General features: G+C 65.5%; 50 protein-coding genes and 5 tRNA genes. 45 read left to right on the top strand and 10 right to left on the bottom strand.

What is annotated here, in order from left to right; genetic code table 11:
- Positions 1-167: 167 nt before the first annotated feature.
- From ppk2 to hemA, 4 genes are read right to left on the bottom strand one after another with little or no spacing between them, the layout of a single operon-like run.
- Positions 168-950, bottom strand: coding sequence for a polyphosphate kinase 2 (ppk2, locus tag PEM_RS02130; RefSeq protein ID WP_005415392.1), 783 nt, complete (start codon positions 948-950; stop codon positions 168-170).
- Between the two features lie 46 nt (positions 951-996).
- Positions 997-2703, bottom strand: a complete 1707-nt coding sequence (locus tag PEM_RS02135; protein WP_119706060.1) for a tetratricopeptide repeat protein — start codon at positions 2701-2703, stop codon at positions 997-999.
- Positions 2704-2708: 5 nt separating this feature from the next.
- Positions 2709-3791, bottom strand: a complete 1083-nt coding sequence (prfA, locus tag PEM_RS02140; RefSeq protein WP_014036080.1) for a peptide chain release factor 1 — start codon at positions 3789-3791, stop codon at positions 2709-2711.
- Complete coding sequence (hemA, locus tag PEM_RS02145; RefSeq protein ID WP_111128846.1) at positions 3769-5052, bottom strand: glutamyl-tRNA reductase; 1284 nt, start codon at positions 5050-5052, stop codon at positions 3769-3771. Before hemA ends, prfA begins: the two co-directional genes overlap by 23 nt.
- A 63-nt stretch (positions 5053-5115) precedes the next feature.
- On the opposite strand from hemA, the gene PEM_RS02150 reads away from it, so the two are divergent.
- The 8 genes from PEM_RS02150 (at position 5116) to ychF (ending at position 12100) form a co-directional block, all read left to right on the top strand.
- On the top strand, positions 5116-6801 hold the full coding sequence (locus tag PEM_RS02150) for a tetratricopeptide repeat protein (protein WP_181453495.1): 1686 nt from the start codon (positions 5116-5118) through the stop codon (positions 6799-6801).
- The gene (gene lolB, locus PEM_RS02155; RefSeq protein ID WP_065178968.1) at positions 6798-7457 is read left to right on the top strand and encodes a lipoprotein insertase outer membrane protein LolB; all 660 of its coding nucleotides are present in this window, start codon (positions 6798-6800) and stop codon (positions 7455-7457) included. Before PEM_RS02150 ends, lolB begins: the two co-directional genes overlap by 4 nt.
- Positions 7454-8323 (top strand): 4-(cytidine 5'-diphospho)-2-C-methyl-D-erythritol kinase, encoded by an 870-nt coding sequence (gene ispE, locus PEM_RS02160; RefSeq protein ID WP_065196902.1) that lies wholly within the window; start codon positions 7454-7456, stop codon positions 8321-8323. The genes lolB and ispE overlap by 4 nt, the downstream gene beginning before the upstream one ends.
- An 11-nt stretch (positions 8324-8334) precedes the next feature.
- Positions 8335-8411 (top strand) — tRNA-Gln (locus tag PEM_RS02165).
- A gap of 140 nt (positions 8412-8551) precedes the next feature.
- On the top strand, positions 8552-9511 hold the full coding sequence (locus PEM_RS02170) for a ribose-phosphate diphosphokinase (protein WP_005415400.1): 960 nt from the start codon (positions 8552-8554) through the stop codon (positions 9509-9511).
- A gap of 110 nt (positions 9512-9621) precedes the next feature.
- Positions 9622-10239 (top strand): 50S ribosomal protein L25/general stress protein Ctc, encoded by a 618-nt coding sequence (locus PEM_RS02175; protein WP_005415401.1) that lies wholly within the window; start codon positions 9622-9624, stop codon positions 10237-10239.
- A 48-nt stretch (positions 10240-10287) separates the two neighbouring features.
- On the top strand, positions 10288-10866 hold the full coding sequence (pth, locus tag PEM_RS02180; protein WP_065178965.1) for an aminoacyl-tRNA hydrolase: 579 nt from the start codon (positions 10288-10290) through the stop codon (positions 10864-10866).
- Between the two features lie 142 nt (positions 10867-11008).
- Positions 11009-12100, top strand: a complete 1092-nt coding sequence (ychF, locus tag PEM_RS02185) for a redox-regulated ATPase YchF (protein ID WP_005415403.1) — start codon at positions 11009-11011, stop codon at positions 12098-12100.
- Between the two features lie 503 nt (positions 12101-12603).
- On the opposite strand, the gene PEM_RS02190 is transcribed toward ychF, so the two are convergent.
- The 6 genes from PEM_RS02190 to PEM_RS02215 form a co-directional block, all read right to left on the bottom strand.
- Positions 12604-15852 carry an autotransporter outer membrane beta-barrel domain-containing protein gene (locus PEM_RS02190; protein ID WP_111128842.1) on the bottom strand — a complete coding sequence of 1083 codons (3249 nt, stop codon included), beginning with the start codon at positions 15850-15852 and terminating at the stop codon, positions 12604-12606.
- A gap of 263 nt (positions 15853-16115) precedes the next feature.
- Positions 16116-16757, bottom strand: a complete 642-nt coding sequence (locus PEM_RS02195; protein ID WP_049416983.1) for a response regulator — start codon at positions 16755-16757, stop codon at positions 16116-16118.
- Entirely contained in the window at positions 16754-19981 is a 3228-nt protein-coding gene (locus PEM_RS02200) for a hybrid sensor histidine kinase/response regulator (protein ID WP_065186357.1), read from the bottom strand. Before PEM_RS02200 ends, PEM_RS02195 begins: the two co-directional genes overlap by 4 nt.
- A 121-nt stretch (positions 19982-20102) precedes the next feature.
- The gene (locus PEM_RS02205) at positions 20103-21326 is read right to left on the bottom strand and encodes an EAL domain-containing response regulator (protein ID WP_065186358.1); all 1224 of its coding nucleotides are present in this window, start codon (positions 21324-21326) and stop codon (positions 20103-20105) included.
- A complete protein-coding gene (locus tag PEM_RS02210) occupies positions 21323-24094 on the bottom strand; it encodes a response regulator (protein ID WP_065186359.1) in 2772 nt (923 codons plus the stop codon). The genes PEM_RS02205 and PEM_RS02210 overlap by 4 nt, the downstream gene beginning before the upstream one ends.
- Before the next feature lie 162 nt (positions 24095-24256).
- Positions 24257-26995 (bottom strand): TonB-dependent receptor, encoded by a 2739-nt coding sequence (locus PEM_RS02215; protein ID WP_111128838.1) that lies wholly within the window; start codon positions 26993-26995, stop codon positions 24257-24259.
- Between the two features lie 170 nt (positions 26996-27165).
- Between PEM_RS02215 and PEM_RS02220 the strand changes: the two genes are divergently transcribed.
- From PEM_RS02220 to rplR, 37 genes are all read left to right on the top strand, one after another.
- Positions 27166-28185 carry a cyanophycinase gene (locus PEM_RS02220; RefSeq protein WP_053499349.1) on the top strand — a complete coding sequence of 340 codons (1020 nt, stop codon included), beginning with the start codon at positions 27166-27168 and terminating at the stop codon, positions 28183-28185.
- 105 nt (positions 28186-28290) lie between these two features.
- The gene (locus PEM_RS02225) at positions 28291-29307 is read left to right on the top strand and encodes an isoaspartyl peptidase/L-asparaginase (RefSeq protein WP_005415406.1); all 1017 of its coding nucleotides are present in this window, start codon (positions 28291-28293) and stop codon (positions 29305-29307) included.
- Between the two features lie 137 nt (positions 29308-29444).
- Positions 29445-29530, top strand: a tRNA-Tyr gene (locus PEM_RS02230).
- Between the two features lie 24 nt (positions 29531-29554).
- Positions 29555-29628 (top strand) — tRNA-Gly (locus PEM_RS02235).
- A gap of 49 nt (positions 29629-29677) precedes the next feature.
- A tRNA-Thr gene (locus PEM_RS02240) sits at positions 29678-29753 on the top strand.
- A gap of 41 nt (positions 29754-29794) precedes the next feature.
- On the top strand, positions 29795-30985 hold the full coding sequence (gene tuf / locus PEM_RS02245) for an elongation factor Tu (protein ID WP_065178958.1): 1191 nt from the start codon (positions 29795-29797) through the stop codon (positions 30983-30985).
- A 102-nt stretch (positions 30986-31087) separates the two neighbouring features.
- A tRNA-Trp gene (locus PEM_RS02250) sits at positions 31088-31163 on the top strand.
- 49 nt (positions 31164-31212) lie between these two features.
- Complete coding sequence (gene secE, locus PEM_RS02255) at positions 31213-31626, top strand: preprotein translocase subunit SecE (RefSeq protein ID WP_004145202.1); 414 nt, start codon at positions 31213-31215, stop codon at positions 31624-31626.
- 10 nt (positions 31627-31636) lie between these two features.
- Positions 31637-32197, top strand: a complete 561-nt coding sequence (gene nusG / locus PEM_RS02260; protein WP_004154362.1) for a transcription termination/antitermination protein NusG — start codon at positions 31637-31639, stop codon at positions 32195-32197.
- A 299-nt stretch (positions 32198-32496) separates the two neighbouring features.
- The gene (gene rplK, locus PEM_RS02265) at positions 32497-32925 is read left to right on the top strand and encodes a 50S ribosomal protein L11 (protein WP_004145248.1); all 429 of its coding nucleotides are present in this window, start codon (positions 32497-32499) and stop codon (positions 32923-32925) included.
- 4 nt (positions 32926-32929) lie between these two features.
- Positions 32930-33628, top strand: a complete 699-nt coding sequence (gene rplA, locus PEM_RS02270) for a 50S ribosomal protein L1 (RefSeq protein ID WP_005415407.1) — start codon at positions 32930-32932, stop codon at positions 33626-33628.
- 386 nt (positions 33629-34014) lie between these two features.
- The gene (gene rplJ, locus PEM_RS02280; RefSeq protein ID WP_111129452.1) at positions 34015-34551 is read left to right on the top strand and encodes a 50S ribosomal protein L10; all 537 of its coding nucleotides are present in this window, start codon (positions 34015-34017) and stop codon (positions 34549-34551) included.
- A gap of 63 nt (positions 34552-34614) precedes the next feature.
- Positions 34615-34983, top strand: a complete 369-nt coding sequence (rplL, locus tag PEM_RS02285) for a 50S ribosomal protein L7/L12 (RefSeq protein ID WP_005415408.1) — start codon at positions 34615-34617, stop codon at positions 34981-34983.
- A 327-nt stretch (positions 34984-35310) separates the two neighbouring features.
- On the top strand, positions 35311-39465 hold the full coding sequence (gene rpoB / locus PEM_RS02290) for a DNA-directed RNA polymerase subunit beta (protein WP_005415409.1): 4155 nt from the start codon (positions 35311-35313) through the stop codon (positions 39463-39465).
- An 87-nt stretch (positions 39466-39552) separates the two neighbouring features.
- On the top strand, positions 39553-43776 hold the full coding sequence (gene rpoC / locus PEM_RS02295; protein ID WP_005415410.1) for a DNA-directed RNA polymerase subunit beta': 4224 nt from the start codon (positions 39553-39555) through the stop codon (positions 43774-43776).
- Between the two features lie 284 nt (positions 43777-44060).
- Positions 44061-44435: a 30S ribosomal protein S12 gene (rpsL, locus tag PEM_RS02300; protein ID WP_004145320.1), complete on the top strand. Its 375-nt coding sequence runs from the start codon at positions 44061-44063 to the stop codon at positions 44433-44435.
- 12 nt (positions 44436-44447) lie between these two features.
- Positions 44448-44921: a 30S ribosomal protein S7 gene (rpsG, locus tag PEM_RS02305; RefSeq protein ID WP_004145321.1), complete on the top strand. Its 474-nt coding sequence runs from the start codon at positions 44448-44450 to the stop codon at positions 44919-44921.
- Between the two features lie 141 nt (positions 44922-45062).
- Positions 45063-47204: an elongation factor G gene (gene fusA, locus PEM_RS02310; protein WP_005415411.1), complete on the top strand. Its 2142-nt coding sequence runs from the start codon at positions 45063-45065 to the stop codon at positions 47202-47204.
- A gap of 52 nt (positions 47205-47256) precedes the next feature.
- On the top strand, positions 47257-48447 hold the full coding sequence (gene tuf, locus PEM_RS02315) for an elongation factor Tu (RefSeq protein ID WP_065178958.1): 1191 nt from the start codon (positions 47257-47259) through the stop codon (positions 48445-48447).
- A 332-nt stretch (positions 48448-48779) separates the two neighbouring features.
- Positions 48780-49091 (top strand): 30S ribosomal protein S10, encoded by a 312-nt coding sequence (gene rpsJ, locus PEM_RS02320; protein WP_005408208.1) that lies wholly within the window; start codon positions 48780-48782, stop codon positions 49089-49091.
- A gap of 11 nt (positions 49092-49102) precedes the next feature.
- Entirely contained in the window at positions 49103-49753 is a 651-nt protein-coding gene (gene rplC / locus PEM_RS02325; protein ID WP_004145336.1) for a 50S ribosomal protein L3, read from the top strand.
- A gap of 12 nt (positions 49754-49765) precedes the next feature.
- Entirely contained in the window at positions 49766-50371 is a 606-nt protein-coding gene (gene rplD / locus PEM_RS02330; protein WP_005415412.1) for a 50S ribosomal protein L4, read from the top strand.
- Entirely contained in the window at positions 50368-50667 is a 300-nt protein-coding gene (rplW, locus tag PEM_RS02335) for a 50S ribosomal protein L23 (protein WP_004145338.1), read from the top strand. The genes rplD and rplW overlap by 4 nt, the downstream gene beginning before the upstream one ends.
- 10 nt (positions 50668-50677) lie before the next feature.
- Positions 50678-51505, top strand: coding sequence for a 50S ribosomal protein L2 (gene rplB, locus PEM_RS02340; protein ID WP_004145339.1), 828 nt, complete (start codon positions 50678-50680; stop codon positions 51503-51505).
- A gap of 6 nt (positions 51506-51511) precedes the next feature.
- Positions 51512-51781 (top strand): 30S ribosomal protein S19, encoded by a 270-nt coding sequence (gene rpsS, locus PEM_RS02345; RefSeq protein WP_005415413.1) that lies wholly within the window; start codon positions 51512-51514, stop codon positions 51779-51781.
- 12 nt (positions 51782-51793) lie between these two features.
- On the top strand, positions 51794-52129 hold the full coding sequence (gene rplV, locus PEM_RS02350) for a 50S ribosomal protein L22 (protein WP_004145348.1): 336 nt from the start codon (positions 51794-51796) through the stop codon (positions 52127-52129).
- 18 nt (positions 52130-52147) lie between these two features.
- Positions 52148-52882, top strand: a complete 735-nt coding sequence (rpsC, locus tag PEM_RS02355; protein WP_005415414.1) for a 30S ribosomal protein S3 — start codon at positions 52148-52150, stop codon at positions 52880-52882.
- 5 nt (positions 52883-52887) lie between these two features.
- A complete protein-coding gene (rplP, locus tag PEM_RS02360) occupies positions 52888-53301 on the top strand; it encodes a 50S ribosomal protein L16 (protein ID WP_004154486.1) in 414 nt (137 codons plus the stop codon).
- Entirely contained in the window at positions 53301-53486 is a 186-nt protein-coding gene (gene rpmC / locus PEM_RS02365) for a 50S ribosomal protein L29 (RefSeq protein WP_004154487.1), read from the top strand. Before rplP ends, rpmC begins: the two co-directional genes overlap by 1 nt.
- An 11-nt stretch (positions 53487-53497) precedes the next feature.
- Positions 53498-53767, top strand: coding sequence for a 30S ribosomal protein S17 (gene rpsQ, locus PEM_RS02370; RefSeq protein WP_004154489.1), 270 nt, complete (start codon positions 53498-53500; stop codon positions 53765-53767).
- Positions 53768-53779: 12 nt separating this feature from the next.
- Positions 53780-54148 (top strand): 50S ribosomal protein L14, encoded by a 369-nt coding sequence (gene rplN, locus PEM_RS02375; RefSeq protein WP_010483978.1) that lies wholly within the window; start codon positions 53780-53782, stop codon positions 54146-54148.
- Between the two features lie 16 nt (positions 54149-54164).
- The gene (gene rplX, locus PEM_RS02380) at positions 54165-54482 is read left to right on the top strand and encodes a 50S ribosomal protein L24 (RefSeq protein ID WP_004154490.1); all 318 of its coding nucleotides are present in this window, start codon (positions 54165-54167) and stop codon (positions 54480-54482) included.
- A gap of 11 nt (positions 54483-54493) precedes the next feature.
- On the top strand, positions 54494-55036 hold the full coding sequence (gene rplE / locus PEM_RS02385) for a 50S ribosomal protein L5 (RefSeq protein WP_005415416.1): 543 nt from the start codon (positions 54494-54496) through the stop codon (positions 55034-55036).
- Positions 55037-55054: 18 nt separating this feature from the next.
- Positions 55055-55360 carry a 30S ribosomal protein S14 gene (rpsN, locus tag PEM_RS02390; protein WP_005408209.1) on the top strand — a complete coding sequence of 102 codons (306 nt, stop codon included), beginning with the start codon at positions 55055-55057 and terminating at the stop codon, positions 55358-55360.
- Between the two features lie 257 nt (positions 55361-55617).
- Entirely contained in the window at positions 55618-56016 is a 399-nt protein-coding gene (gene rpsH, locus PEM_RS02395) for a 30S ribosomal protein S8 (protein WP_005415417.1), read from the top strand.
- A gap of 18 nt (positions 56017-56034) precedes the next feature.
- Positions 56035-56559 (top strand): 50S ribosomal protein L6, encoded by a 525-nt coding sequence (gene rplF / locus PEM_RS02400; protein ID WP_053500143.1) that lies wholly within the window; start codon positions 56035-56037, stop codon positions 56557-56559.
- 32 nt (positions 56560-56591) lie between these two features.
- Positions 56592-56945 (top strand): 50S ribosomal protein L18, encoded by a 354-nt coding sequence (rplR, locus tag PEM_RS02405; protein ID WP_065199512.1) that lies wholly within the window; start codon positions 56592-56594, stop codon positions 56943-56945.
- Positions 56946-57089: the final 144 nt, after the last annotated feature.

Genomic DNA, 57089 nt, shown 5'->3' on the forward strand with positions numbered 1-57089 from the left:
GCAGGACCGTTGGCGCCATGGATGGCGCCATCGAGCCCCCATGGATGGGTTTACGGCGTGTCCTGCCAACCCACACCACCCCAGCCAACAAGCAAAACTCCCAGAGCCGGCTGTTGCCGTTGCTCTGGCTTCGGCAGGTGTAGGGCCGCAGGCCCTGCCGACCCACCCTAATCTTCGACCGGGAAATCCTCGATCGGCTTCAGCACATCGTAGTGCTCGCGATGCAGCTTGCCCTTCAGCTTCGGCAGCTCCGGCAACGGTGCGTCCACCCGCGTGTCCGGCAACCGGTCCAGCAGGTTGCGCACCAGCGTCAGCCGCCCCAGCCGCTGGTCGTTGAAGTCCACCAGCGTCCACGGCGCCGCCTCGCGATGCGTCGCGCGCAGCATCGCCTCGCGTGCCTCGGTGTACGCGCTGTACTTGCTGCGCGATTTCAGGTCGACCGGTGAGAGCTTCCAGCCCTTCAGCGGATCGAGATGGCGTTCGGCGAAGCGCTTTTCCTGTTGCTCCTGGTCCACGCACAACCAGTACTTGAACAGCAGGATGCCGTCGTCCACCAGCAGCTGTTCGAACACCGGCGCCTGGCGCAGGAACTGCTGGTATTCGGTTTCGCTGCAATAACCCATCACCCGTTCAACACCGGCACGGTTGTACCAGCTGCGGTCCATCAGCACGATCTCGCCGGCGGCGGGAAGATGCGCGGCGTAACGCTGGAAGTACCACTGCGTGGCTTCACGGTCGGTGGGCTTGGGCAGCGCCACCACCCGGCATTGGCGCGGGTTGAGATGCTGGCTGATGGCCTGGATCGCGCCGCCCTTGCCAGCTGTATCGCGGCCTTCGAACAGCACCAGCAGGCGTTGCCCGCTGTACTGCACCCAGCGCGCCATTGCGGTCAGTTCCAGCTGCAGCGGCAGCAGCAGTTCGTCGTAGTCCTTGCGCTTGAGCTTGGCCATCGTCACACCACGCGGGGAGGAAGCCGGAGCGTAGCGCACGGGTTGCTCAGGGGGTGTCGACGCCCTGCCAGCCCTGCTCGCCCGCCAGCGTCTGCAGCAGGGCGGAAAGGTCATGGGCAAAACCGGCCATGTCGAACACACCACTGTCTTCGCGTGCCTGCGCCAGTTCGGCACGCAACGCTGCCAGCGCCACCGGGTCGTTGCCCAGCGCGCTGGCGGTGGCGATGAACGCCGCATCGTCGGCAACGTTCATCCGCGAAAGACCCAGATGATGGTTGAGGCTGCCGGCCACGCGCGCGGCGAAGGTATCGCCCGGGCAGGTCAGTACCGGGCAGCCGGCCCACAGCGCATCGGAGGCGGTGGTGTGCGCGTTGTACGGATGGGTGTCGAGGAACAGGTCGGCCAGGTGATAGCGGGCCAGGTACTGCGGATGCGGCAGCTTGGCCATGAACACCAGCCGCGCCGGATCCAGGCCGGCGGCCTGCGCGGCCGCACGCAGGCGCGCATCGGCCTTGCCGGGCCCGGACAGCAGCCACAGCACGCTGTCGGGCACGGCCTGCAGCACTGCGAAGGCGCGGCCCATGCTGCGCGGGTTGAGCTTGTAGCTGTTGTTGAAGCAGCAGAACACCACGCCGTGTTCGGGCAGGCCGCACTCCGCGCGGGACGGTGCCGGCTCCAGTACGCGGGTGTTGTCCGAGGGCTGGAAGGCACGTGGCAGGCGCAGGACGCGTTCGCTGAAGTGACGTTCCAGCGATGCCGGCAGCACGAATTCGTCGGCGACCACGGCATCCAGCCAGCGCGCACCCGATGTGCCGGGGTAGGCCAGCCAGTTCAGCTGCAACGGGGCCGGGCGCATGGCCAGCACTTCGGGCGTGCCGCCGCCCCCCCAGCCGCGCAGGTCGAACAGCAGGTCGATGCCCTGTGCACGTATGCGGGCCGCGATATCGGCATGCCGCAGTGCGGCCACCTCATGCAGCCGGGTGGCGGCCTGCAGGCGTTCGCGGATGCGGCTGCCATCGGCGCGGTTCAGCGCGAACAGGTGCAGCTGCAGCGCCGGGTCATGGCGCAGGTGTTCGAGCAGGGCCACGGTCAGCAGCCCGGTGGGATGCGCGCCGAAGCCATTGGAGAGGAAGCCGACGCGCAACGCGCCGTGCTCGCGAACCTTCACTGCAGGAAGGGGGCGCACCGCCGACGCAACGACCGCCGCGCGTGCGCGCGCACAGGCCAACTGCTCCGCAGCGCTTACGTCTTCACTGAGGAAGGCGAAAGGTTCCACTGCACCCTGCCCGGAAGCGAGCGCGGCACGTACCTGCGCACCCAGCGTGTCCACGTCCTGCCAGTCACACAGGCGGCGCTGCCAGGCCAGGCGCTGGGCCGCGATGTAGGGTTCGCCCGGCATCAGCGCGTGCGCGCGCCGATAGGCCGCTGCCGCGCCTTCGGCATCATCGGCATCTTCCAGCGCATGGCCCAGCCACAGCGCGATGCCCGGGTGCTGCGGGGCCAATGCCGAGGCCTGGCCGAGCAGCTTCGCCGCGTCGGCGTGCGCGCCGGCCATCCACGCCACGCGCCCCAGCCGCGCCAGCGCTTCGGGGTGGTTCGGGCGCAGTTGCAGGGCGTGTCGTGCGGCCTGCTCGCCGGCAGCGATGTCGCCGGCTTCCAGTTCCAGGTCGGCCAGCATCACCCAGGCGACGAAGTCGCCGGGCTGGCGTGCGATCGCCTGCTGCAGGTGCTGCCGCTGCTGCCAGGCCGTCATCGTGCTCAGCCCGCCGACAGCTGGGCCAGGGCGTCGACCTGGTGTTCGTGGCTGAGCCGCTGCAGCAGCGGGTCGAGGTCACCGGCCAGGATGTTGGGCAGGTCGTACAACGTCAGGCCTTCCACGCGGTGGTCGGTGATCCGGCCCTGCGGGAAGTTGTAGGTGCGGATGCGCTGGCTGCGATCGCCGCTGCCGACCTGCAGGCGCCGCGATTCGGCCTGTGCCGCGTCCTGGCGCTGGCGCTCGGCATCGAGCAGCTGCGCCTTCAGGCGCTTCATCGCCTTGTCGCGGTTGGCGTGCTGGCTGCGCTCGGTCTGGCACTCCACCACCACGCCGGTTGGCACATGGGTGATGCGGATCGCGGACTCAGTCTTGTTGACGTGCTGACCACCGGCGCCGGACGAGCGGAACGTATCCACCTTCAGGTCGGCCGGATTGATGACGATGTCATCGACTTCGTCGGCCTCGGGAATGATCGCCACGGTCGCCGCCGAGGTATGGATGCGGCCCTGCGATTCGGTGGCCGGCACGCGCTGCACGCGGTGCGTGCCCGATTCGAACTTCAGGCGCGAGAACGCTCCCCGGCCGACCACACGTGCCACCACTTCCTTGTAGCCGCCATGCTCGCCGGGGTTGTCCGATTCGATCTCGACCTTCCAGCCCTGGCGCTCGGCATAGCGGGCGTACATGCGGAACAGGTCGCCGGCGAAGATCGCGGCTTCGTCGCCGCCGGTGCCGGCGCGTACTTCCAGGAACAGGTTGCCTTCGTCGCGCGGGTCACGCGGCACCAGCAGCAGCGCAAGCTCCTGCTCCAGTTCCTGCAGGCGCGCCTGCGCGGCGGCGATTTCCTCGTCGGCCAGCTCGCGCAGGTCGGGGTCGGCGCGCATGCCTTCGGCGGCGGCCAGGTCGGCCTTGGCACGGGCTTCATCGGCCAGTGCAGTGGCGACCGGTTCAAGTTGGGCGAATTCGCGCGAAAGGTCGCGGAAACGGGTGTTGTCGGCGACCACGTCGGGTTCGGCGAGCAGGCGTTCCAGTTCTTCGCGGCGCTCGGCCAGCGCTTCCAGCTTACGGCGCAGGGTCGGCGTCATCGGGTCTCACGGGTGGGTGGCGGTAGCCCGGCGTGGCCGGGAACAGGCGCTCGGCGGCGCGGGTCAGGTCGGCATCGCCACTCAGCGCGGCGGCGCGCAGTGCGGCGGTCGGCGGATGCAGCAGGCGATTGGTCAGGCCGTGGGCCAGCAGCTCCAGCACTTCGTCGGCGGGCTTGCCGTTGGCCAGCTGCTGGCGTGCGCGCTCCAGCAACTCGGCGCGGGTGGCCTCGCCGAACGCACGCAGCTGCCGCAAAGGCGCCTGATGGGCACTGGCCAGCTGGGTCTCGACGTAACGCGATACCTGCAGGTCGATGATCGCCTCGGCTTCGGCGGCGGCCTCGCGGCGGCCACGACGGTTGTCTTCCACCGCGCGTTCCAGATCATCGACGGTGTAGAGGAAGGCATCGTTGAGCGTGCCGACCTCGGCTTCGATGTCGCGCGGAACGGCCAGGTCGAACAGCAGCATCGGCTTGTGCCGGCGTGCACGCAGGGCCTTGGCCACCATCTCGCGATGGATCACCGGCTCGCGCGCGGCGGTGGCCGAGAACACCACGTCGGCCTCGCCCAGGTGGCGGTCCAGTTCGGTCAGCGGCAGGGCCACGCCGCCATGGCGGCTGGCCAGTTCCTGCGCGTGGGCCAGGGTGCGGTTGGCGATCAGCAGCCGCCGCACCTTGCCTTCGCTCAGGTGCCGTGCAGCCAGCTCGATGGTCTCGCCGGCCCCGACCAGCAGCACGGTGGAGTCGTCCAGCCGGGCGAACGCGTTCTGCGCCAGGCGCACCGCGGCCGACGCCACCGATACCGGGTTGGCACCGACCTGGGTATCGGTGCGCGCCCGCTTGGCCACCGAGAAGGTCTGCTGGAACAGGCGGTCCAGGCGCTGGCCGAGCAGGCCATGGTCGCGCGCGGTCGACCAGGCGTCCTTCACCTGGCCGAGGATCTGCGGTTCGCCCAGCACCATCGAGTCCAGCCCGGTGGCGACCCGGAACAGGTGGCGCACGGCCTCGGCATCGGCATGCTGGTACAGATAGCCCTGCAGGTCGCCGGCCTGGCTGCGCAGCCACTGGTCCAGCGCCTGTGCCGAGTCGGCCACGGCGTACAGCTCGGTGCGGTTGCAGGTGGACAGCAGGACCGCCTCGGCGATCTGCGGGGTATCGCGCAGCGAGCCCAGCGCACGCGGCAACGCCTCACCGGCGAAGGCCGCGCGCTCGCGCAGCTCCACCGGTGCGGTCTGGTGATTCAGTCCGAGCACCCACAGGGTCATTGTTCAGTTGCTTGCGATAAGCTGCTGGCCATTGGACGACATTTTAAGGCCCCGATGCCGACGATGCCCGCATTGATTCGCATCCCCAGTGTTCTGCTGCTGTCCCTGGCCTGCGCCCAGGCCCTGGCGGCGGTGCCGGCCAAGGTCCCCGTGCGGGCCGCGGCCACCGGGGAACTGGCGCTGGAGCCGGTGATGGCCGGTGAGTTCGCCCTGCAGGCCGGCAAGCTGGCCGAGGCCGCGCGCTGGTACCTGCAGGCCGCGCAGCAGACCGACGGCGACGCTGGCCTGGCCGAGCGCGCGACCCGTATCTCCATGCTTGCCAATGATGACGCCAGCGCCGCCAGGGGCCTGGCCCTGTGGCAGCAGCGCGCCCCGCGTTCGTTGACCATGCGCAGCGCCGCCGGTGCGCTGGCCATGCGCCAGGGCGATGTGAAGGCCGCCCGCACTGAACTGCAGGCGCTGCTGGCCGACCCCGACGAGCGCGGCTGGAAGTTCGCCCTGGCCGCGCTGATCGGCGGTGGCCGCGACCCGGCGGTGCCGGCGCAGGTGCTCGGCGAGCTGGTCGATGCCAATGCGATTCCGCCGAAGATCGAGGCCTGGCAGGAGTTCGGCCGCCTCGCCCTGCGCATGGACAAGCCCGACCTGGCGCGGCGCATGATCGATGAAGTGGTCAGGCGCTTCCCCGAAGAACCGCGCGTAGCGTTGCTGCGTGCCAGCCAGCTGCAGCAGGCCGGCGAGACCGACAAGGCCTTGTCGCTGCTGCACGACGTCGAGCCGAAGACACGGCAGGACCCCGAGCTGCGCAATGCGGTGGCCATCGCCTACGACAGCCTGGGGCAACCGGCTGCGGCCGAGCGCGTACTGGCATTCGGCCCGCAGGATGTGCAGACCTGGGGCATGCGCGCTTCACTGTTGGCCAAGCAGGGCGACAAGGCGGCGCTGTCCAACCTCTACAACGAACTGTCGCGGCAGGCGGCCAAGCCGGACCCCGCGCAGCGCCTGTTGCTGGGCAAGATCGCCGAATACCTGAAGCGCTATCCCGAGGCGGTGCAGTGGTACCACAGTGTGCCCGGCGGTGATGAGCTGAGCGAGGCGCGCCTGCGTGCGGCCAACGCCCAGGCCCTGGCCGGACGGCTGCCGCAGGCACTGGATGAGGTGCACGCGATCCAGTCCGACGCGGTGGTCGATGATGATGTGCGCCGTGACGCGTATCTGCTGGAGGCCGAGCTGCGCCAGCGCGGCAATGACAGTGCTGGCGAACTGGATGCGCTGGCCCGCGGCCTGGCCGCCTACCCGGATGACAATGGCCTGCTGTACGCCCGCGCGCTCACCTGGGAGCGTCGTGACGATATTCCGCGCGCCGAGGCCGACCTGCGCAAGATCCTGGTGACCGACCCGGAAAACGTGCCGGCCCTGAATGCCTTGGGCTACACCCTGGCTGACCGTACCGGGCGCCTGCAGGAGGCGCTGGAGCTGATCGACCGCGCCCGCGTCGCCGAGCCGGACAACGCCGCCATCGTCGACAGCTATGGCTGGGTGCTGTATCGCCTGGGCCGCAAGGACGAAGCGCTGGTGCAGCTGCGCCGGGCCTGGACCCTGGCCAAGGACCCGGAGATCGCCGCCCATGTCGGCGAGGTGCTGTGGGTGCTGGGCAAGCATGACGAGGCCCGCCACTTCTTCGACGAAGCGGCCAAGCTCGACCCTGAAAACCGCGCGCTGCTGCGCGCCCGCGAGAAATTCAATCCATGAGTGTTTCCCTGATCCGGCCGCTGCTGTTGGCGGCTGCGACCCTGGCGGTGACCGCCTGTACCAGCGTGGGCACGCAGAAGACCCCGCCACCGGCGGTGGTCGAGACGGTCTCGGCCGAAGCGGCGCAGGCCGAAGCGGCGCGCGTGGCCGCCCTGCATGCACAGCCGGACTGGGCCTTCCAGGGCCGGGTCGCGGTCAGCAAGGGCAAGGACGGCGGCAGCGGTCGCATCGACTGGAAGCAGCAAGGCCGCCGCTACGTGGTGGAGTTGAGCGCGCCGGTGACCCGGCAGAGCTGGAAGCTGACCGGTGACACCCATTCCGAAGCTGGCCGCCTGGAAGGACTGGCAGGCGGTCCGCGCGACGGCGAGGACGCCCAGCAGCTGTTGCTGGAAGCGACCGGCTGGGACATTCCGGTCAACCAGTTGCCGGAGTGGATCCGTGGCCTGGTGGCCGGCGACGCCGCCGGCCCCGAGACGGTCGAACGCGACGGCGAAGGCCGGCCCCGCCGCATGCAGCAGATGGGCTGGCAGGTACAGTACCTGGACTGGTACCCGGCCGACGCCGGACGGCCGGCGCTGCCGCGCCGGATCGAGGCCAGCAACGGTGACGCCAAGGTGCGCCTGCTGGTGGACGAGTGGGGGCAGGGCACGCCATGAGCGGGGCAGTCGACGACGCGGGCTGGTCCTGGTGGCCGGCCCCGGCCAAGCTGAACCTGTTCCTGCACATTACCGGCCGCCGGGCCGACGGCTACCACGAACTGCAGACCGTGTTCCGCCTGCTGGACTGGGGGGACCGCATCGGCCTGCGCCTGCGTGAAGACGGCCAGGTGCGCCGGCAGGGCGAGGGCCTGGCCGGCGTGGCCGAGGCCGATGATCTGGCGGTGCGCGCCGCGCGTCTGCTCCAGGAAGCGGCGAAGGTTGCGCAAGGTGCTGACATCATCGTCGAAAAGCACGTTCCTGCCGGTGGTGGATTTGGCGGCGGTTCGTCCGACGCGGCCACCGTACTGGTGGTACTGAACCGGCTCTGGCATGCCGGCCTGGATGAAGATGCCCTGGCCGCGCTGGGCCTGCGCCTGGGCGCCGACGTGCCGGTGTTCGTGCGCGGCCGCAACGCCTGGGCCGAAGGGGTGGGCGAGCGCCTGCAGCCGATCACGCTGGCGCCGGCCTGGTATGTGGTGGTTGAACCGGGCGTTCATGTTCCCACGCCGGCCCTGTTTGCAGACCCGGATTTGACGCGCGACAGCCCAGTGGCGAAAATAGAGGACTTCGCTTCCGGGACCCTGGTCGGGAACGCGTTCGAACCGGTGCTGCGCCGCCGTGAGCCTGCCGTCGAGGCAGCGCTTGCCGCGTTGAGCGACATCGGCACGGCGCGGCTGACCGGTTCGGGAAGTGGTTGTTTCGTCGAATTCGCGTCGCAGTCTGCTGCAGAGCAGGGACGGTCGAAATTGCCGAAGGAGTTGCGGGCAAGGGTGGCAGCGGGCGTTGCGCGTTCGCCACTGCTGGATGCACTCGAGCAACACTGATTTATCAATGCAGGGGCGTCGCCAAGAGGCCCAAGGCACCAGGTTTTGATCCTGGCATTCGTAGGTTCGAATCCTACCGCCCCTGCCAATAGCGGCTGTGTCCGCGCCTTCCAGCGCATCGCCCGCGCGGGACGTGGAAACAACCGCGGTGTTGTCAGCAGCAAGGGTCCATCCGGGTCCTTGCCGCCCCCGGATCCCCGCCACTCGTCCCCGCCCGAGACAATCATGATGCAAGAGTCCCCGAACCTGCTGGTCTTTTCCGGCAACGCCAACAAACGTCTGGCGCAGAACATCTGCAAGGAACTGGGGGTTCGCCCGGGCAAGGCGCTGGTCTCGCACTTCTCCGATGGTGAAGTGCAGGTGGAGATCGAAGAGAACGTCCGCAAGCAGGACGTGTTCGTGATCCAGCCGACCTGCGCGCCGAGCGCGGAAAACCTGATGGAACTGCTGGTGCTGATCGACGCGCTCAAGCGCGCATCGGTGGCCAGCGTGACCGCCGTGGTGCCGTACTTCGGCTACTCGCGCCAGGATCGCCGCATGCGCTCCTCGCGCGTGCCGATCACCGCCAAGCTGGCGGCCAAGATGTTCAGCACCGCGGGCGCTGATCGCGTGCTGACCGTCGACCTGCACGCCGACCAGATCCAGGGCTTCTTCGATATTCCGGTGGACAACGTGTATGCGTCCCCGCTGCTGCTGGCCGACATCTGGCGCGCCTACGGCACCGAGAACCTGATCGTCGTCTCGCCGGACGTGGGCGGCGTGGTCCGCGCCCGTGCGGTGGCCAAGCGCCTGGATGACGCCGACCTGGCGATCATCGACAAGCGCCGCCCGCGCGCCAACGTCTCCACCGTGATGAACATCATCGGCGACGTCGAAGGCAAGACCTGCGTCATGGTCGATGACATCGTCGATACCGCCGGCACTCTGTGCGCCGCTGCCGCTGCCCTGAAGGCGCGCGGTGCGCTCAAGGTCGCCGCCTACTGCACCCACGCGGTGCTGTCGGGCCCGGCGGTGGACAACATCACCAATTCCCAGCTCGACGAACTGGTGGTGACCGACACCATCCCGCTGAAGGACGCCGCGCGGGTGTGCAGCAAGATCCGCCAGCTGAGCGTGGCGGAAATGCTGGCCGAAACGATGCGCCGCATCGCCTTCGGCGAGTCGGTCAGCTCGCTGTACGTGGACTGAGTTTTTCGTCCCTGCCGGCAACGGCGGGGACATACCCCGGGTGCTTCTGGTCGCGGAAGCATCTTCAACCGCCAAGCCGCAAGGCGAGGCAACAACCTGAGTAGTCGAAAATGTCGAAGACCCATGAAATCAAGGTCACCAAGCGTGAACTGCAGCGTAAGGGTGCGAGCCGCCGCCTGCGTCACGCTGGTGTGATCCCGGCCATCGTGTACGGCGGCAACGCCGAGCCGGTCGCCATCAGCCTGGACCACAACGAAATCTGGCTGGCCCAGCAGAACGAGTGGTTCTATGCCTCGATCCTGGACCTGAACCTGGACGGCCAGGTGCAGAAGGTCCTGCTGCGTGACATGCAGCGCCACCCGTACAAGCAGCTGATCATGCACCTGGACTTCCAGCGCGTGAACGAGAACGAAGCCCTGACCGCTTCGGTCCCGCTGCACTTCGTCAACGAAGACACCTCGCCGGCTGGCAAGGCTGCCGACGTCGTGGTCACCCACGAACTGAAGGAAGTGACCATCACCTGCCTGCCGAAGGACCTGCCGGAGTCGATCGAAGTCGACCTGGGCGAGCTGAAGGCCGGTGACGTGGTGTACCTGTCCGACATCAAGCTGCCGAAGGGCGTGGAAATCCCGGCGCTGGCGCTGGGCAAGGACCACGACGACGCCATCGTCACCGCCAAGGCCGGCAAGGCCGACGCGGCTGACGAAGAAGCGGCTGCCGCCGAGTAATACCGTTACGGTGCCTGCCTCCGGGCAGGCACCGTACTGGAAGGAACCATGGCAGGACTGCGACTGATCGTCGGTCTGGGCAACCCCGGATCTGAACACGCCCGGACCCGGCACAATGCCGGGTTTCATTTCGTTGAGGCCCTGGCGGAAAAAGCCGGTGCGCGATGGAATGTGGACAGCAAGCTGTTCGGCGAGACCGCCAAGGTCGAGATCGCCGGGCAGACGGTGTGGCTGCTCAAGCCCGCCACCTTCATGAACCTCAGCGGCAAGTCGGTCACCGCCGCCCAGCGGTTCTGGAAGATCGAGCCGGAGGAAACCCTGCTGGCCCACGACGAACTGGACCTGCCGCCCGGCGCGGCACGGCTGAAGTTCGACGGTGGCCACGGCGGCCAGAACGGCCTGCGCGACACCATCCGCCTGCTCGGCCACGGCAAGTTCCATCGCCTGCGCGTGGGCATCGGCCATCCCGGCCACAAGGACCGCGTGGTGGGTTGGGTGCTGGGGCGCCCGTCGAAGGACGACGACGTGCTGATTGCACGCGCCATCGATGATGCGATCGACGTGATGCCGCTGGCGGTGCAGGGCGATTTCAACGAAGCGATGAAGCGGCTGCACACCCCGAAGTAAACCGCTTTGGGTAGGTGCCAACCTTCCCGATTCCGGTGGGTGCCAACCTTGGTTGGCACACAATGATCGACACCGAGATGGATTGGCCAAGCAGCGCGCGCGCTGTTTCACCAATCACTTTCACCCCAGAGAGCTGTCACCCATGGGTATCAAATGCGGCATCGTCGGCCTGCCCAACGTCGGCAAGTCGACCCTGTTCAATGCGCTGACCAAGGCGGGTATCGCCGCGGCGAACTTCCCGTTCTGCACCATCGAGCCGAATGTCGGCATCGTGCCGGTACCGGATCCGCGCCTGAACGAGCTGGCGGGCATCATCAACCCGCAGAAGGTCATCCCGACCGCAGTCGAGTTCGTCGACATCGCCGGCCTGGTAGCCGGCGCCGCCAGCGGTGAAGGCCTGGGCAACAAGTTCCTGGCACACATCCGCGAAGTCGATGCGATCACTCACGTGGTGCGCTGCTTCGAGCACGGCGACATCGTGCACGTGGCCGGCAAGGTCGATCCGATCTCGGACATCGAAACCATCGATACCGAACTGGCGCTGGCCGACCTGGACAGCGTCGAGAAGGCACTGAACCGTGCCGAGCGTGCGGCCAAGGGCGGCGACAAGGATGCAGCGGCGCGCAAGCCGGTGCTGGCCAAGCTGCAGGCGGCGCTGTCGGAGGGCAAGGCCGGCCGCTCGGCCGGCCTGGACGAGGAAGAGAAGGCGCTGGTGCGCGACCTGTTCCTGCTCACCCTGAAGCCGGTGATGTACATCGCCAACGTGCTGGAAGACGGTTTCGAGAACAACCCGCACCTGGAAGCCGTGCGCGCGCATGCCGCCGCAGAAGGCGCGCAGGTGGTACCGGTGTCGGCCGCGATCGAAGAAGAGCTGTCCCAGCTCGACGACGAGGACCGCGATACCTTCCTGGCCGACCTGGGCCTGAGCGAGCCGGGCTTGAACCGCGTGATCAACGCGGCCTACAGCCTGCTCGGCCTGCAGACCTACTTCACCGCTGGCGTGAAGGAAGTCCGTGCGTGGACCGTGCGCAAGGGCGCCACTGCCCCGCAGGCCGCCGCGGTCATCCACACCGACTTCGAGAAGGGCTTCATCCGCGCCGAAACCATCGCGTATGACGACTTCATCAAGTACAAGGGCGAAGCCGGCGCCAAGGAAGCAGGTCGCCTGCGCCTGGAAGGCAAGGAATACCGCGTGCAGGAAGGCGATATCCTGCACTTCCGCTTCAACGTCTGATCCGGCGGCAACGGATCGACCCCGGACGCCCCGCCCTGTGCGGGGCGTTCGCGTTTCCGGCGATGGACAAAAAATCACCACACTGCGAAACGCTTGCGGCGTGACGTTCGCCGGCACTTGTCCACAGCAAACTCCCATCGCTTTCCACGCCACATGTGGAAAACCGCACAGCTCCCCTGTAGAGCCGAGCCTACGCTCGGCTCAGGGGGTATCAGCAGAGCGTGGGCTCGGCTCTGCCAGGTTGCCTGTGCAATATGGACAAATTTTCACCACGCTTCGAAACGCCTGCGGTGCAATGCTCGCACCCACTTGTCCACACCAAATCCCAACCACTCTCCACGGCGGATGTGGAAAACCGCGCATGGGCGTGGACAAAAAAACGCCACTCCCTGAAACGCTTGGTGCGTGGAGCTCACCGCCACTTGTCCACACCAAACTCCCACCGCTTTCCACGCGGCATGTGGAAAAAGCGCCCGGCACTCCCTTGCCGGGCACTTCCCGCATCACCAGGTGTACGACACGCCCAGCTGGGCACCGACGTCGCGGAAGCCCATGCCGCCGCTCTGCCGGCTCAGTTCGCCCCAGCCGCGCCAGCCGCCGGACAGATCCACCTGTACACCGGCCTTGGCCTCGTAGATGTCGCGCGGCAACTGCCGCTGCAGCCGTTCACCGTCCATCGCCAGGCCCGCGCCATTGCCGCCGGACCACCAGTTCACTGCCACGTACGGATGCACCTGGCCCTGCGCCGCGCTCAACCCACGGCTGTACAGGCGCAGGCCGAGGCGGGTGCTGGTCTCGTCACCACTGCGGTCTTCGACCACCGTGCCGTTGGCCTCGACCACGCGGTCGCTGTCATAGCGGCTGTGCACTACCTGCAGTTGCGGTTGCAGGTAGATGCCGCGCTGCGCGGTGCGCCGCAGGGGCAGCACATAGCCAGCTTCGGCCGATGCACTCCAGTTGCGGGCGTCATAACGTTCCTTCTGCAGTCCATCGCCCTGCACGCTGTTGCGGAAGCGGCCGTACTGCAGCCAACCATCCACATAGGCGCCGCCTTGCATGCGTGCATCCTGCAGCCAGGTGGCATAGGCACCCACACTGGTGCCGGTGACCACGCCACGCGCGGTGTAGCCGGTCACCTGCGAGCGGCTGTCATTGCGCGCGCGGCCGTGGCCGAGCATCGCACCTGCCTGCAGTTCGCCCGCGCCGCCCACCTCGAAGCGACGGCCGACGCCGACCAGCACGCTGCTGATCTGCCCATCGACCTGGACCTGGCGGTTGCGGTCGTGGCTGTCGGGCTGCGCGCTGCGAAGGTGCATCCAGGCCACGGCATCGCTGCTGGCGCCGGCCTCGGCGGCGGGGTCACCGGCGCGGTCGTGCAGGCTGTGCCGGAACATGCCCAGCGCGGCGTTGCGGTTGGCCAGGTAAGCCGCCGGTTCCGGGCGTTCCACCTGCGGGCGCGGCGGGTCGATCGGCGGTTCCGGCGGCAACGGCGGGTCGACCGGCGGTTCCGGCGGTGACGGCGGGTCGACCGGCGGCTCCGGCGGCTGCGGCGGATCAATCGGCGGTTCCGGCGGCTCCGGCGGATCGACGGGTGGCACGTATTCCGAACGCAGGTACCAGTTGCCATCATCCGGGGTCGACACGCCGCCCTTGAACAGGAAGTAGTCGTAGGCACCGGCGACCGCGCGTCCCTGCAGGCTGAACTGTGCATCGGACTGGCCGCCAACGGTGATCAGGCGGATACCCTCCTGCGTCAGTGCACCGGCACCGCCGGCATTGCGCACGCTCACGCTGGCAGTGCCGCTGCTGTTGCCATTGATGACCAGCTGGTCGCCCAGCGAAGTGTCGTCACCCAGTGCACGGTTGAAGATCCACTGGCCCCCGTTGCCCACATAGTCGCCGCTGACAGTGACGGTCTTGAAGCCGCTTGCCCCCGGGGTATCGAAGGCGATGGTGCCGGCGTGTTCGAGCGCGCCGACGCTGGAACTGGCACGCACGTTCCACTGGCTGCTGCCATCCAGCGCAAGGTGTGCGACCTGGTAGCCGGAGTCGTTGCGCAGAGCACCGCTGAACGTGGTGCCGTTGCCCAGCACCATGCGTACGTCAGCCGTTGCGCTGTCGACCACCACGTCACCGCGCAGCGTGCTGGCGTCGGCGCTGAAGTCGATGCGGCTGGTCGCCACGCTGCTGCCATCGGTGAACACCGTGTCGCTGACGCGCAGCAGGCGCCCGCTGCCGTCGCCTGCGGTCACATCGCTGCCATTGACGGTCAACGCATGGTTGCTGCCCTGCAGCCAGAACGCGGCGCCGCTGGCGGTCTCGATGTGGCTGTCATTGAAGGTGGCGCGGTTCCAGTACGGGCCGAACGCGGTCAGGTAGGAGCGGTAGCCACCGCTGTTGCTGCCGGTCATGCGGATGTCCAGGCGATCGGCCTGGGTCAGCCGCGCGGTGTTCATGTGCACGATGCCGAACACGTTCTCGCCGTCGCCGCGGATCGCAACGGTGTCGAGCAGCGCGGTGGCGGTGGAGCCACCGATGAACACGCCGCCACCCCCGTTGCCGCGCACGTCGATCACGCTTCCGGTGGCTTCAATGCGGCTGGCGGTGCTGCCGGTGGAACCGGTCACGCGTACGCCATAGGTCGCATCGCCGTGCGTGGTGATCCGGCCGCCCTGCACGGTGGCGACACCGCCAGCGATCTCGACACCGTAGCCGTAGGTGTCGGTCCAGGTGTCGATGGTGCTGTCGGTCAGCTGCAGGCGCGACTCATCGCTGGCCAGCCAGAATCCGGAGTAGCCATCACGCACATCGAACGCGGCGTCGCGGGCGGTCAGCTGCCCCCAGCTGTTGATGTTCACGCCATAGCCGCCGACGGTGTAGAAGCTGCCGCCGTTGATCACTGCGCTGGAATAGGTCTTGCTGATGCGGCTGCCGAGCAGGCGCATGCTGCCACCCACCGAGTGCGCTTCCACGTTCTCCAGCAGCACGCTGCCACCACTGTCGATATCGAACCAGCCGCCTTCCATGTAGGTGTCATACAGCTCGGCGCGGCTGCCCGCGCCATCGACGGCAACGCCGGCGAGGATGCCACCGGGAGCGAGGGTGATGCGGCTGTTGCGGATCGTCAGCAGGCCCGCGCTGTCGGCGCGCAGGCGGGCACCACCGTCGGCGCTCATCTGCAGATCGGCCAGGTGCAGTTCACTGCCCTTGCCGGACGCACCGGCCAGCGCCGCACCGGTACCTGTCACTGAAAGACGGCCCCCGGTGTAACGGATCACGCCACCGTTGTAGGCCTGCACGCTGCCGAATCCGCTGCCGTTGCGCGTGGCATCGATATCGACATCGCGCGCATCGATCACGCTGCCGGCACCATTGGCATACAGTGTGTAGAAGCCCACGCCGGTAGCGGGTGCGATCGACAGGGTGGCACCGCGCAGCTGCACCTGGCCGCCACTGGCAGCAGACACGGCGCTGCCATTACCGGTCACGTTGATGCGGCTGCCATCGATCAGTGCGCTGCTGCCAGCGCCGGTGACGGTCAGTGCGAAGCTGCCCGCGCCATGGGTGAGGACATCATCGGCACCCAGCTGCAGGTTGTTGCCGTCGCTGACCTGCAGGGGCCCGGTCAGATCGGCGGCGTGGACCGGCAGTGCCGCCCACAGGGCGGTTGCCAGCAGGCTGGGAAGGAGGGGAGCAGGCGCGAGGCGCGCGCGCCCGGACGCTCGGCGGCGCCGAGTGGGGGAGGCGTACATGCTGTTGGACTTCCTGTGGCAGGGCGCAGCAGGGCTGCGCGGACTGGCGCGGCAGGGCCGCGTCGCTGCGGAAGCCACACGCGATAGCAGCTGCAGGCGCCATCGGGCTTCCGTCCCCCACGGCGACGCGGTTGCTGCCGGCAGGCGCACCATGGCGGGATGCGTCCAGCCTAGAAATCGGCACTGTCCTATGGAATCAGGCGTTTCCTAAAGCCGTCGCAGGCCCTCGTACGGGGCCCGCAGGATTCAGCCTGGAGTGGGCCTCAGGCGAACAACGAGGCCTGCAGGCAGTACTCGATCAGTGCCTGGTCACTGTCCACGCCGAGCTTGCGCATCGCACTGATCTTCTGCGTGCTGACCGTCTTGGCGCTGCGCTGCAGCTGGCGTGCGATGTCGCCCACGCTCATGCCGCCGGTAAACAGCCGGATCACTTCCAGTTCGCGCGGCGACAGGCGTGCACGGACCGCATCGGCATCGGCTGGTTCGCTCGCCGCGACCGGCAGCAGGCCCGGTGGCCGGTAGACGCGGTCGGCCAGCACCACGCGCAGGGCCTGTACCAGGCTGCCCAATCCATGGCTCTTGAGCACGACGCCGCCGGCGCCGGCGGCATACATCGCTGCAACCAACGACGGATTGGACACCATCGTCAGCACCAGCAGGCGCGTCTCCGGGAAGCTGCGGCGCAGGAACGAGATCAGCTTGATGCCGTCACCGAAGCGGTCGCCCCCCGGCATGCTGTAGTCGGTGATCACGACCTGTGGGCGGGTGCGGGTCATCAGTTCGATCAGCGTCGCCGGGTCGGCCGCCTCACCCACCACGTCCAGGTCCAGTTCCCCGGCCAATACGTCGCGGATGCCGGCAAGCACGATCGGGTGGTCGTCGGCGATGAGGATCCGTGTGGTCATGGCAGGGTCGGGTCGTCAGGTGGGGAAGGGGAGGCCGCATCAAGCAGCGGATGCAACAGCTGTTCGAGGCGTCGCTGGAAGTGGGCAAGCGACGCCGCCTGGGTGGTCAGGTCATCGCCGCTCGCAAGGCTGTGCTCGATCTGCAGGCCGCTGTCCACCAGGGCGGGTGCGCCCACGATGACCAGTGCGCCACGGATGCGATGCAGTACCTGCACCACGCGCGCGGGATCGGCGCTGGCAATCGACTGGCGCAGGCTGTCCAGGTCGGCCTGCATGGTCTGCACGAACAACGCCTGCATCCTCGCGGGAACCTGCAGCGGGAGATCATCATCGCCCGTATCGGTGGATTCCGGTGCTTGCGATGGCGCGGGAACCGTTGCGTCGCCCCGGGTTATCCCGATCAGCAGGCGTTGCAGCGCTTCCAGCGTGATCGGCTTGACCAGCACGCCCTGCATGCCCGATTCCTGGCAGCGCTGGCGTTCGGCCGGGTCGGCATTGGCGGTGGCGCCGTGGATCGGCACGCTGACACCGCGCGCCCGCAAGGCGCGCGCCAGGCCATAGCCATCCAGCCCGGGCATGTTCAGGTCGGTCAGCACCAGCGCGAACTCGTCCTGCTGCCAGTAGCCCAACGCTTCATTGCCGTCGCTGGCGACCACGGCGCGGCAGCCGAGCTGTTCCAGCTGGTCGCGCAGGATCGCCTGGTTGATCGGGTTGTCCTCGGCCACCAGCACCTGCAGGCCGAAACGGCGCGTCGCCGGCAGGCGCCCTTCGGCGCTGGCCGCCAGCGGCTGGCCACTGGCGGCAGCCAACGCGAGCACGATCGCGTCGAACCGGTGCAGGCCAACCTGCCAGGCGCCATCGATCTGCCGTGGCCGCACGCCGCCGTCGCGGCAGGCAACCGCACGCGGTCCATCCACCCACCCGGGCAACGCGTCGCCCAGGACCAGGTCGAGCAGCACGGTGGACGACGGCAAGCCCGCCGCGCTTTCATCGCGGTACACGCTGGCCAGTGCACCGCGCTGCTGCAGGCGGTCGCACAGTGATTGGACCAGCTCGCGCACACCACCCCGCACCTGTACCTGCAGGCCCGCAGGCAACTGCGGCGCAGGAGATTGCTGCGGATCGGCCGGCGCCGGGGGCAGCGGCAGTTCTACGCTGAAGCTGCTGCCCAGGCCGCTCTCGCTGACCACGCGCAGCTGGCCTTCCATCAACGCCACAAGATGCGCGCAGATGGAAAGGCCCAGGCCGGTGCCGCGCATCGCATCGGTGCCCGGGTTGGCCTGGAAGAACGGCTCGAACAGGTGTGCCTGGTGCTCGCTGGCAATGCCGATGCCGGTATCGGCGACCTGCCACTGCAGCCAGCAGCGCTGCTCTTGCCAGCGTGCCGAGACGCGCACCACCACGCGTCCGCTGTCAGTGAACTTCAGCGCGTTGCTGATCAGGTTGTTGAGTATCTGGCGGATCCGTGCCGCATCACCGCACACCACGGACGGCACGTCGGCATCGATGCAGGCGTAGAACTGCAGCCCTTTGCTGGCGGCCGCGGCAGCATACGAGTCGAGCGCATCCTCGGTCAGATGCACTGGATCGAACGGGCTGGGTTCCAGGCTCAGTTGCCCGGCCTCGGCCTTGCTGACATCGAGGATGTCGCTGATCAGTTGCATCAGCGTCGAGGACGAACGCTGGATCGTCCCCAGGTAGTCCCGCTGACGCGCATCCAGTGGCGTGAGTCCGAGCAGTTCGAGGGTGCCGAGCACGCCGTACAGCGGCGTGCGGATCTCGTGGCTCATGGTGGCCAGGAACTGGCTCTTGGCCCGGTTGGCCTGGTCGGCGGCACGGCGCGCCTGCTGCAGCACCTGCTCGGCTTCGTGCTGGCTGCTGAGATCGATGAACAGACACAGCACCGCCGGCTCGCCGCGATAGCGCGCCGGCGTCGCGGTCACCAGCAGGTGGCGGCCTTCGGGCGTGGTGTAGGCCAGCCCATCGCCGAGCGTGGTGCCTCCAGCGGACAGCACGCTGCGCCGCCAAGGGCCATGCCAGCCTCCGCTGTGGTGGTCTTCGCCCAGCCAGCGGCGGGCGAGGGTGTTGTCCAGCAGCACATTGCCATCGGTACGGTGCAGCAGGCACAGCCCGATCGGCGCGTTGTCCAGGATGGTGCGGCTGAAGGCTTCGCTTTCCAGCAGCCGCGCGTGGTTGCTGCGCAGCGGCTCGATGACCGAACGCCGATACGCGCGCAGCACCAGCGTGCCACCCAGTGCCAGCAGCAGGGCCACCACCGTCGCACCGAGCAGCGGCCCCTGCGGGTGCTGGAATACCTGCCGCCAGCTGACGTGGTAGACCGCCAGCCAGCCGCGCTCGCTGCGCATGCGGAACTGCAGGCCTCCCAGGCCTGCCTGCCAGGAGGTGCCAGCGTTGCTGGCATCTGCAGCATCGCCCAGCAGGCGCTGGCCATCGGCATCGAACAGCGACAGCCGTTGGAACACCGGAACACCCAGCACCTGCCGGTAGTCATCGACGCGTGCCGGATCGAGCAGGCACGCCAGCGCGGCCTGCGAATCCTTGCCGTCCTCCCCCCACAGGCGCGCATCCTGCGGAGCGTGGGCGATGGCGAGCAGCCAGGTCTGCCGGTCGCGCCACGGCACGCTTACCCAGGCGATGCCGCCGCGCTGCAGCGTGGGCCGCGTACCCAGTGCGCGGTGGATGTCGGCGATCGCCGGTCGCAGGTGATGCGGGCTGTTCTGGCTTGCATCGGTACCGACGGTCTGTACCGGTGCCAGCAGCCCGCGTGTGCCCTGGCCATCGACCAGCAGGCATTGCGGTGGTGGGTAGCGCGAAGCGGACCAGAACGTGCCGTAGAAGCGCAGGAACCGGTCGCCCAGCTCGGTCGGTGGCGAACGACCGGCCCCCTCGCTCCCGATCACCGCGAAGTTGGCATACAACGGACCGCGTTGCAGTTCCACGCTGGCATCGGCAACCGGCTGGCCTCGTACGCCGACATCATGCAGCCGCCACTGGCGCAGGAAGCGCTCCTGCTCGCGCAACGTGCCGTCCAGGCGGCGGAAGTGGTACTCGATCTTGCTGCGCTCTTCGTTCAACAGTTGCGAGCCGGCCGACAGCAGCAGTCCGGCCTGCAGGGTCGCCAGCACCACCACGCCGATCAACAGGGCATGGACGCGGAGCGAGCGGCGAGCGAGTCGGCGTACAGGAGCGGCCTCGGCCGGCATGGCAGGTCTCAGGGCATGGGGCGGACATCGGCACCGGTGGCGGCGCGAAGTCCGCCGCTACTGCATAGATAGGATCATCAATGCCGCTTGATGTTTTTGTGAAGCCGTCGTGGAATCCGCGTCAGCGCAGGGCGGCCCGCGGTCTTTCGTCCAGTTGCGGTGCTTCCTCGTCCAGCAAACGGTTGAATTCGTCCGACGGCAGCGCCTGCGAGATCAGGAACCCCTGCACCTGGCTGCACCCTAACTGCCGCAGTGCGGCCAGGTCGGCATCACTTTCCACGCCCTCAGCCACGATGATCAGGCCCAGCTGGTTGGCCAGTGCGATCACCGTCGACAGGGTCAGGTGCAGGGCCGGGTCACGGGCGCAGCCACTGACCAGCGCGCGGTCGATCTTGACCTCGGTGAAGGGGGTATTGACCAGGTTGTGGACCGAGCTCAGGCCCTGCCCGAAATCATCCTGGGCCAAGCCGAAGCCCTTCATGCGCAGCCGGCAGGCACCGGCATAGAAGTCGCTGACGTGCCGCGTGGTGCTGTTCTCCATCAGTTCGAAGCACAACTCGCCGGGCGTCCCGCCGTGGGCCAGGGTCAGCGCCAGCAGCTCATCGGGCAGGTCCGACTGCTCCAGCAGATGAGGCGGCAGGTTGATCGACACCGGTACCCGGAAGCCCTGCTTGCGCCAACGCGCCTGTGCGCTGATGCTGGCCTTGAGCATCATCCGCAGCAGGTCGCCCTCCAGCCCGTAGCGGCAGATCGCCGGCAGGAAGCTGCCGGCGGCCAGCGTGCCCAGCTGCGGGTGGCGCCAGCGCACCAGTGCTTCGGCCGCCACCACCCGTCCGGACTGCAGTGACTTCTTGGGTTGGAACCACGCCGTCAGGCTGCCATCGGCCATCGCCTGGCGCAGCTGCGACGCATCCGGTTCGGGGACTGCCGCTGCCGCGAGTGAGGGGGCCTTGTCGGTGGCCGGGCGCGCCTGCGCCAGCGCCTCGAACAGCGCGTCCACGTCGGCGGCCGCCACCGGCTTGGGCAGCAGGCCGATCACATCCAGCCCCAGCGATTCGGCCATCAGCCGTGCCGAGGTCATCATCCGCCGCGGGGCCGCGCTGACCACGGCAAGGCGCGGCGGGCGTGGTTGCGCCGCCAGTGCCTGGATGAACTGGATGCCGTCCTGCCCGGGCATCAGCAGGTCACTGACCACCAGGTCGTAGGGCTGGCAGGCACACAGTGCGATGGCGGCATCCACGTCTTCGCAGGCATCGACCTGGATACCGGCGCGGCTGCCGAACAGATTGGCCAGGAAACCACGCTGGAAGGGCTGGTCTTCCAGGATCAGGACGCGCTGGGTCATGCGGGGTCTCCTTGGCGCAGGGTGGTGAGCGCCTTGCGCAGGCGGGCGATGTCGACGGGTTTGCTGAGGTAGCCCTGCATGCCACTGGCCAGGCAGCGCTCGCGCTCTTCGGCGGTGGCATTGGCGGTGGCGCCGATCACCGGTACCGGGTTGCCGTCATCGCGCAGCTGGCGGGCCAGCGCGTGGCCGTCCATGCGCGGCATGTTGATGTCGGTCACCACCAGATCGAAGCACTGCTCGCGGCACCGCTGCAGCGCTTCCATGCCATCCTGTGCCAGCTCCACGTCGCAGCCGAGGGTGCGCAGCTGCTCGGCCAGGATCACCCGGTTGATCGGGTTGTCCTCGACGGCCAGCACGCGCAGGCCCAGAGGCATCGGTGGTGCCGTGCGCGTGGCCTCCGGCTGCGCCGCGCGCTGCTGCTGCACGCTGGCCAGCGCCTTGCCGATCGCGGTCATGCCGTGCAGGGTCACCACCAGGCTGCCGTCGGCGGCAGTGATCGGCTGGTCACCGCCCTCGATCGATGCCACCACGCGCGGGCCCGACCAGGCCAGCGGCATCCCGGCTTCGCCATCCATCAGGATCGCGCCGTCATGGTCCAGCAACGCCGGGTCACCAAGCAGGGGCTGCGCGTTGGCGCCCCAGCGACACAGCCAGCCACAGGCACTGTCGACCAGCTCGCGGTCGCGGCCGCGCACCAGGATCGGTGGTTCCGGCAGCAGTGTGGGGCCATCTTCGGCAGCGGCCAGCACCGGCAACGGCAGGCGGACGCTGAAGCTGCTGCCCAGCCCGGGTTCGCTCACCACCTGCAGCTCGCCGCTCATCAGGCGTACCAGGCGGTCGCTGATGGACAGGCCCAGGCCGGTGCCCTGCGCGCTGGCTGCGCCGCGGACCTGGCGGAACGGTTCGAACAACCGCGCCTGTTCCTCCGCAGCGATGCCCACGCCGGTATCGGTCACCTGCCATGCCAGCACGCTCGATTCAGCTTCGCGCTGCACCTGGCGCACGCGCAATACCACCCGGCCATGCTCGGTGAACTTGATCGCGTTGCTGAGCAGGTTGCCCAGCACCTGGCGGATGCGGTCGGCATCACCGAGCACCCGTGTCGGCAGGCGCGGATCGGTACAGACCAGGATCTGCAGGCCCTTGCAGGTGGCCGACGCGGCGAAGCTGCGCAGCACGCTCTCGGTCAGCTCGCGCGGCGAGAACGCCGTCGGCTCCAGGCTGAGCTGTCCTGACTCGATCTTGGAAACATCCAGCACATCGCTGATCAACTGCAGCAGGACCGACGAGGAACTCTCGATGGTGCGCAGGTACTGCGACTGCCGGGCGTCCAGCGAGGTGTGCCCCAGCAGCTCCAGCGTGCCCAGCACGCCATACAGCGGGGTGCGGATCTCATGGCTCATGGTGGCCAGGAACGCGCTCTTGGCCTGGTTGGCCGCATCGGCGGCCTGGCGTGCCGACGACAGTGCGGCCTGTGCCTGGCGGTGCCGGGAAATATCATGGAAGACGCATAGCAGCACGTCATCGCCCTGGTAGCGGCAGGCCGCGTGCAGCACTTGCAGCTGGCGCCCATCGCGGGCGGTGAATTCAAGTCCACGCCCGCGTTCGCCGGCATGTCCGCGCCATGGTGCCTGCCAGTCGCTGTGTTCGCCTTCTTCGCCGAGCCAGTCGCGCAGCAGCTGGTTGGAGAGCAGCAGCGCGCGGTCGCTGCGGCGCAGGACGCAGATGCCGACCGGCGCCATGTCGATCACCGTCGAACTGAAGTCCAGGTTCTCCAGCAGGCGGCGGTGCTGCTGCAGGGCCGGCTGGATCAGCTGGAGGTCAACGCGATGCCGTAGCAGGCGCAGCGCAACACCGGCCAGCAGCAGCAACAGCACGCAGACCAGCAGGGGCACGGCCAGGTCGCCCAGCAGCAGCGGCGGCGGCAGGTGGTAGACCAACCGCCAGCCGTCATTGCCGACACTTTTCACCAGCGCTACGCCGCGCGGCAGGCCACCGCTCCACAACGTGCCGAAGCTGTCGTCCTGGCGCTCCCGCAGGGTCTTCCAGCCCGCACCATCCAGCCGCGGTGCCTGGCTGGACAATGCAGGCTGCCCCGCACGGTCGAGCAGCGCGTAACCGCCAATGCCCTGGCCGTCGATCATGCTCGCCGCCGCCGCGCCATCGAGCAGCAGCACCAGCCACTGCGCCGGTTGGGGGCCCGCCTGTACCGGCTGCGCCAGCGCAACGCCACTGTCACCCGGCCGCAGCCAGTACACCGGGTCTGCACCCTGGAGGCTGCCGCTGCGTGCCTGCAGCGCACGCAGTGATGGCAGGTGCACCAGGTCGACGTCGACCTCGCCCCCGGCCAGCCAGTGCGCGCCGCGTGCATCGATCAGCAGCAGATGCGTCTGCAGTGCCTGCAGCGTGTGCTCGGCGCGCGCTGACAGCAGCAGCCGCTGGCCCGGCTGGCCACCGGGACCATCCAGCGGCAGCTGGCGCACGCCCTCGCTGTCTGCGGCCGGTGCATCCGGGTTGCCGGCCAGTACCGAATCCCCCAGGTAGCGCAGCAGGGCTTCGCGCTGGTCGAAATAGATCTGTGCCTTGTAGGCCGCTGCATTCATCTCGCGGCGATGGGTCGAGATGTCTTCGGTGAATGCCGTGAGCAGGTAGAACCCGGCCGCGGCGGCCAGGCAGATGAAGACGCAGACGGTCAGGCAGCGCAGCAACACCGACGCGGTGGTCGATGGCACGGCCTGCTGCAGCGAAGGGCGGGGAAAGCGGAACATGCAACGATGCTAGGGAGCGGCGCTGATGGCGCGGAATCAGCTGTTTCCTAAAATCCCCCGCTGGCCGGTCAGGCCGGAGCCTGCGCGTGGGTACCGTTCAGGCGGCGGAAAAGAGAACCCCCGCCGAAGCGGGGGTCTCCTGTATCGGCGCTGGCCAGGCACTTACAGTGCGCTGCCACCGAACTTGTGGGTGTACTGCAGGTTGATCGTGCGGCCGACGCTGTCGAACCAGGACACGTCGTAGTACGGGTAAGCGGTGTAGGTACGGTCCTTCGGCGGCATCTTGTTGAACACGTTGACCACCGACAGCGACAGGCGCGAGTGGTCGTCGACGCGGTACTGCAGCGAGGCGTTGTAGCGATAGGTCGCCTTCACGTACGGGCTGTCGCCGCTGTCCCAGTCGAACACCTGGTCGTAGCTGTCCGAGGTCGGCAGCTTGCCCAGGCGCGAGCCGTACACCGTTGCCGACCACGCATCCTTCTCCCAGGTCACGCTCAGGCTGGTCTTGGTGCGCGGAATGTCGAAGCCACTGTTGACCGCGAACTGGTCTTCGGTGCGGTCGCCGGGGTAGCGCTGGAAATCATGCTTCTTCACCCAGGTGTGCGTGCCGTTGAAGATGAAATCGCCGATGCCCGTCTGCAGGCGATAACGCAGGCCGGCGTCGATGCCGGAGGTGGATTCGCGGGCGACGTTGATCGGCTCCACGCGCACGCCATACAGGCGTCCGTCGTTGCTGCGGGTGATGCGGGCGAGCGCGTCCACGCAGGTCGGCGAATTGATGTCGGCGCTGCCCAGGCGGCAGTTTGCTTCGTTGGCCAGGAGCGTGCGCACGTCCATGTCCTGCACCTGGTTGCGCATATCGATGTCAAACCAGTCCACCGACAGGTCCAGGCCGATCGCCGGTGACCAGACGAAGCCGGCGCTCCACGAGGTGCTGGTTTCCGGGTCGAGCTGGCGGTTGCCTGTGCGGCTGCGGATCAGGTTGCGCTCGTAATCGGAACAGTCGCTGGCCTCCTCGAGGCGGCAGGTGTACAGATCCTCGGCGCTGGTCTCGTCGTTGCCCGGTCCGGCAAACACATAGTGCAGGTCCGGTGCACGGAATGCGGTGCCGTAGGAGCCGCGCACCAGCAGGGTATCGATCGGGCGCCATTCCAGGCCGCCGCTCCAGGTCGCCTTGCCGATGCTGTGTCCGGAATAGCGGTACTGGTCGTAGCGGCCCGCCACGCTCAGGTTGACCGTGTCGTGCAGCGGCATGCGCAGCTCCGCAGCCGTCGCCCAGCGGTTGCGCGAACCCTTGCCGTCCGAATCCTTCCAGCTGTAGTAGTAGTACCCGGTCGCCAGCGGATCGGGGTTCAGAGAATAGGCCTGCTGGCCCACTTCCACGGTCGCGGCAAACCCGGCATCGCCACCGGGCAGTGCGAACAGTGCTGCGTTGGTCAGGGTGAAGGCGGCGGTTTCCGTGCGCGACTTCGGAGTGTAGGTGGTACGCGCGGCGATCGAGTCGTACTCGGCGCGGGTCAGTGGACGGTACAGGCGTGACGGATCGGCGTTGTAGACCGGGAAACCGTCGTCATCCACGCCCAGCTGCGGGCCGAGGAACAGGTCATTGGCCTTGGCGGCAATGATCTGTGCCCAGCTGATGCGCGACTGGTACTGCGAATGGCTCAACGCCGCTTCGTAATCCCAGTTGCCAATCAGGTTGCCCTTGAAGCCGGTGGTCACGCTGAAGGTCTTCTGAGTGCTGCGCACCATGGCGTTGCGCAGGCCGCCCATTTCCTCGGGCGAGAACTGGCGCTGCCAGAACTCGATCTCGCCAGTGGCTTCGTTGTTGAAGTAGCCCGACTCATCACCGTTGGCATCCATGCGGCCCCACTGGGTGACGTCGCGCATCAGCGACATCGTGTGGTAGCCGAGCTGCACGTCGGCGAACCACTGCTGGCCATTGTCGAAGTCGTAGCTCAGCGACGCGTAGCCGTTGGCGCCGCGGCGCTTGCTGAGGATGGTGCCGTAGCCGATCGAGCTGTCGCTGCCGCAGTAGTAGCCGTACTTCGGGCGGTAGGCACGATAGGTGCTGCCCTGGTTCTGGCCGGACAGCACTTCGCAGGTGGCGGCGCCCGGGTCCAGGTAGTCATCGTTGTAGTCGGTGCGCAGATAGGCACGGCGCGCGATGCGCGAACCCTCGGTGGGGCCATCCCGGGTCGAGTCCTGGATGTCACGGTCATAGGCCCACAGCGGGGTCTGCGACTGCAGCTCGACGCTGTACACGGCGTTGAAGTTGCCACGGCTGAAACCGCTGGCCAGGCTCATGTCGAACGACTCGCCGCCGCCTTCGCTGGTGGTGCCCATGCGCATGTCGATCGTGGTGCCGTCGGCCTTCTTCTTCAGGATGAAGTTGACCACGCCGGCGATCGCGTCCGAGCCGTAGATGGCCGAGGCGCTGCCGGTCAGTACTTCGATGCGCTCGATCATGCCCAGCGGGATGTTGGAGACATCGGTGAAGTTGCTGCGGCCCTTGAACGGCATCGGGAAATCGGCAATACGCCGACCATTGACCAGCACCAGCGTGTGGTTCGGGCCCAGGCCGCGCAGGTCCACCTGCTGGGCGCCCGGCGAGAAGTCGGCGCCACTGGAAGACTGCTGGCTCTGCGTCTCACCGCCGTTCTGGGTCATTGCACGCAGCACGTCCGGCACGCTGGTGAAGCCACTGGAGCGGATCTGCTCGGCATTGATCACCGTGATCGGAGCGGGGCCTTCCACCTGGGCGCGCGGAATGCGCGAGCCGGTGACCTGCACCGCGTCCAGTTGTTGCACCGAAGAGGAAGCCGGTGCCTGGGCCGCCGCGGAAGCAGCCACGCCCATCAACGCCAGCTGGATCGACCACGCCATCGCCTGTCTACGCATGAGGAATTCTCGGAAATGAAGCCGGCCCGCAGAGGAGGGGCCCTGTCCCCCATTCAGACTTCCGGAATGGGCGCGCGCATTTAACGCCTTTTTCATGTCCTTGACTACTGGACCCCTATCTGGCAAAGAGTGAAAACGCTTGCAAGTCGATTTTGTTCAGGGAGATCAAGATGCGACGCCTCGACCGGACCCTGCCTGGCCCCTTCGCCTGGCTGGCGCTGCTGGTGTTGGCCTGGCCATTGGCCACGCCCGCGCAGGACCTGCAGGGCCCCGGCTTCGCCTATTACGAAATCGGCGATCTGGAATCCCCGCGTCCCGGTCCGCGCGCGCCCGCCATGATGCTGATGGGCGGTGGCGAGTGGGTGCCGGAGGCCTTCCAGTGGTGGCTGAAGCAGGCCGGCAATGGCCGTGTGCTGATTCTGCGCGCCTCCGGTGGCGACGAACTGCAGGACCGCCTGTACCGCGAGATCGGCGGCACTACCGCAGTGCAGACCCTGGTCTTCGACAGCCGCCGCGGTGCCGATGATCCGGCGGTGCTGCGCGTGGTCGCCGCGGCCGATGCCATCTTCATTGCCGGCGGCGACCAGTCCCGCTATATCCGCTTCTGGAAGGGCACCGCACTCAACCGTGCACTCAACGCCCATGTGCGCGCCGGCAAGCCGATTGCCGGTACCAGCGCTGGCCTGGCCATCCTCGGCGGCTATGCCTATGGCGCCATGGATGGCGGCAGCATCACCTCGGCCGGTGCGCTGGCCGACCCGATGGGCAGTGCCGTGACCCTGGACAGCGGCTTCCTGCAGATGCCCTACCTGCAGCGCGTGGTCACCGACACCCATTTCGACAAGCGTGACCGGCTCGGTCGCCTGATCGTGTTCGTGGCACGTGCCGCCCAGGACAGCGGCGACCCTGACATCGTCGGCATCGGCGTCGATGAGGACACCGCCCTGTGCGTTGAGCCCGATGGCCGGGCCCAGGTCTACAGCGCAGATGGCGAAGGCAAGGTCTGGGTGGTCAGCCCCGGCCGCGACGCCGACCGCCTGGTGGAGGGCGAGCCGCTGCGCTTCCATGCGGTGCCGGTGACGGTGGTCGCCAGCGGCAGCCGCATGCGGCTGGATGATTTCCAGGCCGAGGCCGATTACCAGGCCGTGGCCGACGTCAGCGACGGCGAGATTGAGTTCACGCTTCGGTAGTACCGGCCGCTGGCCGGCAACCCACCTTCCTGATGCGACCGGTGCCGGCCAGCGGCCGGCACTACCGGTGCAATCCTTTCACTACACCTGCTGGAGATGTACCCGATGAAACTGCGCCTGGTGCTGTCCGCGCTGCTGTCCCTGCCGTTGCTTGCCCAGGCCGCTCCGGCCGCCTCGCCGTTGCTGGTCATCCACGGCGGCGCCGGTGTCGAGCGCAAGGACCTGTCGCCGGCTGAAGAGAAGGCCGCGCGCGACGCGTTGCGCGCGGCGCTGCTGAAGGGCCATGCCGAACTGGCGGCCGGTCGCCCGGCGCTTGCAGCCGTCACTGCGGCAATCACCGTGCTGGAGGACGATCCGACCTTCAACGCCGGCAAGGGCGCGGTGTTCACCCATGACGGCCACAACGAACTGGATGCCGCAGTGATGGATGGCGCCACCCTGGCTGCAGGTGCGGTGGCCGGCGTGCAGCGGGTGCGCAACCCGATCCTGCTGGCCCAGGCCGTGATGCAGAAGTCCAGGCACGTGATGATGGTCGGGCAGGGTGCCGAGGCATTCGCGGTGGAGCAGGGCATCGGCCTTGTCGATCCATCCTACTTCCGTACCGACAAGCGCTGGCAGCAACTGCAGCGCGCATTGAAGGAAGAGGCCAGTGGCCAGGCGCACGCCGACCTGGAGACCGCAAGGCACTTCGGCACGGTGGGCGCGGTTGCCCTGGATGCGCAGGGGCAGCTTGCCGCCGGCACCTCCACCGGTGGCATGACCAACAAGCGCTATGGCCGTGTGGGTGATTCGCCGATCATCGGCGCCGGTACCTGGGCCGACGCGGGCTGCGCGGTATCGGGCACCGGCTGGGGCGAGTACTACATCCGGACTGCGGCCGCGCACGAGATCTGTGCGCGCATGCGCTACCAGCGGCAGACGCCGGAGCAGGCCGGCAGGGGCGTGATCAACGAGATGATTCCGAAGATGGGCGGCGACGGCGGCGCGATCGTGCTTGCCGCAGACGGAAAAATGGCCATGCCGTTCAACACCCGGGGCATGTATCGGGGCTGGATCGGCGCCGACGGCGTCCCCCATGTCGCAATTTTCGCCAGCGAGACCCTGCCGGTTCCTGGGCAATAACCTTGCGTATCAATGGGTTTGCGACAACGTGTGAAAAAGATGGAAAAAAGCGTTGACAGCCCCCCGCCTGATCAGCAGAATAAGCGGCTCACCACCACACACCGCAACGCTTCGGCGGCAACGGGTTGGGGTGGTAAGGAGGGATACCCAAGCGGCCAACGGGGGCAGACTGTAAATCTGCTGGCTTACGCCTTCGGTGGTTCGAATCCACCTCCCTCCACCAGTTTCACGTTGTGACATTCCCGGCGCGGGAGTAGTTCAATGGTAGAACCTCAGCCTTCCAAGCTGATGGTGCGGGTTCGATTCCCGTCTCCCGCTCCATTGAATGAACTTTGAATATTATCGAGTTCATGTCATAATGCAAAACTCGGCTCACGTAGCTCAGTCGGTAGAGCACTTCCTTGGTAAGGAAGAGGTCGAAGGTTCGATTCCTTTCGTGAGCACCATCTTAAGCATCACCTCTCAGACGAATTCGAGATAAGCAGCCATGGCCAAGGGTAAGTTCGAGCGCACCAAGCCGCACGTCAACGTCGGCACCATCGGTCACGTCGACCACGGCAAGACCACGCTGACCGCCGCACTGACCAAGATCGGTGCCGAGCGCTTCGGTGGCGAGTTCAAGGACTACTCCTCGATCGACGCCGCGCCGGAAGAAAAGGCGCGTGGCATCACGATCTCGACCGCGCACGTCGAATACGAATCCCCGACCCGTCACTACGCCCACGTTGACTGCCCGGGCCACGCTGACTACGTCAAGAACATGATCACCGGTGCCGCCCAGATGGACGGCGCGATCCTGGTGTGCTCGGCCGCTGACGGCCCGATGCCGCAGACCCGTGAGCACATCCTGCTGTCGCGCCAGGTCGGCGTGCCGTACATCGTCGTGTTCCTGAACAAGGCCGACATGGTGGACGACGCCGAGCTGCTCGAGCTGGTCGAGATGGAAGTGCGCGAGCTGCTGAGCAAGTACGAGTTCCCGGGCGACGACACCCCGATCATCGCCGGTTCGGCCCGTCTGGCGCTGGAAGGCGACCAGAGCGACATCGGCGTGCCGGCCATCCTGAAGCTGGTCGACGCGCTGGACAGCTGGATTCCGGAGCCGGAGCGTGCGATCGACAAGCCGTTCCTGATGCCGGTGGAAGACGTGTTCTCGATCTCGGGCCGCGGCACCGTGGTGACCGGTCGTATCGAGCGCGGCGTGATCAAGGTTGGCGACGAAATCGAAATCGTCGGCATCCGTCCGGTGCAGAAGACCACCGTGACCGGCGTTGAAATGTTCCGCAAGCTGCTGGACCAGGGTCAGGCAGGCGACAACGCTGGCCTGCTGCTGCGCGGCACCAAGCGTGACGACGTCGAGCGTGGCCAGGTGCTGGCCAAGCCGGGCACGATCAAGCCGCACACCAAGTTCGAAGGCGAAGTGTACGTCCTGTCGAAGGACGAGGGCGGCCGCCACACCCCGTTCTTCAACGGCTACCGTCCGCAGTTCTACTTCCGCACCACCGACATCACCGGCGCCGCCAAGCTGCCGGAAGGCGTCGAAATGGTGATGCCGGGTGACAACGTCAAGATGGAAGTCACCCTGATCAACCCGGTGGCCATGGACGAAGGTCTGCGCTTCGCCATCCGCGAAGGCGGCCGTACCGTCGGCGCCGGCGTGGTCTCGAAGATCATCGAGTAAGCCTGCAGTACCGGTGGTTGCATAGCGCCGCCGGTTACGCGAATGGCGGGCCGGGAACCTCGGTCCGCCTTCGCCGTCTAAGGGAAGGCAAGTTTTCAACGTACGCCAGTAGCTCAATTGGCAGAGCAGCGGTCTCCAAAACCGCAGGTTGGGGGTTCGAGTCCCTCCTGGCGTGCCATCTGCCCACCTTATCCAGCGGCCTGGGCCGCTAAAGCAGACACAGCCGGATGAATAGCAAGATCGAACACTCCAAGGACAACTCCGCCAACGGTGGAGATATCGTCAAGTATGTCGCCGCATCGCTGCTGGTGCTGGCCGGTCTGTTCGTCTGGTTCTGGTTCTCCGCGGACTCCGGTCGCGCCGCCCAGCTGGGTGCGTGGGCGGGTCAGTTGCGTGCATTGGCGGTCGTGGTCGGTCTGGTTGGCGGTATCGGCGTGTTCATGCTGACCGGCAAGGGGCGCGACACCCGCGAATTCCTCTCCGAGTCGCGCTTCGAACTGCGCAAGGTGGTCTGGCCGACGCGCCAGGAAGCCGTCCGCATGACCTGGGTCGTGATCGTCGTGGTGCTCATCCTCAGCCTGCTGCTGGGTGGCTTCGACTTCCTGATCCAGAAACTGACTCAGTGGTTCCTGAGCCGCTAAGGAGAATTGCATGAAGCGTTGGTACGTCGTTCACGCCTATTCGGGCTTCGAGAAGTCGGTGGCGCAGGCTCTGCGCGATCGCATCGTCCGTGATGGCATGGAAGAGCGCTTCGGCGACGTCCTGGTCCCGACCGAGGAAGTGGTCGAGATGCGCGCCGGCCAGAAGCGCCGTTCCGAGCGCAAGTTCTTCCCGGGTTACGTGCTGGTCCAGATCGAGACCCACGAGGAAGCCGGCATTCCGCGCATCGACAACGAAAGCTGGCATCTGGTCAAGGAAACCCCGCGGGTCATGGGCTTCATCGGCGGCACCGCTGATCGCCCGCTGCCGATCGCCGATTCCGAGGCCGAGGCCATCCTGAACCGCGTTCAGGAGGGTGTCGAGAAGCCGCGTCCGAAGGTGCTGTTCGAGCCGGGCCAGATGGTCCGCGTCACCGACGGTCCGTTCAACGATTTCAATGGCGTCGTCGAAGAAGTCAACTACGAGAAGAGCCGTCTGCGCGTCTCGGTGCTGATCTTCGGTCGTGCCACTCCGGTCGAGCTCGAGTTCGGCCAGGTCGAAAAGGCCGTCTGACCTGTCCTGTCGAGTCGAGCCATGCTCGACTCCGGGGTCTGGATGGTGCGGTAGTCGGGCATGGCTCGACTCTCCAAAGGGAACCGGGCCTGGCCCGGTTCCGTTCGTTTACCTGCCGCTTCAGGCATGTGAAGAAAAAACCTGTTATAGTGCGCGGCTCCCCGCTGGGGAAGCCAGCAGGACGAGGCCGCCGCAAGGTGGCCTTCAGCATGATTTCAAAACGCGATGCCGGGACGCGTGATTCCCGGTCCGATGGGGAGCCTGTTGTCGAAAGGCGCTAGCACCCGGAGAGCACTCACATGGCAAAGAAAGTTGTCGGTTACATCAAGCTGCAGGTGAAGGCCGGTCAGGCCAACCCCTCGCCGCCGGTCGGTCCTGCGCTGGGTCAGCGTGGCCTGAACATCATGGAATTCTGCAAGGCGTTCAACGCTGCCACGCAGAAGCTCGAGCCGGGTCTGCCGGTTCCGGTGATCATCACGGCCTATTCGGACCGTACGTTCACCTTCATCACCAAGAGCACCCCGGCTACCACCCTGCTGAAGAAGGCCGCTGGCATCTCGTCGGGCTCCAAGCGCCCGAACACCGAGAAGGTCGGCAAGGTCACCCGTAAGCAGCTGGAAGAGATCGCCAAGGCGAAGGAACCGGATCTGACTGCCGCCGACCTGGACGCCGCCGTGCGTACCATCGCTGGCTCTGCCCGTTCCATGGGCCTCGTGGTGGAGGGTTAATAAGATGGCACAGACCAAGCGTGAGAAGGCCATCAAGGCCGCCGTCGTTCCGGGCAAGGCATACGCCTTCGAGGACGCGATCAACATCCTGAAGACCGCCACCAAGGCCAAGTTCGTCGAGTCGATCGACGTCGCCGTGCGCCTGGGCGTCGATGCGAAGAAGTCCGACCAGCAGGTCCGTGGCTCCACCGTGCTGCCGGCCGGTACCGGCAAGTCGGTCCGCGTCGCCGTGTTCGCTCCGGCCGGTGCCAAGGCTGACGAAGCCCTGGCTGCTGGCGCCGACGCCGTCGGTATGGATGACCTGGCCGAGAAGATGCAGGCCGGCGATCTGAACTACGATGTCGTCATCGCGACCCCGGACGCCATGCGCGTCGTCGGTAAGCTGGGCACCGTGCTGGGCCCGCGCGGCCTGATGCCGAACCCGAAGGTCGGCACCGTTTCCCCGAACCCGGGTGAAGCCGTGAAGAACGCCAAGTCGGGTCAGGTCCGTTACCGTACCGACAAGGCCGGCATCATCCACTGCACCATCGGCAAGGCCGACTTCGCCGAAGACGCGCTGAAGTCGAACCTGACCGCGCTGCTGCTGGACCTGATCAAGGCCAAGCCGGCCACCTCGAAGGGCACCTACCTGCAGAAGGTTTCGGTCAGCTCGACGATGGGCCCGGGCGTCACCGTCGACCAGTCGTCGCTGACCCTGAAGTAATTGTTTCAAGCGGTCACGGTGCCCCGGGTGCCGTGACCGTGACATTTGAAGGCATCGCTGGCAGTGCATCGCCCGCGGTAGCCGTCAAAGACCGCAGGCGCGGTCGTGGCAATACCGGCGACGGGCATGGAAGCTCGATCTGGCAAGGAGTCGCCGCCGGAGCAGTCAGGAGCGCTTAATCGATTCCCCGGAATCACCCTGCGTAGATGGTGCCCTTCTGGAGTTTTTCTGGTTCACGCACGTCTGGGTTTCCCAGGTTGGCCCACTCCAGGTCTAGAACGGCCCACCCCCGGAACATCATCCCGATGTTCCCGGCGTCCAGGACGGATGCCGCACAGGACCGCACACGGCAGGAGCCGTAAGCGGAGTTCAATAGGAGGAGTGCAATGGCTCTCAATCTGTCCCAGAAGCAAGAAGTAGTCGCCGAGCTGGCAGACGTCGCCGCCAAGGCCCACTCCTTGATCGCAGCCGAATACGCTGGCACCACGGTCGCCCAGATGACCGCGATGCGCAAGCAGGCTCGTGAAACCGGTGTTTTCTTGAAGGTTGTCAAGAACACCCTGGCTTCGCGCGCCGTTGAAGGCACCGAGTTCGCAGTCGCCCAGGACCAGATGGTTGGTCCGCTGCTGTACGCGTTCTCGCTCGAGGAGCCCGGCGCTGCCGGTCGCCTGATCAAGGAAGCCGCCAAGGGCAACGACAAGCTGAAGGCTAAGGTCGTCGCCATCGGTGGTGAAGTGTTCCCGGCGAGCCACGTCGACGTGCTGGCATCGCTGCCGACCCGCGACCAGGCCCTGGCCATGCTGGCCCGCGTCCTGACCGAGCCGGTCACGATGTTTGCCCGCGCCATCAAGGCCGTTGGCGAGAAGCAGGGGGGTGGCAATGTCGCCGCTGACGCTGCCGAGCCGGCCGCCGAGACCGCCTGAGTTTCGACTTACCGTGGTTCCTGACGGGACCTCAATCCAGAAAATCATCCAAAGGTATTAATCATGTCCCTTACCAACGAACAGATCGTCGACGCCATCGCCGAGAAGTCCCTGATGGAAGTGATGGAGCTGGTCAAGGCCATCGAAGAGAAGTTCGGCGTCTCCGCCGCTGCTCCGGTTGCCGTGGCTGCTGCCGCTGGCCCGGCTGCTGCTGTTGAAGAGCAGACCGAATTCGTCGTCACCCTGAAGACTGCCGGCGAGAAGAAGGTCGAAGTCATCAAGGCCGTCCGCGCCATCACCGGCCTGGGCCTGAAGGAAGCGAAGGACCTGGCCGAAGCCGGCGGCGTCCTGAAGGACAACGCTTCGAAGGAAGAAGCCGAGAAGATGAAGAAGGACCTGGAAGCTGCTGGCGCGACTGTCGAAGTCAAGTAAGCAGTTACCTTGCATCGTCACCGATTCGCGGCGATGCAGCCAAGGCTGGGGGCGTAAGCCCCCGGCCTTTGGTCGTTGTTGCGGTGTTGTAGATCCGCGCCATGCGTGGATGTGAAAAAAACAGGAAAAAGCCCAACACAGGCTGCAGTCAAACCCCGGCAGGCCAGCGCCGAGCGCGGCAGCGGGGAGTGGTAGCAGACGAGTTGGCAGTTGGAAGTAGCGGGAGAAGGCGTGCTGGTGCCGGCAATACCAGCGACTTCCAACTGACAATTTCAAGTTCCCTTCGGATCGTGGGCGCACGATCCGCACAACAAGGTGGAAGACCTCATGACGTCCTATTCGTTCACCGAAAAAAAGCGTATCCGCAAGGATTTCGGCAAGCAGCGCTCGATTCTCGAAGTGCCGTTCCTGCTCGCCATCCAGGTGGATTCCTATCGTGAATTCCTGCAGGAAAACGTCGATCCGGCCAAGCGCACGGACCACGGCCTGCACGCTGCGCTGAAGTCGGTCTTCCCGATCGCCAGCTACAGCGGCAACGCTGCCCTGGAATACGTCGGCTACAAGCTGGGCGAACCGGTCTTCGACGAGCGTGAGTGCCGCCAGCGCGGCATGAGCTACGGCGCCCCGCTGCGCGTGACCGTGCGCCTGGTGATCTACGACCGTGAGTCGTCGACCAAGGCCATCAAGTACGTGAAGGAGCAGGAGGTCTATCTGGGCGAAATCCCGCTGATGACCGAGAACGGCACCTTCATCGTCAACGGCACCGAGCGCGTCATCGTCTCCCAGCTGCACCGCTCGCCGGGCGTGTTCTTCGACCACGACCGTGGCAAGACCCACAGCTCGGGCAAGCTGCTGTACAGCGCCCGCATCATTCCTTACCGCGGCTCCTGGCTGGACTTCGAGTTCGACCCGAAGGACGCGCTGTTCACCCGTATCGACCGCCGCCGCAAGCTGCCGGTGTCGATCCTGCTGCGCGCGCTCGGCTACAGCAACGAAGAGATGCTGGCCGAGTTCTTCGAGATCAACACCTTCCACATCAACCCGGATGAAGGCGTCCAGCTGGAGCTGGTGCCGGAGCGCCTGCGTGGCGAGACCCTGGGCTTCGACCTCGCCGACGGCGACAAGGTCATCGTGGAAGCCGGCAAGCGCATCACCGCGCGTCACATCAAGCAGCTGGAAGCCTCGGGCATTGCCGCCCTGGCCGTGCCGGACGACTACATCGTCGGCCGCATCCTGTCGCACGACGTGGTCGATGCCTCGACCGGCGAACTGCTGGCCCAGGCCAACGACGAGATCACGGACGAGCAGCTGCAGGCCTTCCGCAAGGCCGGTGTGGATGCCGTGGGCACCCTGTGGGTGAACGACCTGGATCGTGGCCCGTACCTGTCCAACACCCTGCGTATCGACCCGACCAAGACCCAGCTGGAAGCCCTGGTCGAGATCTACCGCATGATGCGTCCGGGCGAGCCGCCGACCAAGGATGCCGCGCAGAACCTGTTCCACAACCTGTTCTTCACCTTCGAGCGCTACGACCTGTCCGCGGTCGGCCGCATGAAGTTCAACCGTCGCGTGGGCCGCAAGGAAACCACCGGCGAAGCCGTGCTGTACGACAGCAAGTACTTCGGCGAGCGCAACGACGAAGAGTCCAAGCGCCTGGTCGCTGCCCACGGCGAAAGCTCCGACATCCTGGACGTGATCAAGGTCCTGACCGAGATCCGCAACGGTCGCGGCGTGGTCGACGACATCGATCACCTGGGCAACCGTCGCGTGCGTTCGGTCGGCGAAATGGCCGAGAACGTGTTCCGCGTCGGCCTGGTCCGCGTCGAGCGTGCGGTCAAGGAGCGCCTGTCGATGGCCGAGTCGGAAGGCCTGACCCCGCAGGAACTGATCAACGCCAAGCCGGTCGCCGCTGCCATCAAGGAGTTCTTCGGCTCCTCGCAGCTGTCGCAGTTCATGGACCAGAACAACCCGCTGTCGGAAGTGACCCACAAGCGTCGCGTCTCGGCCCTGGGCCCGGGCGGCCTGACCCGTGAGCGCGCCGGCTTCGAAGTGCGCGACGTGCACCCGACCCATTACGGCCGCGTCTGCACCATCGAAACCCCGGAAGGCCCGAACATCGGCCTGATCAACTCGCTGGCCGTGTACGCCCGCACCAACAAGTACGGTTTCCTCGAGACCCCGTACCGCAAGGTCGTGGACGGCAAGGTCTATGACGAAGTCGAGTTCCTGTCGGCCATTGAAGAGAACGAGTACGTCATTGCGCAGGCCAACGCGCTGACCGACGCCAAGGGCACCCTGACCGAGCAGTTCGTTCCGTGCCGCTTCCAGGGCGAGTCGCTGCTGAAGCCGCCGGCGGAAGTCCACTTCATGGACGTTTCGCCGATGCAGACCGTCTCGATCGCGGCCGCGCTGGTTCCGTTCCTGGAGCACGATGACGCGAACCGCGCACTGATGGGCGCCAACATGCAGCGTCAGGCCGTGCCGACCCTGCGTTCGCAGAAGCCGCTGGTCGGTACCGGCATCGAGCGCGCCGTGGCGCGTGACTCGGGTGTGACCGTGAACGCCCGTCGTGGTGGTGAGATCGTGCAGATCGACGCCGCCCGCATCGTGGTCAAGGTCAACGAGGAAGAGATCGTTGGCGCCACCGACGCCGGCGTGGACATCTACAACCTGGTCAAGTACACCCGGTCGAACCAGAACACCTGCATCAACCAGCGTCCGCTGGTCCAGGTGGGTGACGTCATCGCCCGCGGCGACGTGCTGGCCGACGGTCCGTCCACCGACATCGGCGAGCTGGCCCTGGGCCAGAACATGCTGATCGCGTTCATGCCGTGGAACGGCTACAACTTCGAAGACTCCATCCTGCTCTCCGAGCGCGTGGTGGAAGAGGATCGCTACACCACGATCCACATCGAAGAGCTGACCTGCGTCGCGCGTGACACCAAGCTGGGGCCGGAGGAAATCTCCGCCGACATCCCGAACGTCTCCGAGCAGGCGCTGAACCGCCTGGACGAGAGCGGCGTGGTGTACATCGGTGCAGAAGTGCGCGCTGGCGACATCCTGGTCGGCAAGGTCACCCCGAAGGGCGAAAGCCAGCTGACCCCGGAAGAGAAGCTGCTGCGCGCGATCTTCGGCGAGAAGGCTTCGGACGTTAAGGACAGCTCGCTGCGCGTTCCGCCGGGCATGGACGGCACCGTCATCGACGTGCAGGTCTTCACCCGCGACGGCATCGAGAAGGACAAGCGCGCCCGCCAGATCGAAGAGTCCGAAATCAAGCGCGTCAAGAAGGACTTCGATGACCAGTTCCGCATCCTGGAAGCGGCCATCTACATGCGTCTGCGTTCGCAGATCGTGGGCAAGGTGGTCAATGGTGGTGCTGGCCTGAAGAAGGGTGACGTGATCACCGACGCCTTCCTCGACGGCCTGAAGAAGTCTGACTGGTTCGCCCTGCGCATGAAGGACGAGGACGCCTCGGAAGCCATCGAGCGCGCCCAGAAGCAGATCCAGGCGCACGAGAAGGAATTCGAGCGTCGCTTCGCCGACAAGCGCGGCAAGATCACCGCGGGCGACGATCTCGCCCCGGGCGTGCTGAAGATGGTCAAGGTGTTCCTGGCGGTGAAGCGCCGCATCCAGCCGGGCGACAAGATGGCAGGCCGCCACGGCAACAAGGGTGTGGTGTCCAACGTGGTGCCGGTCGAGGACATGCCGTACATGGCCTCGGGCGAGACCGTGGACATCGTGCTGAACCCGCTGGGCGTGCCGTCGCGTATGAACATCGGCCAGATCCTGGAAGTGCACCTGGGCTGGGCCGCCAAGGGTCTGGGTCGCAAGATCCAGGCGATGCTGGAAGCCCAGGCGGCGGTCGCCGACCTGCGCAAGTTCCTGGACGACATCTACAACCACGACGACACCAACGTGGCCAACCGTGTCGACCTGTCGCAGTTCAGCGACGAGGAACTGCTGCGCCTGGCCCGCAACCTGACCGACGGCGTGCCGATGGCCACCCCGGTGTTCGACGGCGCCACCGAAGCGGAAATCAAGCGCATGCTGGAACTGGCCGACCTGCCGAGCAGTGGCCAGACCCAGCTGTACGACGGCCGCACCGGTGAAGCCTTCGACCGCCATACCACCGTCGGTTACATGCACTACCTGAAGCTGAACCACCTGGTCGACGACAAGATGCACGCCCGTTCGACCGGTCCGTACTCGCTCGTCACCCAGCAGCCGCTGGGCGGCAAGGCGCAGTTCGGCGGCCAGCGCTTCGGTGAAATGGAAGTCTGGGCGCTGGAAGCCTACGGCGCGGCCTACACCCTGCAGGAAATGCTGACGGTGAAGTCCGATGACGTGCAGGGCCGCAACCAGATGTACAAGAACATCGTCGACGGCGAGCACGAGATGGTCGCGGGCATGCCGGAATCCTTCAACGTGCTCGTGAAGGAAATCCGCTCGCTGGCCATCAACATGGAACTGGAAGACAACTGATCCATGCCGGCGCGGCGGTCCGCCGCCGCGCCGCTGGCAGTGAACTGAAAGCCCATCGACACAGCATTCCTCCTTCTGGAGAACACCATGAAAGACCTGCTCAACCTCTTCAACCAGCAGCGCCAGACGCTGGACTTCGACGCGATCAAGATCGCGCTGGCCTCGCCGGACCTGATCCGTTCGTGGTCCTTCGGCGAAGTGAAGAAGCCGGAAACCATCAACTACCGTACCTTCAAGCCGGAACGCGACGGCCTGTTCTGCGCCGCCATCTTCGGCCCGGTGAAGGACTACGAGTGCCTGTGCGGCAAGTACAAGCGCATGAAGCACCGCGGCGTGGTCTGCGAAAAGTGCGGTACCGAAGTGACCCTGGCCAAGGTGCGCCGCGAGCGCATGGGCCACATCGACCTGGCCTCGCCGGTCGCGCACATCTGGTTCCTCAAGTCGCTGCCGTCGCGCATCGGCCTGATGCTGGACATGACCCTGCGCGACATCGAGCGCGTGCTGTACTTCGAAGCGTACGTGGTGACCGAGCCGGGCCTGACCGCCCTGGAGCGCCGCCAGCTGCTGACCGAGGAACAGTACCTGCAGGCGCGCCAGGAACACGGTGACGACTTCGACGCCGCCATGGGCGCCGAGGCCGTCTACGAACTGCTGCGCACGATCGACCTGCAGTCGGAGATGACCCGCCTGCGCGAGGAAATCGCCGCTACCGGTTCGGAAACCAAGCTCAAGCGCCTCACCAAGCGCATCAAGCTGATCGAAGCCTTCCTGGAATCGGGCAACCGTCCGGAATGGATGGTCATGACCGTGCTGCCGGTGCTGCCGCCGGACCTGCGTCCGCTGGTCCCGCTGGATGGCGGCCGCTTCGCGACCTCCGACCTGAACGACCTGTACCGCCGCGTCATCAACCGCAACAACCGCCTGCGCCGCCTGCTCGAACTGAGCGCGCCGGACATCATCGTGCGTAATGAAAAGCGCATGCTGCAGGAATCGGTCGATGCGCTGCTGGACAACGGCCGCCGCGGTCGTGCCATCACCGGCACCAACAAGCGCCCGCTGAAGTCGCTGGCCGACATGATCAAGGGCAAGCAGGGCCGCTTCCGCCAGAACCTGCTCGGCAAGCGCGTCGACTACTCGGGCCGTTCGGTCATCGTGGTCGGCCCGTACCTGCGCCTGCACCAGTGCGGCCTGCCGAAGAAGATGGCGCTTGAGCTGTTCAAGCCGTTCGTCTTCGCCAAGCTGCAGCGTCGTGGCCTGGCCACCACCATCAAGGCCGCCAAGAAGCTGGTCGAGCGCGAAGAAGCCGAAGTCTGGGACATCCTGGAAGAGGTCATCCGCGAGCATCCGGTGATGCTGAACCGTGCGCCGACCCTGCACCGCCTGGGCATCCAGGCGTTCGAGCCGGTACTGATCGAGGGCAAGGCCATCCAGCTGCACCCGCTGGTCTGCACCGCGTTCAACGCCGACTTCGACGGTGACCAGATGGCCGTCCACGTGCCGCTCTCGCTGGAAGCCCAGCTGGAAGCGCGTGCGCTGATGATGTCGACCAACAACATCCTGTCGCCGGCCAACGGCGAGCCGATCATCGTGCCGTCGCAGGACGTCGTGCTGGGTCTGTACTACATGACCCGCTCGCTGGAGAACAAGAAGGGCGAGGGCATGGCCTTCGCCAACATCGCCGAAGTCAAGCGCGCCTACGACAACCGCGTGGTGGAACTGCACGCCAAGGTCAAGGTCCGCATCACCGAGGTGGTGACCGACGAAGACGGCAACAAGCAGAACAAGACCTCGATCGTGGACACCACGATCGGTCGCGCCCTGCTGGCTGAAATCCTGCCGGAAGGCCTGCCGTTCGCGCTGGCCAATGTCGAGCTGACCAAGAAGAACATCAGCCGCCTGATCAACTCCAGCTACCGCCAGCTCGGCCTGAAGGACACGGTCGTGTTCGCCGACAAGCTGATGTACACCGGCTTCGCCTATGCGACCCGCGCCGGCGTCTCGATCGGCATCGACGACATGCTGATCCCGGACGAGAAGAAGGGCATCCTCACCGAGGCCGAAGCCGAAGTGCTGGAAATCCAGGAGCAGTACCAGTCGGGCCTGGTCACCGCCGGCGAGCGCTACAACAAGGTGGTCGACATCTGGTCGCGCACCAACGAGCGCATCGCCAAGGCGATGATGGACACCATCGGTACCGAGAAGGTCGTCAATGCCAAGGGCGAGACCATCGACCAGAAGTCGATGAACTCGCTGTACATCATGGCCGACTCCGGTGCGCGTGGTTCGCAGGCGCAGATCCGTCAGCTGGCCGGCATGCGTGGCCTGATGGCCCGCCCGGACGGCTCGATCATCGAGACGCCCATCAAGGCGAACTTCCGCGAAGGCCTGAACGTGCAGGAGTACTTCAACTCCACCCACGGTGCCCGTAAGGGTCTGGCCGATACCGCGCTGAAGACCGCGAACTCGGGTTACCTGACCCGTCGCCTGGTCGACGTGGCGCAGGACGTGGTGATCACCGAAGTGGATTGCGGTACCACCGAAGGCCTGATCATGACCCCGATCGTGGAAGGCGGCGACGTGGTCGAGCCGCTGAAGGATCGCGTGCTGGGCCGCGTGGTTGCCGAGGACGTGTTCCTGCCGGGCAACGACGAAGATCCGATCGTCACCCGCAACACCCTGCTGGACGAAGCCTGGGTTGCCAAGCTGGAAGATGCCGGCGTGCAGACCATCAAGGTCCGCTCGACCATCTCCTGTGAATCGGCCTTCGGTGTCTGCTCGCGCTGCTACGGCCGCGACCTGGCGCGTGGCCACCTGGTCAACATCGGTGAAGCGGTCGGCGTCATCGCCGCCCAGTCCATCGGTGAGCCGGGTACCCAGCTGACCATGCGTACGTTCCACATCGGTGGTGCGGCGTCGCGAGCTGCTGCGGTCGACAACATCACCGTCAAGACCACCGGCTCGGTCAAGTTCAGCAACCTCAAGTCGGTCGAGCACGCCAACGGCTCGCTGGTGGCGGTGTCGCGCTCGGGCGAAATCTCGGTGCTCGATGCGCACGGCCGTGAGCGTGAGCGTTACAAGCTGCCGTACGGTGCGACCATCACGTCCAAGGACGGTGATGCGATCAAGGCGGGCCAGACCGTGGCCAACTGGGATCCGCATAACCACCCGATCGTGTCGGAAGTGGCCGGCTTCATCCGCTTCATCGACTTCGTCGACGGCGTCACCGTCATCGAGAAGACCGACGAGCTGACCGGCCTGGCCTCGCGCGAAATCACCGATCCGAAGCGTCGTGGTACCCAGGCCAAGGACCTGCGCCCGATCGTGCGCATCGTCGACGCCAAGGGCAACGACCTGTCGATCCCGGGCACCGACCTGCCGGCGCAGTACCTGCTGCCGCCGCGTTCGATCGTCAACCTGCAGGACGGCGCCCCGGTGGGCGTGGGCGACGTTGTCGCCAAGATCCCGCAGGAAGCGTCGAAGACCCGCGACATCACCGGTGGTCTGCCGCGCGTGGCCGACCTGTTCGAAGCGCGCAAGCCGAAGGATCCGGCGGTGCTGGCCGAGCGTTCGGGCATCATCAGCTTCGGCAAGGACACCAAGGGCAAGCAGCGCCTGATCATCAAGGACACCGATGGTTCGGAGCACGAAGAGCTGATCCCGAAGTACCGCCAGGTCATCGTGTTCGAAGGCGAGCATGTCACCAAGGGTGAAACCATCGTGGACGGCGAGCCGAGCCCGCAGGACATCCTGCGCCTGCTGGGTGTCGAGCCGCTGGCTGCCTACCTGGTCAAGGAAATCCAGGACGTGTACCGCCTGCAGGGCGTGAAGATCAACGACAAGCACATCGAGGTGATCACCCGCCAGATGCTGCGCAAGGTCGAGATCACCGACCAGGGCAGCAGCAAGTTCCTGAACGGCGAACAGGTGGAGCGCCAGCGCGTTATCGAGGAGAATGCGCGCCTGTCGACCCGCAACGAACTGCCGGCGCGCTTCGATCCGGTCCTGCTGGGCATCACCAAGGCCTCGCTGGCAACCGAATCGTTCATCTCGGCGGCCTCCTTCCAGGAGACCACCCGAGTGCTGACCGAGGCTGCCGTCCGCGGTACCAAGGACAACCTGCGTGGCCTGAAGGAAAACGTCATCGTCGGCCGCCTGATTCCGGCCGGTACCGGCCTGTCCTACCACAGCAGCCGCCGTCGCGGCGCGACCGGTCTCACCGACTCGGAAATGCAGACCCTGGCCGGCACCCCGGCTGCGGTGGAGTCCCCGGTGGTTGAAGCCGAAGCTGAACAGGCCTCGGGCGAAGAATGAGGTATCCGGTCCGGCCGCAAGGCCGGACCACCCCATCGGTCCATCGATGGGATTGGGAAAGGGCAGGGGAGGTCGTCCGTGATCGACCCAGCCAATCTGAACGGGGTACATGGAGGCCCCCCAGTAACGTCCCGGGATCAGGGACGGGCTTGACAGGAGGCGTTTGACTGCTTTCCTTGCAGGTTGCTACAATCGTCTGTCTCAGCAGGCCAAAATTTCGGCCTGCTTTAACATTTCCGCATCTCTGGTCGGATTTTCCGGCCACCAATCAGAAGAACCTACTGATGGCGACGATCAACCAGCTGGTCCGCAAGCCGCGGCAAGCGACCACCTACAAGAGTGCCTCGCCGGCGCTCGACAAGTGCCCGCAGCGCCGTGGCGTCTGCACCCGTGTCTACACCACCACTCCGAAGAAGCCGAACTCGGCTCTGCGCAAGGTTGCCAAGGTCCGCCTGACCAACCAGGAAGAAGTGATTTCCTACATCGGTGGTGAAGGCCACAACCTGCAGGAGCACTCCGTGGTCCTGATCCGCGGCGGTCGCGTCAAGGACCTGCCGGGTGTGCGTTACCACACCGTTCGTGGCTCGCTCGACGCCGCCGGCGTTGCCAAGCGTCGCCAGGCCCGTTCCAAGTACGGCGCCAAGCGTCCGAAGGCATAAGGAGAGAGCACTATGTCGCGTAAGGGTAATACTCCGCAGCGTTCCGTCCTGCCCGATCCGAAGCACGGAAGCGAAACCATCGCCCGCTTCATCAACATGGTCATGCAGAGCGGCAAGAAGTCCGTCGCCGAAAAGATCGTGTACGGCGCCATGGACGTGATCACCGAGAAGAACAGCAGCGCCAACGCCATTGAACTGGTGCAGAAGGCTCTGGACAACGTCGCTCCGGCGGTCGAAGTCAAGTCGCGCCGCGTCGGTGGTGCCACCTACCAGGTGCCGGTCGAAGTGCGTTCGTCGCGCAAGATGGCCCTGGCCATGCGCTGGCTGATCGACTCCGCGCGCAAGCGTGGTGAGAACACCATGCCGAAGAAGCTGGCTGCTGAACTGATCGACGCCTCGGAAAACCGCGGCGGCGCCATCAAGAAGCGCGAAGAAACCCACCGCATGGCCGAAGCCAACAAGGCATTCGCCCACTACCGCTGGTGAGTTTGACGGCCTTGTAAAACAGGCAGGGCAGCACCACTTCGGTGCGTGCTGCCTCGCGGTCCCAGAAGGACTGCGCCAATCCGAAGGCCGCCGAAAGGCGGCGTTCGGCCATCCGAAATCCAAGAAATCTGAGAGGCTCCCGTGGCCCGTTCCACTCCCATCGAGCGTTACCGTAACTTCGGCATCATGGCTCACATCGATGCCGGCAAGACCACCACGTCCGAGCGCATCCTGTTCTACACCGGCAAGAGCCACAAGATCGGTGAAGTGCACGACGGCGCCGCCACCATGGACTGGATGGAGCAGGAGCAGGAGCGTGGCATCACGATCCAGTCCGCTGCCACCACCGCGTTCTGGAAGGGCATGGACAAGTCCCTGCCGGAGCACCGCTTCAACATCATCGACACCCCCGGGCACGTCGACTTCACCATCGAAGTGGAGCGTTCGCTGCGCGTGCTCGACGGTGCCGTCTTCGTCCTGTGCGCCGTCGGTGGCGTGCAGCCGCAGTCGGAAACCGTGTGGCGCCAGGCCAACAAGTACCACGTGCCGCGCATCGCGTTCGTCAACAAGATGGACCGCACCGGTGCCAACTTCCAGAAGGTCGTCGGCCAGCTGAAGGCCAAGCTGGGTGCGGTTGCCGTGCCGATGCAGCTGCCGATCGGCGCTGAAGACAACTTCAAGGGCGTCGTCGACCTGCTGAAGATGAAGGCCATCCACTGGGATGAAGCTTCGCAGGGCATGAAGTTCGAATACAGCGACATCCCGGCCGAACTGCAGGGCCCGGCTGAAGAGGCTCGCCAGTTCATGGTCGAGACCGCTGCCGAAGCCAGCGAAGAGCTGATGGAAAAGTACCTGGGCGGCGAAGAGCTGGCCGAGGCTGAAATCATCAGCGCCCTGCGTACCCGCACCCTGGCCACCGAGATCGTGCCGATGTACTGCGGCTCGGCCTTCAAGAACAAGGGTGTGCAGGCCATGCTGGACGGCGTGATCCAGCTGCTGCCGTCGCCGGTCGACGTGCCGGACGTGAAGGGCGTGGACGTTGACGACGACACCGTCGAAATGACCCGCAAGTCGGACGACAAGGCTCCGTTCTCGTCGCTGGCCTTCAAGATCATCACCGACCCGTTCGTCGGCGCGCTGACCTTCTTCCGTGTCTACTCGGGCACCCTGAACGGTGGCGACACCGTGCTGAACTCGGTGAAGGGCAAGAAGGAGCGCATCGGCCGCATCCTGCAGATGCACTCGAACAACCGCGAGGAAATCAAGGAAGTTCTGGCCGGTGACATTGCCGCTGCCGTGGGCCTGAAGGACACCACCACCGGTGACACCCTGTGCGCCGTGGACGCCCCGATCATCCTGGAGCGCATGACGTTCCCGGAGCCGGTGATCTCGATGGCCGTCGAGCCGAAGACCAAGTCGGACCAGGAAAAGATGGGCCTGGCCCTGGGCCGTCTGGCACAGGAAGATCCGTCGTTCCGCGTCAAGACCGACGAAGAATCCGGCCAGACCATCATCTCGGGCATGGGCGAGCTGCACCTGGACATCATCGTTGACCGCCTGAAGCGCGAGTTCAACGTTGAAGCCAACGTCGGCGCGCCGCAGGTGGCCTACCGCGAAACCATCACCCTGGCTGACGTCAAGTCGGACTACAAGCACGCCAAGCAGTCCGGTGGTAAGGGTCAGTACGGTCACGTCGTGATCGAACTGTCGCCGATCACTGCTGCCGACCGTGCCGATCCGAAGATCGCTCCGATGATCAAGGACGACTTCCTGTTCATCAACGACATCACCGGCGGCGTGATCCCGAAGGAATTCATCCCGTCGGTCGAGAAGGGCCTGCGCGAAACCATCACCAGCGGCCCGCTGGCTGGCTTCCCGGTCGTGGACGTCAAGGTGAAGCTGGTGTTCGGTTCGTACCACGACGTCGACTCCTCGGAAATGGCGTTCAAGCTGGCTTCGTCGATGGCCTTCAAGCAGGGCTTCGCCAAGGCCAAGCCGGTGCTGCTGGAGCCGATCATGAAGGTCGAGATCGTGACCCCGGAGGATTACCAGGGTGACGTGATGGGCGACGTCAGCCGTCGTCGCGGCGTGCTGCAGGGTTCCGACACCACCGGTGACGGTTCGGCCAGCATCATCAACGCGATGATCCCGCTGGGTGAAATGTTCGGCTACGCCACTGCACTGCGTTCGCAGACCCAGGGCCGCGCCACCTTCACCATGGAATTCGATCACTACGAGCCGGCTCCGACCAACATCGCCGAAGCCGTCATGAAGAAGGGCTGAGCCTCGCTCAGCCTCTCTTGAAACCACTTACGAACAATCAAGGTATAGAACAATGGCAAAGGGTAAGTTCGAACGCACCAAGCCGCACGTCAACGTCGGCACCATCGGTCACGTCGACCACGGCAAGACCACGCTGACCGCCGCACTGACCAAGATCGGTGCCGAGCGCTTCGGTGGCGAGTTCAAGGACTACTCCTCGATCGACGCCGCGCCGGAAGAAAAGGCGCGTGGCATCACGATCTCGACCGCGCACGTCGAATACGAATCCCCGACCCGTCACTACGCCCACGTTGACTGCCCGGGCCACGCTGACTACGTCAAGAACATGATCACCGGTGCCGCCCAGATGGACGGCGCGATCCTGGTGTGCTCGGCCGCTGACGGCCCGATGCCGCAGACCCGTGAGCACATCCTGCTGTCGCGCCAGGTCGGCGTGCCGTACATCGTCGTGTTCCTGAACAAGGCTGACATGGTGGACGACGCCGAGCTGCTCGAGCTGGTCGAGATGGAAGTGCGCGAGCTGCTGAGCAAGTACGAGTTCCCGGGCGACGACACCCCGATCATCGCCGGTTCGGCCCGTCTGGCGCTGGAAGGCGACCAGAGCGACATCGGCGTGCCGGCCATCCTGAAGCTGGTCGACGCGCTGGACAGCTGGATTCCGGAGCCGGAGCGTGCGATCGACAAGCCGTTCCTGATGCCGGTGGAAGACGTGTTCTCGATCTCGGGCCGCGGCACCGTGGTGACCGGTCGTATCGAGCGCGGCGTGATCAAGGTTGGCGACGAAATCGAAATCGTCGGCATCCGTCCGGTGCAGAAGACCACCGTGACCGGCGTTGAAATGTTCCGCAAGCTGCTGGACCAGGGTCAGGCAGGCGACAACGCTGGCCTGCTGCTGCGCGGCACCAAGCGTGACGACGTCGAGCGTGGCCAGGTGCTGGCCAAGCCGGGCACGATCAAGCCGCACACCAAGTTCGAAGGCGAAGTGTACGTCCTGTCGAAGGACGAGGGCGGCCGCCACACCCCGTTCTTCAACGGCTACCGTCCGCAGTTCTACTTCCGCACCACCGACATCACCGGCGCCGCCAAGCTGCCGGAAGGCGTCGAAATGGTGATGCCGGGTGACAACGTCAAGATGGAAGTCACCCTGATCAACCCGGTGGCCATGGACGAAGGTCTGCGCTTCGCCATCCGCGAAGGCGGCCGTACCGTCGGCGCCGGCGTGGTCTCGAAGATCATCGAGTAATCTGGTAGTATCAGCGCCCCGATGTTGCCTGGGTAGGGCATCGGGGCGTATCAAATGGGAAAGCAGGCACAGGATGTGCCTTGTGTTCCCCGGACCAGGAAGGGTCAATGCCATTCAGGCGGCGTCAACAGGCGACTGTTGACAGCTGCCTTGCGTGCCATTATGCTTCTACGTCTGGGCAGGCCGGGTAACTGGTCTGCCTACGTTTTTGAGGTCCATGGATTGACCTTGGCGGCCTGCAGGACTGCGGGCCGTCCGTATTCAGGAATTTCATGGGACAAAGCAACCCAGAGGCTTTGTCTGTCGCTCTTTTAACGAAGGAACCTACCGCCATGGCGGACCAAAAGATCCGGATCCGGCTGAAAGCGTTCGATCATCGTCTGATCGACCGTTCGGCCAGCGAGATCGTTGAAACGGCAAAGCGGACCGGCGCGCAAGTGCGTGGCCCGATCCCGCTGCCGACCAAGATCGAGCGTTACACCGTTCTCGTTTCCCCGCACGTCGACAAGGACGCGCGTGACCAGTACGAGACCCGCACGCACAAGCGCGTGCTCGATATCGTTGACCCGAATGACAAGACCGTGGACGCGCTGATGAAGCTCGAACTGGCTGCCGGCGTCGACGTTCAGATCAAGCTGACCTGAGGACTACGACCATGACGAAGAAGTATTCGTTGGGCTTCGTGGGCCGCAAGGCCGGCATGAGCCGCGTGTTCACTGAAGATGGCCGCTCCATCCCGGTGACCCTGATCGAAGCAACCCCGAACCGCATCGCGCAGATCAAGACCGTCGAAACCGACGGCTACAGCGCCGTGCAGGTGACCGTCGGCGCGCGTCGCGCTGCCCTGGTCAACAAGCCGGAAGCCGGCCACTTCGCCAAGGCGAAGGTGGAAGCGGGTCGTGGCCTGTGGGAATTCCGCGTTGAAGACGCGCAGCTCGGCGATTTCGCCGTTGGCGGCGAAGTCAAGGCGGACATCTTCGAAGTCGGCCAGATCGTCGACGTCCAGGGTGTCACCAAGGGTAAGGGCTTCCAGGGCACCATCAAGCGCCACAACTTCCGTATGGGCGATGCAACCCACGGTAACTCGCTGTCGCATCGCGCGCCGGGTTCGCTGGGTCAGCGCCAGACCCCGGGTCGCGTTTTCCCGGGCAAGAAGATGTCGGGCCACATGGGCGCGGTGCAGCAGAGCACCCAGAACCTGGAAGTGGTCAAGGTCGACGTCGAGCGCGGTCTGATCGCGGTTCGCGGCGCCGTTCCGGGCGCGGCGGGTGGCGATGTGATCGTCCGTCCGGCGAGCAAGGCATAAGGAGAGATGACGATGGAACTCGTTATCACGGGTAGCAACAACAAGGTCTCGGTCTCCGAAGCCGTGTTCGGTCGCGATTTCAGCGAAGATCTGGTCCACCAGGTCGTCGTTGCTTACCGCAACGCCGGTCGCGCCGGCACCAAGGCACAGAAGACTCGCTCCGAAGTGGCTGGTACCACCAAGAAGTCGAAGAAGCAGAAGGGCGGCGGCGCGCGTCATGGCGCACTGACGGCTCCGATCTTCGTCGGCGGCGGTGTCACCTTCGCGGCCAAGCCGCGCAGCTTCGAGCAGAAGGTCAATCGCAAGCAGTACCGTGCCGCCATGTGCGCGATCCTGTCCGAGCTGAACCGTCAGGGCCGTCTGACCATCGTGGAGGCCTTCGACGTCGAAGCCACCAGCACGAAGGGTCTGATCGCCAAGCTGGCCGGCCTGGAAGTGGGCAAGCGCCCGCTGATCGTCACCGAGGAAGCGTCCGAGCACCTGTACCTGTCCGCCCGCAATCTGCCGTACGTGCAGGTGCGTGACGTGCAGGGTCTGGACCCGGTCTCGCTGGTGGGTGCCGACACGGTCGTCATCACCGCTGACGCGGTCAAGAAGGTCGAGGAGTGGCTGGCATGAACAGCAACGAAAAAATCTTCAGCGTGCTGCGTGCCCCGCGTGTCTCGGAAAAGACCGCGCGCCTGCAGGAACTCTCCAATCAGTATGTCTTCGAAGTTTCGAACGAAGCCACCAAGGCCGATGTAAAGGCCGCGGTTGAGCAGCTGTTCGACGTCAAGGTCGAAGCCGTCAACGTGGTCAACGTCAAGGGCAAGAACAAGTCCTTCCGTAACCGTGCTGGCCGCCGCGGCGATTGGCGCAAGGCGTACGTTCGCCTGGCCGACGGCCAGTCGATCGATGTAACGGCCAAGGCCTGAGGTACATCCCATGCCATTGATGAAATTCAAGCCCACCTCCCCCGGCCGCCGTTCGGCCGTGCGCGTGGTCACCCCCGACCTGCACAAGGGTGCTCCGCACGCCGCGCTGGTCGAGTCGCAGAGCCGCTCGGGTGGTCGTAACCACCACGGTCGCATCACCGTGCGTCACGTCGGTGGTGGTGCCAAGCAGCACTACCGCATCATCGACTTCAAGCGCAACAAGCTGGGCATCCCGGCGCGCGTGGAACGCATCGAATACGATCCGAACCGCACCGCCCACATCGCTCTGCTGTGCTACGTCGACGGTGAGCGTCGCTACATCATCGCCCCGAAGGGCCTGAAGGCTGGTGATCAGGTGATCGCTGGTTCGGACGCCCCGATCAAGGCCGGCAACACCCTGCCGCTGCGCAACATCCCGGTCGGTACCACCATCCACTGCATCGAACTGAAGCCGGGCAAGGGCGCTCAGATCGCTCGCGCCGCTGGTGCGGCCGTGCAGCTGGTGGCTCGTGAAGGCATCTACGCCACCCTGCGCCTGCGCTCGGGTGAAATGCGCAAGGTTCCGGTCGAGTGCTGCGCCACCATCGGCGAAGTCGGCAACGACGAGCACAGCCTGGAAAAGCTGGGCAAGGCCGGTGCCAAGCGTTGGCGCGGCGTCCGCCCGACCGTTCGTGGTGCTGCCATGAACCCGGTTGACCACCCGCACGGTGGTGGTGAGGCCAAGGCCGGCCAGGGTAACCCGCATCCGGTCACCCCGTGGGGTGTCCCGACCAAGGGTTACAAGACGCGCCATAACAAGCGCACTCAGCAGTTCATCGTCCGCGATCGTAGGGGCTAATCGACCATGGCACGTTCACTCAAGAAGGGCCCGTTCGTCGATCACCACCTCGTCAAGAAGGTGGAGGCCGCTGCGGGCAGCAAGAAGCCGATCAAGACCTGGTCGCGCCGTTCGATGATCCTGCCTGACATGGTAGGCATCACCATTGCCGTGCATAACGGCAAGAACCACATCCCGGTTCTCGTCAACGAGAACATGGTCGGCCACAAGCTCGGCGAATTTGCCATCACCCGGACCTTCAAGGGTCACGGTGGTGACAAGAAGTCGGGCAAGTAAGGAGAGATGACAATGGAAGCGAAAGCCATCCTGCGCACTGCGCGCATCTCCCCGCAGAAGGCTCGTCTGGTCGCTGACCAGGTGCGCGGTCTGCCGGCCGAACGTGCGGTCAACCTGCTGAAGTTCTCGGACAAGAAGGCTGCCCACCTGATCAAGAAGGTGGTGGAGTCGGCAATTGCCAACGCCGAGAACAACCAGGGCGCCGACGTCGACGAGCTGAAGGTTCAGACCATCATGGTTGATGAAGGTCCGACCCTGAAGCGTTTCATGGCGCGGGCGAAAGGCCGCGGTACCCGCATCCTCAAGCGCACCAGCCACATCACTGTGGTTGTGGGCGCCGCCAAGTAAGCGGATAAGGAAAAGACCATGGGTCATAAAGTTCATCCGATTGGTATCCGCCTCGGCATTTCCAAGGACTGGAACTCCAAGTGGTACGCCAACAAGGCCGAGTTCGCCGGTTACCTGGCAGCCGACCTGAAAGTGCGCGACATGCTGCGCAAGAAGCTGGCTCAGGCCGGCATCAGCAAGATCCTGATCGAGCGTCCGGCCAAGACCGCTCGCGTGACGATCCACACCGCCCGTCCGGGCGTGGTGATCGGCAAGCGCGGTGAGGACATCGAGAAGCTGCGCAAGGAAGTGAGCGAGATGATGGGCGTCCCGGCGCACATCAACGTCACCGAAGTGCGCAAGCCGGAACTGGACGCGCAGCTCGTTGCCGAGTCGATCGCCCAGCAGCTGGAGCGTCGCATCATGTTCCGCCGTGCAATGAAGCGCTCGGTCGGCAACGCGATGCGCCTGGGTGCCCTGGGCATCAAGGTCAACGTCGGTGGCCGCCTCAACGGTGCAGAAATCGCCCGTTCGGAGTGGTACCGCGAAGGCCGCGTGCCGCTGCACACCCTGCGTGCCGACATCGACTATGGCTTCGCTGAAGCCAAGACGACCTACGGCATCATCGGCATCAAGGTCTGGATCTACAAGGGCGAGGTCTTCGATTTCTCCCAGGTTGGCCAGGAAAAGCAGGACGACACCCCGTCGCGCAACGATCGTCACGATCGCGGCGACCGCGGTGACCGTCAGCGCCCGGCCCGTGAAGCGAGGTAACGACAATGTTGCAACCCAAGCGAACCAAGTACCGCAAGGTACACAAGGGCCGTAACGATGGCCTGAGCTGGAGCGCCAACGCTGTCAGCTTCGGCGAATACGGCCTGAAGGCAACCGCACACGGTCAGCTGACCGCGCGCCAGATCGAAGCGGCCCGCCGCTCGATCAGCCGCTACGTCAAGCGCGGCGGCAAGATGTGGATCCGCGTGTTCCCCGACAAGCCCATCACCAAGAAGCCCATCGAAGTCCGAATGGGTTCGGGTAAGGGTAACGTGGAATACTGGGTGGCCCAGATCCAGCCCGGCCGCATGATCTATGAAATCGAGGGTGTTTCCGAGGAAGTGGCTCGCGAGGCGTTCCGCCTGGCCGCCGCCAAGCTCTCGGTCACCACCACTTTCGTGACCCGTACGGTGCGCTGATGGATATCAAAACTCTCCGTGAAAAGTCGGCTGACGAACTCAAGGCCCACCTGATCGACCTGCGTAAGGAACAGTTCTCTGTCCGTATGCAGCAGGTCACCGGCCAGCTGCCGAAGACCCACGACATTCGCCGGGTCCGTCGCGAGATTGCTCGCGTCAAGACCCTGCTCGGCAGCACGAAGTAAGGATGGCCGCTATGAGCGACAATACTGAAAAGAAGACGCTGCGCACGGTCGAAGGCCGTGTCGTCAGCAACAAGATGGACAAGACGGTTACCGTCCTGGTTGAGCGTCAGGTCAAGCACGCGCTGTACGGCAAGTACATCAAGCGCTCGACCAAGCTGCACGCCCACGATGCCGACAACGCCTGCAAGGAAGGCGACGTCGTCCGCGTGACCGAGATTGCTCCGATGTCCAAGACCAAGAACTGGCGCGTGGTGGAAGTCATCACGCGTGCGGCTGAATAAGGAGTCTGAATCATGATCCAGATGCAGAGCTACCTTGACGTCGCGGACAATTCGGGTGCCAAGCAGGTGATGTGCTTCAAGGTGCTGGGTGGTTCCAAGCGCCGTTACGCCGGTATCGGCGACATCATCAAGGTCACCGTGAAGGATGCGATTCCGCGCGGCAAGGTCAAGAAGGGTGAAGTGTATGACGCCGTCGTGGTGCGTACCCGCAAGGGTGTGCGTCGCGCCGACGGTTCGCTGATCCGCTTCGACGGCAACGCTGCCGTCCTGCTGAACAACAAGCAGGAGCCGATCGGTACCCGTATCTTCGGGCCGGTGACCCGTGAACTTCGTTCGGAGAAGTTCATGAAGATCGTCTCGCTCGCTCCCGAAGTGCTGTGAGCGACAGGAGATAATCATGGCTAACCGTATCAAGAAGGGCGACCAGGTTGTCGTCAACGCTGGCAAGGACAAGGGCAAGCAGGGCGAAGTCGTCCGCGTCGACGGCGACCGCGTGGTCGTCGCCAACGTGAACATCGTCAAGCGCCACACCAAGCCGAACCCGCAGGCAGGTGTTGCCGGCGGCGTGGTCGAGCGCGAAGCTTCGATCCATATCTCCAACGTGAACGTGCTGAACCCGGCTTCGGGCAAGGGCGAACGCGTTGGCTTCAAGGTGCTGGAGGATGGACGCAAACTGCGTGTGTTCCGCTCCAGCGGTGAGGCGCTCGACGCCTGAGGAATGTGAAGATGACTTCCCGTCTCGAAAAGATCTACAAGGAAGAAGTGGTGCCGGCGCTGATGAAGCAGTTCGGCTACACCAATCCGATGGAAGTACCGAAGCTCGTCAAGGTCACCCTGAACATGGGTGTCGGCGAGGCTGCCACCAACAAGAAGATCCTGGAAAACGCCGTCGCGGACATGACCAAGATTTCCGGCCAGAAGCCGGTTGTCACCAAGTCGCGTATCTCGGTTGCGTCGTTCAAGATCCGTGATGGTTGGCCGATCGGCTGCAAGACCACGCTGCGTCGCCACAAGATGTACGAGTTCCTGGACCGCCTGATCAACATCTCGCTGCCGCGCGTGCGCGACTTCCGTGGTGTTTCCGGTCGTTCCTTCGACGGCCGCGGCAACTTCAACATGGGTGTGAAGGAACAGATCATCTTCCCGGAAATCGACTTCGACGCCGTCGACGCGATCCGCGGTATGGATATCGCCATCACCACCACTGCGAAGACCGACGCGGAAGCGAAGGCGCTGCTGGCAGCGTTCAAGTTCCCGTTCCGTAACTGATCTGTCGAGGAAACCGAAATGGCAAAGACCTCCATGGTCAACCGCGACATCAAGCGGGAAAAGCTGGCCAAGAAGTACGCTGAGAAGCGTGCGGCTCTGAAGAAGATCGTGTCCTCCGTGGACGCGACCTACGAAGAGAAGATCGACGCCGCAACCAAGCTGGCCAAGCTGCCGCGCGATTCGTCGCCGAGCCGCCAGCGCAACCGTTGCGAGCTGTCGGGTCGTCCGCGTGGCGTGTACAGCAAGTTCGGCCTCGGCCGCAACAAGCTGCGCGAAGCCACCATGCGTGGCGACGTCCCGGGCCTGCGCAAGGCCAGCTGGTAATTCCAGCCGGCCCTGCGATCAGGAGCCCCCTCGGGGGCTTCTGAACCGGGGAGGGAGGCGTTCAGCTTCCTTTCTGCGAAAAAACCCGAAGAGCCCGGCGCAAGTCGGGCTCTTTTGGCGTATACTCCCGCGTCTTGCCCTGCGCAAACGGGGTTGTAGGAGTGGGCCCCGGCCCGCTGCATCAAGGGACCTGGCCCGTTTCCAGGAGACAACAGATTTTCGCGAAAGCGGATATCGGTGCACTCAAAGGTACTCATATGAGCATGACTGATCCCATCGCCGACCTGCTGGTCCGCATCAAGAATGCGGCTGCGGTTGGCAAGCAGACGGTGAAAGCCCCGTCGTCCAAGATCAAGGTTGCGATCGCCCAGGTCCTGAAGGACGAGGGTTACATCACCGACCTGCGCGTGACCCAGCTGGAAAACAACAAGGCCGAGCTGGAAATCGTGCTGAAGTATTTCGAAGGCAAGCCGGTCATCGCGACCCTGAAGCGCTTCTCGCGTTCGGGCCTGCGCCAGTACCGCGGCAAGAGCGAGCTGCCGAAGGTCATGAATGGCCTGGGCATCTCCATCATTTCCACCTCCAAGGGCATCATGACTGATGCGCAGGCGCGCCAGCTGGGCGTCGGCGGCGAAGTCCTGTGCTTCGTGGCCTAAGGCGAAAGGAGTAGAACTATGTCCCGCGTAGCCAAGAAGCCCGTCACCCTGGGTAAGGTCGAACTGAACGTCCAGTCGGAAAGCGTCACCGTCAAGGGCCCGAAGGGCACCCTGTCGCTGGTCAAGCCGGCCGGTATTGCCATCAACGTCGACAGCGGCGTTGCCACCCTGAGCACCGAGAACGCCGACCTGGTCGCGCTGACCGGTACCGTGCGCGCGATCCTGGCCAACATGGTCAAGGGCGTGTCCGAAGGCTTCGAGCGCAAGCTGGAGCTGGTCGGCGTGGGTTACCGTGCTGCCATGCAGGGCAAGGACCTGAGCCTGTCGCTCGGTTTCTCGCATCCGGTCGTGTTCGTGGCGCCGGAAGGCATCACCATCTCCACTCCGACCCAGACCGAGATCCTGGTCCAGGGCGCTGACAAGCAGGTCGTCGGTGAAGTCGCCGCCAAGATCCGTGCGTTCCGCAAGCCGGAGCCGTACAAGGGCAAGGGCGTGAAGTACTCCGACGAAGTCATCATCCGTAAGGAAGCCAAGAAGGCCTAATTAGGCGCTTCCGCTTTCAAGGAAAACACATCATGAACAAGAACATCGCCCGCCTGCGTCGCGCCAAGTCGACCCGTGCCCACATCCGTGAGCTCGGCGTCGCCCGCCTGTCGGTGCTGCGCACCGGCCAGCACCTGTACGCCCAGGTCTTCACCGCTGACGGTTCGAAGGTGCTGGCTGCCGCCAACACCACCCAGGCCGACGTCAAGGAAGGCCTGAAGAACGGCAAGAACGCCGATGCCGCTGCCAAGGTCGGCCGCATCGTTGCCGAGCGCGCCAAGGCCGCCGGCATCGAGAAGGTTGCCTTCGATCGTTCGGGCTACCGCTACCACGGCCGCATCAAGGCCCTGGCAGAAGCCGCCCGCGAAGCCGGCCTGCAGTTCTAAGGGACAAGGGCAGGGGGCCGATGGCCTCCTGCCTGCCTGCTCGCCAGCCTGAGTGAGGCTGGACGGCGCCGCTCTTCTGCAGCGGCCCACCGGAACAACGCGTCACTCCACAACCATAAGCGGCCCCGAGCCGTACATACCCAA

The sequence above is a fragment of the Stenotrophomonas sp. Pemsol genome (assembly GCF_003586545.1).
GTDB lineage: Bacteria > Pseudomonadota > Gammaproteobacteria > Xanthomonadales > Xanthomonadaceae > Stenotrophomonas > Stenotrophomonas sepilia.

Bases quoted from the DNA above. Each gene is read 5' to 3' on its own strand.
- ppk2 (WP_005415392.1), bottom strand. From the start codon at position 950: ATGGCCAAGCTCAAGCGCAAGGACTACGACGAACTGCTGCTGCCGCTG.
- PEM_RS02135 (WP_119706060.1), bottom strand. From the start codon at position 2,703: ATGACGGCCTGGCAGCAGCGGCAGCACCTGCAGCAGGCGATCGCACGC.
- prfA (WP_014036080.1), bottom strand. From the start codon at position 3,791: ATGACGCCGACCCTGCGCCGTAAGCTGGAAGCGCTGGCCGAGCGCCGC.
- hemA (WP_111128846.1), bottom strand. From the start codon at position 5,052: ATGACCCTGTGGGTGCTCGGACTGAATCACCAGACCGCACCGGTGGAG.
- PEM_RS02150 (WP_181453495.1), top strand. From the start codon at position 5,116: ATGCCCGCATTGATTCGCATCCCCAGTGTTCTGCTGCTGTCCCTGGCC.
- lolB (WP_065178968.1), top strand. From the start codon at position 6,798: ATGAGTGTTTCCCTGATCCGGCCGCTGCTGTTGGCGGCTGCGACCCTG.
- ispE (WP_065196902.1), top strand. From the start codon at position 7,454: ATGAGCGGGGCAGTCGACGACGCGGGCTGGTCCTGGTGGCCGGCCCCG.
- PEM_RS02170 (WP_005415400.1), top strand. From the start codon at position 8,552: ATGCAAGAGTCCCCGAACCTGCTGGTCTTTTCCGGCAACGCCAACAAA.
- PEM_RS02175 (WP_005415401.1), top strand. From the start codon at position 9,622: ATGTCGAAGACCCATGAAATCAAGGTCACCAAGCGTGAACTGCAGCGT.
- pth (WP_065178965.1), top strand. From the start codon at position 10,288: ATGGCAGGACTGCGACTGATCGTCGGTCTGGGCAACCCCGGATCTGAA.
- ychF (WP_005415403.1), top strand. From the start codon at position 11,009: ATGGGTATCAAATGCGGCATCGTCGGCCTGCCCAACGTCGGCAAGTCG.
- PEM_RS02190 (WP_111128842.1), bottom strand. From the start codon at position 15,852: ATGTACGCCTCCCCCACTCGGCGCCGCCGAGCGTCCGGGCGCGCGCGC.
- PEM_RS02195 (WP_049416983.1), bottom strand. From the start codon at position 16,757: ATGACCACACGGATCCTCATCGCCGACGACCACCCGATCGTGCTTGCC.
- PEM_RS02200 (WP_065186357.1), bottom strand. From the start codon at position 19,981: ATGCCGGCCGAGGCCGCTCCTGTACGCCGACTCGCTCGCCGCTCGCTC.
- PEM_RS02205 (WP_065186358.1), bottom strand. From the start codon at position 21,326: ATGACCCAGCGCGTCCTGATCCTGGAAGACCAGCCCTTCCAGCGTGGT.
- PEM_RS02210 (WP_065186359.1), bottom strand. From the start codon at position 24,094: ATGTTCCGCTTTCCCCGCCCTTCGCTGCAGCAGGCCGTGCCATCGACC.
- PEM_RS02215 (WP_111128838.1), bottom strand. From the start codon at position 26,995: ATGCGTAGACAGGCGATGGCGTGGTCGATCCAGCTGGCGTTGATGGGC.
- PEM_RS02220 (WP_053499349.1), top strand. From the start codon at position 27,166: ATGCGACGCCTCGACCGGACCCTGCCTGGCCCCTTCGCCTGGCTGGCG.
- PEM_RS02225 (WP_005415406.1), top strand. From the start codon at position 28,291: ATGAAACTGCGCCTGGTGCTGTCCGCGCTGCTGTCCCTGCCGTTGCTT.
- tuf (WP_065178958.1), top strand. From the start codon at position 29,795: ATGGCCAAGGGTAAGTTCGAGCGCACCAAGCCGCACGTCAACGTCGGC.
- secE (WP_004145202.1), top strand. From the start codon at position 31,213: ATGAATAGCAAGATCGAACACTCCAAGGACAACTCCGCCAACGGTGGA.
- nusG (WP_004154362.1), top strand. From the start codon at position 31,637: ATGAAGCGTTGGTACGTCGTTCACGCCTATTCGGGCTTCGAGAAGTCG.
- rplK (WP_004145248.1), top strand. From the start codon at position 32,497: ATGGCAAAGAAAGTTGTCGGTTACATCAAGCTGCAGGTGAAGGCCGGT.
- rplA (WP_005415407.1), top strand. From the start codon at position 32,930: ATGGCACAGACCAAGCGTGAGAAGGCCATCAAGGCCGCCGTCGTTCCG.
- rplJ (WP_111129452.1), top strand. From the start codon at position 34,015: ATGGCTCTCAATCTGTCCCAGAAGCAAGAAGTAGTCGCCGAGCTGGCA.
- rplL (WP_005415408.1), top strand. From the start codon at position 34,615: ATGTCCCTTACCAACGAACAGATCGTCGACGCCATCGCCGAGAAGTCC.
- rpoB (WP_005415409.1), top strand. From the start codon at position 35,311: ATGACGTCCTATTCGTTCACCGAAAAAAAGCGTATCCGCAAGGATTTC.
- rpoC (WP_005415410.1), top strand. From the start codon at position 39,553: ATGAAAGACCTGCTCAACCTCTTCAACCAGCAGCGCCAGACGCTGGAC.
- rpsL (WP_004145320.1), top strand. From the start codon at position 44,061: ATGGCGACGATCAACCAGCTGGTCCGCAAGCCGCGGCAAGCGACCACC.
- rpsG (WP_004145321.1), top strand. From the start codon at position 44,448: ATGTCGCGTAAGGGTAATACTCCGCAGCGTTCCGTCCTGCCCGATCCG.
- tuf (WP_065178958.1), top strand. From the start codon at position 47,257: ATGGCAAAGGGTAAGTTCGAACGCACCAAGCCGCACGTCAACGTCGGC.
- rpsJ (WP_005408208.1), top strand. From the start codon at position 48,780: ATGGCGGACCAAAAGATCCGGATCCGGCTGAAAGCGTTCGATCATCGT.
- rplC (WP_004145336.1), top strand. From the start codon at position 49,103: ATGACGAAGAAGTATTCGTTGGGCTTCGTGGGCCGCAAGGCCGGCATG.
- rplD (WP_005415412.1), top strand. From the start codon at position 49,766: ATGGAACTCGTTATCACGGGTAGCAACAACAAGGTCTCGGTCTCCGAA.
- rplW (WP_004145338.1), top strand. From the start codon at position 50,368: ATGAACAGCAACGAAAAAATCTTCAGCGTGCTGCGTGCCCCGCGTGTC.
- rplB (WP_004145339.1), top strand. From the start codon at position 50,678: ATGCCATTGATGAAATTCAAGCCCACCTCCCCCGGCCGCCGTTCGGCC.
- rpsS (WP_005415413.1), top strand. From the start codon at position 51,512: ATGGCACGTTCACTCAAGAAGGGCCCGTTCGTCGATCACCACCTCGTC.
- rplV (WP_004145348.1), top strand. From the start codon at position 51,794: ATGGAAGCGAAAGCCATCCTGCGCACTGCGCGCATCTCCCCGCAGAAG.
- rpsC (WP_005415414.1), top strand. From the start codon at position 52,148: ATGGGTCATAAAGTTCATCCGATTGGTATCCGCCTCGGCATTTCCAAG.
- rplP (WP_004154486.1), top strand. From the start codon at position 52,888: ATGTTGCAACCCAAGCGAACCAAGTACCGCAAGGTACACAAGGGCCGT.
- rpmC (WP_004154487.1), top strand. From the start codon at position 53,301: ATGGATATCAAAACTCTCCGTGAAAAGTCGGCTGACGAACTCAAGGCC.
- rpsQ (WP_004154489.1), top strand. From the start codon at position 53,498: ATGAGCGACAATACTGAAAAGAAGACGCTGCGCACGGTCGAAGGCCGT.
- rplN (WP_010483978.1), top strand. From the start codon at position 53,780: ATGATCCAGATGCAGAGCTACCTTGACGTCGCGGACAATTCGGGTGCC.
- rplX (WP_004154490.1), top strand. From the start codon at position 54,165: ATGGCTAACCGTATCAAGAAGGGCGACCAGGTTGTCGTCAACGCTGGC.
- rplE (WP_005415416.1), top strand. From the start codon at position 54,494: ATGACTTCCCGTCTCGAAAAGATCTACAAGGAAGAAGTGGTGCCGGCG.
- rpsN (WP_005408209.1), top strand. From the start codon at position 55,055: ATGGCAAAGACCTCCATGGTCAACCGCGACATCAAGCGGGAAAAGCTG.
- rpsH (WP_005415417.1), top strand. From the start codon at position 55,618: ATGAGCATGACTGATCCCATCGCCGACCTGCTGGTCCGCATCAAGAAT.
- rplF (WP_053500143.1), top strand. From the start codon at position 56,035: ATGTCCCGCGTAGCCAAGAAGCCCGTCACCCTGGGTAAGGTCGAACTG.
- rplR (WP_065199512.1), top strand. From the start codon at position 56,592: ATGAACAAGAACATCGCCCGCCTGCGTCGCGCCAAGTCGACCCGTGCC.